This window comes from Paenibacillus faecis, from assembly GCF_008084145.1.
GTDB classification, from domain to species: Bacteria; Bacillota; Bacilli; order Paenibacillales; family Paenibacillaceae; genus Fontibacillus; species Fontibacillus faecis.
In genome coordinates, this window is the sequence record NZ_VSDO01000006.1 from 57672 (window position 1) to 115342 (window position 57671).

Here is a 57671-nt window from a genome sequence, read left to right on the forward strand (position 1 = left end):
TCATGCTGCGCGTCCGCGCCCCGGGCGGTGTCGTCACGCCGGATCAATGGCTGATGATGGACCGGATCTCGCAAGCCTACGGCAACGGAACGATCCGGTTGACCACGCGGCAGTCTTTTCAGCTGCACGGCGTTTTAAAATGGAATATGAAGAAGACGATTCAGGAAGTGCATCAGTCGATGCTGACCACGCTGGCGGCTTGCGGCGACGTGAACCGGAACGTCATGTGTAACCCGAATCCGCACCAGTCGGAAATTCATGCGGAAGTCTATCAATGGGCATGCCGTTTAAGCGAGCATTTGGAGCCGCAAACCCGCGCGTACCATGAAATTTGGCTGGATGGGGAAAAGGTGGCGGAAAGTCCGGACGGCGTCGAACAAGAGCCGATTTACGGCAAGGTTTATTTGCCGCGGAAATTCAAAATCGGCTTGGCTGTCCCGCCTTCGAATGACGTGGACGTCTTTTCGCAGGACCTGGGCTTTATTGCGATTGTGGAAGACGGCAAGCTGGCCGGTTTCAATGTCGCCGTCGGCGGCGGTATGGGCATGACGCATGGCGACGTAAAGACTTACCCGCAAATCGCGCAGGTCATCGGCTTCTGCACGCCGGAGCAGGTGATTGAAGTCGCCGAGAAGACCGTGACCATACAGCGGGATTACGGCGATCGTTCGGTCCGGAAACACGCCCGGTTTAAATACACGATCGACGACCGCGGCATCGACTGGTTTATCGCGGAGCTGACCCGGCGGACGGGGTGGGAGCTGGAGCCCGCGAAGGCTTACTATTTCGAGAATCACGGCGACCGTTACGGCTGGGTAAAAGGCTCCGGCGGCAAATGGCATTTCACGCTGTTTATCGAGAACGGCCGGATCAAGGACGATCCCGATTATCCTTTAATGACGGGGCTGCGTGAAATCGCGAAGCTGCATACCGGGGATTTTCGTCTGACGGCCAATCAAAATTTGATCATTGCCAATGTGACCAGCGCCAAGAAAAAGAAGCTCGAAGAGCTGATCGGCAAATTCGGTCTCACGGATGGGGCGCGCTACACTTCACTGCGGCGGAATTCGATGGCTTGCGTGGCGCTGCCGACCTGCGGCCTTGCGATGGCGGAGTCCGAACGGTATTTGCCCACTCTGCTGGACAAAGTGGAGAAGCTGCTGGAAGAGAACGGCCTGCGCGAGGAAGAGATCGTAATCCGGATGACCGGCTGCCCGAACGGCTGCGCACGGCCGGCGCTGGCGGAGCTTTCTTTTATCGGCAAAGCGCCCGGAAAGTACAATATGTATCTCGGCGGCGGCTTTGCGGGCGAAAGGCTGAACAAGCTGTACAAGGAAAATATCGGGGAGACCGAAATTTTGGACTCCTTACAGGAATTATTTGCCCGTTACGCAAAAGAACGGCATGAAGGCGAGCATTTCGGCGATTTTACGATCCGTGCCGGGTACGTGAAAGAAGTTCGGGCGGGGCAGGATTTTCACGCGTAATTAATCATATTAATTAAATGGATATATACAGGACAGTCCTTATGTAGTGCGGGGCTGTCCTGTTTTGTTTAGGGCTTTAGCCAGTTGAGCTCGCGAAGCGTGCGAAAGAAAAAAACAGCTAATGGGATCGTGATCATAGGAGTGTTCAAGTTACTATGTATTACGAAGGCTAAAGGTGGCTTAATGGCTAATCGAAGTGGAATGTCACATAAAAAGAGGCGCCTAGAGTGCTTCCAAACTCCCAACTCCAAAAAGATGCAAATCTGCAGGTATTTAAGTCGATTCCCGAGGGAATGCGAAAATAGATGCAAATCTGCAGGCATTTCCAGAGATTTTAGAGAAACGAGCCGGTTTCGTCAAAAATTCCTGCAGATTTGCAGGAATTTTAAAATTTGGGGCCCCGAACAAGAAAAAAACATGCACATACGCAGGAATTCAATGTTACCAAGGTTGCTGAAAGGGGACTAGTAATAATCGCACCCCTTCAGGGGGAGACACTAGGGCTTGGGTCTCGCGAAGCGCCCCACAATTTCCGTGGACTGCACCACGTTCATAAAGGCCTGGGGATCGGTCTGCAGCACGGTTTTTCGGACGCTGGCCAACTCGTAACGGGTCGTTACGGTCATCAGGGTATAGTTTTCTTGTTCACTGTAACCGCCCTCCGAATGGATGCAGGTAATCCCGTGATGGAGCTTGCGGAGTTGACACAGCATTTGGTCTTTATGCTTCGTAATAATGAAGCAGGTCACCTTGATGTGCCCGACATGGATCATGTCGACCACTTTGCCTTTGACGAAGGTGGACAGCATCGAATACAGGGCCAGATCCCAGCTCTGAAAAAAACCGAGGGCCAGGATGACGGCTCCGTTCATCAGGAACAGAATATTACCCATAGGAACGTCCCGGGTACGCGTCACGATCGAGCCGAGGATATCGAAACCGCCGGTGGAACCGCCGGCCCGCAGGGAGAACCCGATGCCCGCCGCCGAAATAATCCCTCCGAATACGGCCGCCAAAATGGGGTCTTTGGTGATTTGGATGACGGGAATCAGCTCCATAAACCAAGTCGTGCCGATGACGGAAATACAGCTCAGAACGATATATCTGCGTCCCACCGACTTCCATCCCCAAATGATAAGCGGGATATTTAAGACGAAGAAAACGTAGGATATATTCCATCCCGTAATATACCCGATGATGGAAGCGACCCCCGTCACACCGCCGGACAAAAGCTGGTGGGGAATCAGGAATAAGTTTAGACCGGCGGCCACCAGCAGAGCGGATAAGAGGATCACCCCCACTTCCTGCATCGGTTTAAGTGAAGCTTTGAGCGGTTTGTTTATGAACGGAGCAACCGAATTTCGATTCATGACCAAGCCTTCTTTTCTCAACAATTTTTGGCTATAAAAAAATATTATCGGTTTAAATTATCTTTTTTATCACCATATCAGACTATGACAAATGTATCATTTTGAATCAAGCTTCGTTTATCCTTGTTTTGGGGCGTTTTTTCACAATAAGCTCGTTTCATCTTGACTAATTAGCGGTAATCTTGTAATTTAGCTATAAATTGCATGAAATCCCAATAAGCGAAGACCAAGGCCCCTCGGTTCAACATTCGCCGATTCAGAGAAGAAACCCGCCGGCTGAAAGGTTTCCCGGTGCGAAGAACTGGAGATCCTACCTTGCGAGCTGCCGTCAATGATACGATCATTCGCCGGCCGGCCTATGCCGTTATCGATGAAGGACCTTTGCCCTTGTTTCCTTGCGGAATCCTTTTTTGCGGAAGGAACGGGCTGCGGTTAAATAAAGGGTGGTACCACGACACATTCGTCCCTGACGAATGTGTCTTATTTTTTTCAGGGTGGAAAGGGGAAGATCGAAGATGCGACAAAGCGGATTACTGTTAAACACATTACGGGAATCGCCGGGCGATGCGGAAACCGCGAGTCACCGGCTCTTACTGCGGGGCGGCTTCATCCGCCAATTGGCCGCAGGGATATATACTTATTTGCCGCTGGGCCGCCGGGTATTGCGGAAAGCGGAGCAAATCGTCCGGGAAGAAATGGATCGGGCCGGTGGGCAGGAAGTGCTGATGCCGGCGATGCAGCCGGCCGAATTATGGCGGGAATCCGGACGCTACGAGGTATACGGTCCGGAGTTGATCCGGCTGGCGGACCGGCACGGCCGGGAATTTGCGCTGGGTCCGACCCATGAAGAGGTCATCACGTCGCTAGTGAAACAGGAGATCAACTCCTATCGCCAATTGCCGATGACCCTGTATCAAATCCAGACCAAGTACCGCGACGAGCGCAGACCGCGCTTCGGTTTGCTTCGCGGGCGCGAATTCCTGATGAAGGACGCCTATTCCTTCGACGCGGACTGGGAAGGGCTTGACCGCTCCTACCGAGCGATGTTCGCGGCCTATCACCGCATTTTCCAGCGCTGCGGCCTGGAGTTTCGCGCCGTGGAGGCGGATGCCGGAGCGATCGGCGGCGAGGGAGGAACCCATGAATTCATGGCCTTGGCCGATATCGGGGAGGATACGATCGTTGTTTGTACGTGCTGCGATTACGCCGCCAATTTGGAGAAAGCGGAAGCCCGGGAAGGGCGGGCGACGAAACGCGGAGAGGAACAAACGGAGCATTCGGCTGCATCCAGCGGCCGTCCTGGGATGGAGAAGTTCCACACGCCGGGCGTTAAGACGATATCCCACCTGGTGGATTCGCTGGGAGTAGGACCGGCGGACATCATGAAGACGGTCGTCTTCATGGCCGACGGCGTGCCGGTGGCGGTGGCGATTCGGGGAGACCGGGAGATCAACGAGCTGAAGGTGAAGAATGCCTTGGGCGCGGAAATCTGCGAACCCGCCGATCCGGCTGCCGTCGAAGCCTTGACCGGCGTACCGGTAGGGTCTGTCGGTCCTCACGGGCTGCGGATCCGCGTTCTGTTCGACTCCACGGCGGCCGAGATGGAAGAGGCCATCATAGGGGCGAATGAACGGGATTACCATTTCCGCCATGTGGTGCCGGGGAGAGACTTGACCATCTCCCAGGTGGGCGATTTCCGCAATGTTCAGGAGGGCGAAGCCTGTCCCCGCTGCGCGGAAGGTACATTAAAGTACTATCGAGGGATTGAATTAGGCCATGTGTTCAAACTAGGGATCAAATACAGCGAGAAGCTGGGCGCCGCGTTTCTCGACGTTTCGGGCAAGTCGCAGCCCGTTATTATGGGCTGCTACGGCATCGGCGTTTCGCGGGTGTTGTCCGCCGTCATTGAACAGAACCATGATGAATACGGCATAATTTGGCCGGCCTCCCTGGCGCCTTTCCTCGTTCACCTTGTGCCGGTGTCGATCAAGGACGAAGCGCAAAAGCGAGTGGCTGAAGAAATTTACGAACGTCTTACGGAACTCGGCGTCGAAGTGCTGCTGGACGACCGCGACGAGCGTGCGGGTGTGAAGTTCAAGGATGCCGATCTGATCGGACTGCCGTTTCGCATCGTCATCGGCAAGGATGCCGGTCAAGGGCGGGTTGAATTCGTGGCGCGGCGTTCGCTCGGCGTGAAAACGCCGCTGACCGTGGAAGAAGCGATCCGCCGAGTGCTGGAAATGCGAGGCGAAGCGAACGATAGGCGCCTAAAATAACGGGAATCATTCCCGTTATTTTATTTTTCAGAATCGGTGGCTGCCCTTGCGATTAGGACTGGAACCGGAATGTTTTCCCGGACTGGCGCTTTTTCGAAAGCTGCTATATAATTTTAAGGCGATATTTTATGAAACTGACCGTTCCATAACCAATACTAAATGTAGCGAGGTACAAGACCGATGAGTGGAAACGCGATTGAAGTGAAGGATCTGCGCAAAACTTTCAAGGTTCAGAAGAACCGCGAAGGACTGAAGGGCGCATTTCTGGATTTGTTCAAGCGGGAATATAATGAAGTCGCCGCGGTAAAAGATATCTCGTTCAGCATCCCGCAAGGGGAGATCTGCGGATATATCGGAGAGAACGGGGCGGGGAAGTCAACCACGATCAAAATGTTGACCGGGATTCTGGTCCCCACCTCCGGGCATCTCACCGTCGGGGGCTATGTTCCTTACGAGGAGCGGGAGAAGTTTGTACAGCATATCGGCGTGGTGTTCGGACAGCGGAGCCAGCTCTGGTGGGATATCGGCGTGATTGAATCTTTTCAGCTGCTGCGAAAAGTGTACAAGGTATCGGAGCCGGACTTTAAACGGCGGCTGGATGAGCTGGTCGAGCGGCTGCAGCTCCAGGATTTGCTGAACCGGCCGGTTCGCAAACTGAGCCTGGGCCAACGGATGCGCTGTGAACTGGTGGCGGCGCTGCTTCACAATCCGTCGATCGTCTTTCTGGATGAACCGACGATCGGTCTGGATATCGTGGTGAAATCGGAAATCCGGGAATTCCTGAAGGATATGAACCGGGATCACGGTACGACGATTTTGCTGACGACCCATGATTTGCAGGATATCGAGGCGCTGTGCTCCCGGGTCATTATGCTGGATGACGGCAAAATCATTTACGACGGCGGGCTGGAGGAACTCAAAAACCGCTGGGGAACCGGGCGCGAAGTCCAGTTCCAGTTCGGAACGCCCACAAGGCTGGAACAGCTGAGGAGCTGGACCGAAGCCCTACCGGCGCTCGCCTGGTCGGCTGAAAACGAGCTGGAAGCCAAGGTCTGGATTCCGCTGGAGATCAACGTGTCCGACGTTCTCGGGCAGGTGGTAAGCAAGGCGGATATTACCGACATCAAGATAATCGAGACCAATACGGACGACATCGTCAGAAGCATCTATCAATCCGGAACGGCGGAAAAGAAGCCGGATGCGACGATCCGCGAGGACGAGGGCGTGGTGGCGACCCATGTTTAACGGTACCGGCGGCGCTTATCTCGATTTTATCCGGATCCGGTTTCTGACCATGCTGGCCTACCGCGTCAATTACTATACCGGCATTTTGATCTATACCTTGAATATAGGGGTTTATTATTTCACCTGGAAAGCTATCTACGGCGGCGGTGGGGAGTTGGGCGGTTTTACGGCTTCGCAGATGACGACGTATCTGGCCGTATCCTGGATGGCCCGGGCGTTTTATTTCAACAATCTGGACCGGGAGATCTCCACGGATATCCGCGACGGCAGCATTGCGATTCAGTTTATCCGGCCCTATAACTATCTGATGGTCAAAATGATGCAGGGCTTCGGCGAAGGGCTGTTCCGGTTTATGCTGTTCATGATTCCCGGGATGGCGATCGCCATGCTGTTCTTTCCGGTGAAACTGCCGACCGCGCCGGAGGCGTGGGCCGGATTTCTCGTGATGCTGTTCTTCAGCTTTCTGATCAATTCGCAGCTTAACATCATCACCGGACTTATGGCTTTTTTCGTGGAAAATAACGAAGGCTTTATGCGGATGAAGCGCGTGGTCGTCGACCTGTTCTCCGGGTTGATTATCCCGATCAGCTTATTCCCCTCATGGCTGGGAAGCATCATGGAATTTCTGCCGTTTCAGGCGATCACCTATTTGCCGGGTTCCGTGTTCACGGGCCGGATTCAAGGGGTGGGGATCTGGAATGTGCTCGGCGTACAGGTCCTTTGGTTCGTGCTGCTGCTGATTCCGATGGTCTGGCTGTACCGGGCTTCCCGGAAGCGCCTGTTTGTGCAGGGAGGTTAAGTGGATGTCTTACTATTTCGGCTTAATTGGCGAGTATTTGAAAAACTACATCAAAACCCGGATGACCTACCGGGCCGATTTTTGGGTCGAAGTTATCTCCGACCTGCTGTTCCAGGTGACGAACCTGATCTTTATTTTCGTTATTTTTATGCACACCGACAGTCTGGGCGGCTGGAGCCAAAGCGAAGTGGTGTTCGTGTACGGGTTTTTTATGGTGCCTTTCGGGATTTTCAGCTGCTTCGTCAACCTGTGGGGATTTAGTGAACGCTATATTGTCAAAGGCGAGATGGACCGGGTGATGACCCGGCCGGCGCATAATTTGTTCCAGATTTTCTTGGAAAATGTCGACCCGCCGGCCCTCGTCGGCTCGATCATCGGCATCGTCATTATGGCCGTCAGCGGCGCCCAGCTTGATGTGGCGTTCGAATGGTGGACAATTCCGGCGTTGATCATTCTGACGATCAGCGCGGTGGCGATTTACACCGGGATTTATACGGCTCTGACGTCGCTGTCGTTCTACTCGGACGCGCCGACGGGCATCTTGCCGTTGATGTACAACGTGCAGGGGTACGGGCGCTATCCCGTGACGATTTACAACCGTGCCATTCAGGTGCTGCTCACCTGGATTATGCCGTTCGCCTTTGTCGGCGTATACCCGGCATCCTTGTTCCTCGAACGGGAGGAGATGCGGAACATGGCATTCCTGACGCCGTTAATGGGCGCGATCTTTTTTGCGATCGGACTGACGGCGTGGAATTACGGGGTGCGCCGCTATCGCGGGGCAGGTTCTTAGATTATATGGAAAAAGCTCGGGAAGGTCTTCCCGGGCTTTTTTGCTAGTGGAACTCTAAAGAAATAGATGTAATTTCGCACCAAATGATTGCAGCTTTATTTAATCGGCGTAAGCAGGTTTTCCCAGTTGGGCAGGGATAATGTTCCAATTTGTCGAAATCTTTTAGTGAAAGGAGATGACGATGTTGCCCGATACAAATTTATTTGCCCCGTACATGGCGCTCACTTTGTCTTTAGGCCACCTCCGCACCAAAGACGAAGTCAGAAACGTATTCTTGGCCTTAAAAAGCGGCATGGATGAGGATCCCCGGCTGTTGATTTTCACCAAGGACGAAACGAAACAGATTGTCCTTGCCGGAGCCGGCAAGCAGCATCTGGCCGATACCGTAAGACGCCTAACCGATCGGCTTGATGTCGAACTGAAGGCTGAGGCGCCACAAGTGCTGTACAAAGAAACATTCGTTCGACCATTTGAGGCGGAGGGGCGGTTTATTCGACAATCCTCAAGCCTGGGACGTTACGGTCACTGCTGGTTAAGGTTCGAACCTTTGCCGAGAGGCGGCGGTTTTGAATTTGTCAATCAAATTCAGGATGAGGAGATGATCCCTCTCCAGTTTGTTCCTTTTGTAAAGAAAGGGCTTGAACGTAGCATGACCCAGGGATATGCAGGCGGTTTTCCGGTTGTCGATTTCAGAGCCACCTTGTTTAAAGGCTCTTATCATGCAACGGATTCCAGCGCCATGTGCTATATGGTCGCGGCGACGATAGGATTCAAGCAAGCCATCAAGGAAGCGGATTGCATCATTCTCGAACCTTTCATGCAGGTTGCATTCGAAGGTACCTCCTCGGATCAACTTCCTTCACTGATCGAGGCGATTCGCTCGCGTAGGGGGAGAAGTGAAAGTCTCCAGCCTAACGGGGGAGGATGGAGGGGATCCGTGGATATTCCTCTTAAGGAGTTAGACAACTTCTCGAACGACTTGAATTGTATTTTTAAGGAAATACAGAAGCTCGAGGTACAATTCGCCTACTATGACCAAGTTCCCGATCATCAAGTGGTGTCGATTATAAGCAACTCCATCTTTAAAGATGCTTATTGCGATAATCTGGATTATTTGGACCAGACGATCGATTCATTTTGGGGGCAATGAAGAAGCATGTATAGTCTGAAAGTACATAAGGACACGGATAAAGTTATCCAATTACTTAAGCTATGCCTGTATGCCGGTTCAAATCAGGCGGAACGGATTGTTGGACAGTACGGGGAAGATCCGACCAGAGAATTGTTGGGGATCGATGAGGGGGGCGAATTGGCGGGGGTGATGGGCGTTCAGTTCCTGCCTGATGGCACCGTTGTCTTAGCGCATTTGGCTGTGAGCGAGAGCCGAAGGAAGCAAGGGATCGGAACGAAACTAATCAAGGAATTCATGACTCGGTACCCGGAGGTGCTGAAACTGGTGGTTGAAACGGATCGGGATGCGGTCGATTTCTACAGAAAAGCCGGATTTCAGGTCACGTCCCTTGGCGAAAAATATCCCGGGGTGGAGCGCTTCTTATGTACATTGAAACCCTAGTGCCTCATGAGATAACTGTAGTAGGGGAAAGTGTGGATGCGCCGCTGCTTCAACTAAATGGGTCTCACGCCTACAGAATTCCAAATCGTTTTTATACCGCGGTCATCAATGTGCCAGCTCACCTCCAACCTTCCAACTCCAAAAAGATGCAAATGTGCAGGTATTTAGGCCGATCTCCGAGGTAATTTGGAAAAAGATGCAAATCTGCAGGAATTTCTAGCGATTTTAGAAAAGCGAGCCGGTTTCGGCGAAAATTCCTGCAGAATCGCAGGAATTTTGAAATTTTGGCCCCCAACAAGAAAAAAACATGCACATATGCAGGAATTTCATGTTATCAAGGTTGTCTGACGGGAAACCAGACTAGATCTTATGAAAAAATTGTAAAAAGGATGTGTTTATGATGCAAATGCAAAATAATCTGCCGACAGAGCCGCCTAACCATTCTAACTTGGGAGTCTCCGGATTGGGGGGCTGGCTAGTTTTGGTTCAAATTTCTTTATACGCTACGATTCTGATGCTTTTAGCAAGAATGCGGGAATATGTCTCTGGTTTTTTGTTAAATCCGGAAAGTTGGTCGATTCTTACCACACCTTCTTCACCCGCATATCACCCGCTTTGGGGACCTGCCATTATTTTCGAAGCCGTATACTTCGTCTCGATGTTCATATTTTGTATTATGATTCTGATCATGTTTTATAGCAAAAAAAGAGTTTTGCCCAGGCTAATGATCATAGCTTATAGTGTCGGATTATTATTCGGTATCATTGACACCGTTCTAATTTTCCAGATTCCGATGGCGGCAGGAATGTTGGACGTCAGCTCCATCAGAGAAGTAGTGAAATCAGCCATCATATGCGCTATCTGGATCCCGTATTTCTTGAAATCGGAAAGAGTAAAGAACACATTCATCTGGTAATTCATAAGACTGGCTTACTAGGAAAGGAGATCGAGCGATTGAAGATTTTCAGTTTCGGTAAAGATCATGCCCACCCGATTTCGAATTTCGGCAGCAAGGATGCGTTTTTTACGAAGATGGTCAAACATGACAATACGGTACATCTGGGATGCGTCCACATCGGACAAGGTGGAAATTTAGGCGCACACGAAGCGCCTGTCGATCAATTGTTTATCGTTATCCAAGGAAAAGGATGGGTCAGCGGAAAAGAGGGAGTAGCGTACGAAATTCAAGCGGGTTACGCGGCGTTCTGGGAGGCCGGCGAAATCCATAGTTCGAGATCGGAACAAGGCATGACGGCTATGATTTTGGAAAGCAGCGGGCTGCTGCCCCAAATGAATGAAATTAACTGGTGTGAACAATAGAGTCCGGAAAGGGGGAGACGATGACGATGTTTGAAAAAAAACGCCATGTGCGAATAGCCGCTGAAAGTTGGGTCGAGGATCCGGAGGACGCCCATGTGGATGTGGTCGTCACCTTTCCCGATGCGACCACATGGATAGCGGATTTCTATACTTATAAATGTTTAGAGTCTATCAGGGAGGACCATAAAGTAAAAGGGCATGGCCTGAATGGTGCTTACTGGGCCGCATCCAAGGTTGTATTGGTCGATCGGGTCACCCGCGAACGGATTGAACAGATCGTTGACGAGTTGATTGAAAAAGGGACTTTTTCATATGCGTTCGAGTATTTGGGAGCTGTAAATGAACATGCTCTCCAGACTTACGGCTATCCTGCGGACTTTTTTGACGAGAATGCCAAAATGGACCCTTCCTATGTGAAATGGTTTGCCGCAAACCTGGTGCAGATGCTGGAACAGACGGATCATGAGACCAGAACGGCTGTTTTGAAAGAGTTTCTTGACATTTTCGGAGAGAAGGAGCGGAACCGACGTGGAGATCTTTAAACAAATTCCATTATACAGATTTTTGACGTTGTGCAATGAAACGGGATTGAAGAAGGAAATATTGGATTGCGGAGCGGGAGGAGACATGCCCCCTTTAAGCCTGTTTCATTCCCACGGATACTTGACCAGTGGAATTGAACTAAGCGAGCGTCAAATTCAGCTGGCGAATGAATTCGCCGATCAACGCGGACAGCAATTGAATATCCGGCAAGGAGACATGCGAAAACTTCCCTTCGCGGATGAAGCTTTCAGTTTCGTGTATTCCTATAATTCAGTTTTTCATATGAGAAAGAAAGATGTGCGAATCGCCGTCGAAGAAATGAAACGTGTTCTGAGAAGGGGCGGGCTTTTGTTCGTCAACTTTCTCAACATCCATGATTTCCGGGTTGGCGAGGGGATTGATCTGGGAGAAACGCAATATGAACAATTTGAAGACGGGGAGAACGTCATACACTCGTATTACGAATATTTTGAGGCGGACCCTTTATTTTCCGATATGGAATGCTTATATAAGGAATACCGGGTTCTTGAACGGGATTTCGAGGGCAACCGAATCAGGCAGGGGTTTGTCGATTATATATTAAGAAAAAGTTGAGCGACCGCGATCATATCGGGAATATCATTAGGGGTACTGCTAAACGTTAAAGGCGGTTGAGAGAATCCATCATTATTCGGAAAGGCGGCGTGCGGGATGACCATACCTTTGCTATCCACCAAATTGCATATCCCCCTGGCCCGGCCCAACACCGTGGTGCGTCCGCGTCTGACGGAGCGGTTAGATGCGGGCATGCATCGCAAGCTTAGCGTCGTTTCCGCATCGGCCGGTTATGGGAAAACGACGCTGATCAGCGAATGGGCTCGCCGCTGCGGCAGGCCGATCGCTTGGTTGTCATTGGATGAAGGGGATAACGATCCCGCTCGTTTTTTTGCCTATCTGAGCGCAGCCTTGAAATTCGCCGGGCCGAAATTTGAAGGTGCCGCTTTTGGCTTGCGGCAGTCTCCCATGCCTGTGCCTATCGAATCGTTAATGGCCTCCTTGCTTGAAGAAATAGGCTTCATCTCGGATCCCTTTAACCTCGTGTTCGATGATTACCACGTCATCCGGGACGGAACGATCGAAAAAATGGTCGCTTATTTGATCGAATATATGCCGCCGCAGATGCACCTCGTGATTGCGACCCGTGAAGAGCCGCGCCTGCCATTAGCCAGATGGCGAGTCCGGGACCAGCTTACCGAACTGCAAACCGCCGAACTGCGGTTTTCGCGGGAGGAAGCCGCCGAATTTATGCGCAACACAACGGGATCAATGCTTTCACCCGCGGATCTCGGCGTGCTGGAATCCCGGACGGAAGGATGGGTTGCCGCGCTTCAACTGGCGTCTCTAACATTGAGGGGGCTTGAGGATCCCGCCGCTTTTATCCGCTCTTTTTCGGGCAACCATGCCTACATCGTCGACTATCTCCTTGAAGAAGTGTTTCAGCGGTTAAGCGGTGAGGTACAAACCTTCTTACTCCGTACTTCCATCCTTGATCGACTGTCCGGTCCTTTGTGCGAATCCGTTCTCGGCAGCCGGGCTGATGGGGAAGGCGATGCCCTCACCGTTTCGGCACAAAATATGCTGGAACGCCTTGAAGCGGCTAATCTGTTGATCGTACCGCTGGACAATGAACGGCGTTGGTACCGGTATCATCAGCTTTTTGCGGAACTGCTGCAAAAGCGGCTGCAGGACAGCGCCGCATCCAGCGAGCAGCATGGAAGGGACAATGTGGCCGAGCTGCATATCCGCGCAAGCCTATGGTATGAAATGCAGGGAATGGAGCTTCAGGCTTTTCAGCATGCCGTCGCCGCGGCTGATACGGGGCGTGCCGCCCGGCTTTTGGAGGGAGAGCGGATGCCGCTGCTGTTTCGCGGAGCGGTAGCCCCCGTTCTGAGTTGGCTTCATTCGCTGCCCGTCGAAGAAATGGATGCGAGACCTTCGCTTTGGGTGATGTATGCTTCCGCGCTGCTAATGACGGGGCAGATGAACGAGGCGCGCCGGAAACTGGAGGCAGGCGAATCGGCTTTGCAAAATGCCGAAGCAGATGAACGATCCCGAGATCTGATCGGACACATCGCTTCCATTCGAGCCACGCTGGCCGTGAGCGCTCACGAAGCCGAAACGATCCTGGCGGAGTCGCTCCGCGCTCTGGAATGTCTGCATCCGGATAATATACCGGTGCGGGCGTCCGCCATCTGGACGCTCGGATATGCATACCAGCTCCAAGGGGACCGTCGCGCGGCGGGCAAGGCATATGCCGAGGCGTTTTCGCTAAGCCGGTCGATCGGACATCCGATGATTGCCATGATGGCTGCGTTGGGATTAGGTATGATCCAGGAGGGCGACAACCGGCTTCATGAAGCGGAGGAGACCTATTTCAACGTGTTGAAATGGGCGGGAGAACCTCAACCGCCGGCGGCTTGCGAAGCTCACTTGGGCTTGGCCCGCATAAGCTACGAATGGAATGACCTGGATCGCGCAGCGCAGCATGCCGCGCAGAGCATCCGGCTTGCCAGGCGGTTCGATCAATCGGACCGGGTTGTGGCGGGCCAAGTGGTTCTCGCGCAAATCAAGCTTGCTCAGGGGCAAGCGGCCGAAGCGGAATCCATCTTAGTGCAAGCGGAGCAAATCGCCCATTATCAAAACTTCGAAACCCAGCGGCCGGCCATAGCCGCCGTACAGGTTCTGGCGCTGCTGCGCCGGGGAAATCGGGTCCAGGCCGCTCATCTGGCGCGGAAGCAGAATGAGAGGTACAGCCTGATCCGCGTGCTCCTTTCGCAGGGGGAGGCAGACGCCGCATTGAAGGAACTGGAACCGCTGGAACGGGAGGCCGAGGAAATGGGCTGGGAGGACCGACAGTTGAAGATTAAAATCCTGAAGGCGGCTGCGTTGGAAGCCTGCGGCGACCGTCCCAAAGCGGTGGAGCAACTCACGGCCGCTTTAACGCTGGCCAGGCCTGGGGGACATCAGCGTAGTTTTATCGATGAGGGCCTTCCGGTGTACCGTCTGCTGTGCGTTGCGGCGGGGAATTCCGCCGAATTGGCCGGATTGAGAGCGGCTTTTGAAGGCGAGGTGCTGCCCGTCTACAAACCTATCAACACGGCGTATGCGAAGAAGGCCACCGCGCCTTTGATCGAGCCGCTGAGCGAGCGGGAACTGGAGGTGCTGCGGCTGATCGCCCAAGGCCTTTCAAATCAGGAAATCAGCGAGCGGCTTTTTATCGCGCTGTCTACTGTGAAAGGGCATAACCGGGTTATTTTTGACAAACTGCAGGTAAAACGGCGGACAGAAGCGGTCGCGCTCGCTCGAGAGCGGGGACTTCTGTAATATTGACTTTTAAAACCATACTTTAGTATCTATAATCCCGTCCCGCAAAAGTATATACTTCTTGAAAAAGTGCGATGGGGGAAAATCGATGAAAGCGATGGTTTGCACCAATTACGGATTGCCCGATGTACTTCAGTTGGCGGAGGTTCCGAAACCCGCTCCCAAAGATGGTGAAGTGTTGGTCAAAATACACGCGGCAACGGTGGCGTCCGGGGATTTAAGGGTTCGCAGCTTTACTAGTCCTTGGCTGTTCTGGATTCCGATGCGGTTATTTTTGGGTCTGAGAAGACCTAGAAAAGCGATACTTGGCGTCGAACTGGCCGGGGAAATCGAGCAGGTCGGAAAAGGGGTCACGCGATTTAAGCAAGGCGATCGGGTTTTCGCACTAACCGGGATGAGGTTCGGGGCTTATGCGGAATACACTTGTGTGCCCGAAGGCGGCGTAATCGCTCCGAAACCGGCCAATGCCACGTATGAGGAAGCGGCAGCCGTTCCGATGGGAGGAACCAACGCCTTGTATTTTTTAAGGAAAGGTCAGATCCGGAGCGGACAAAACGTCCTCATTTACGGGGCATCCGGTGCGGTGGGAACGATGGCGGTTCAATTGGCAAAATATTTTGGCGCGGATGTGACCGGTGTGTGCAGCACGGCTAACTTGGAATTGGTGAGATCATTGGGTGCCGACAGAACTCTGGATTATACGAAAGAGGATTTTACGAAGCGCGGGGAGCGTTATGATCTCATTTTCGACGCTGTCGGGAAACTGAAAAAAAACCTCTCAATCCAGGCTCTGAAGCCAACCGGCAAGTATGTGACAGTAGAGGGACAAGGGATGTCCCAGGTCAAGCCGGACGATTTGGAGTTGATACGAGAACTCATGGAATCGGGAAAAATAAAAGCGGTGATCGACAGGCGGTACGCGTTGGAACAAATCCCCGAGGCACACAGATATGCCGAAACCGGACGCAAAAAAGGAGCCGTTATTATTCAAATTGGTCGAGCCGATGAAAAGTAACGATACTCAAAAAGCACCGATTGCCGGAGCAGCCGGTGCTTTTTGAAGTTTGAAGTTTGCTGCGATTGCGATTATTGAGCCGTATAGCCGCCGTCCACAAACAAAGAGGTGCCGGTGACAAAGTCGTTTTCGCACAGAAAGACGATCGCGTGTGCGACTTCTTCCGGCACCCCAAGCCGCCCGATCGGGTGCCGCGCGACAAGCCCGTCATAAAAATCCCCAAGCGCTTTCTTGTTGACCATCCCCGTTTCGATGTAGCCGGGACAGACGGCATTAACGCGGATGTTTTGTTTTGCGTATTCGAGGGCAAGGCTTCGGGTCATCGTGACCACCGCCCCTTTGGAGGCATTATAGGCGAACGCGCCCGCTTCACCGACATGGCCTAAGATCGAAGCGGTATTCACGATCGAGCCACCGCCGGACTTCAGCATCTCACGGATCGCGTACTTGGATCCGAAAAAGACGCCATCCTGATTCACCGATATCACCTTCCGGTAATCTTCATACCTCAATTCATGCGTAGCGGCCAACACGCCCACCCCCGCGTTATTGACCATGATATCCACTTTTCCGTATTTGCCGACGGTTTCCGACACGAGTGTTTCCACGGATTTTTCGTCAGCCGCGTTTACTTTCAGAAACAGGACATCCGCACCTTTGTCCTTTAACTTTTGCTCTACCGCTTTTCCGCCGGCTTCGTTAAAGTCGGCGATGACCACCTTCGCTCCTTTATCCACGAAGGCTTCCACCGTGGCCAGACCGATCCCGCTGGCGCCGCCGGTCACGACGGCGATTTTTTGCTGTAAGCTAGTCATGGCATATCCCCTTGTTTTGAATTGGTTATTCCCGCCTTATTATTCCAAGCGGCTTTGCAGGCTATGTACGGACACTGCGCCGATATTCGCCCGGCGTTAAGCCCGTCATTTTCTTAAACACCGTACAGAAATGAGGATAGTTCGTAAACCCTACTTTCTCGGCGATCTCATAGTTTTTGAATTCCGGCCGCAGCAGGTAATCTCGAGCCTTCTGAATGCGCAGCATCGTGAGAAAGTCGAGGAAGTTATCTCCGGTTTGCAGCTTGAAAAGATGGCTCAGATAGCTCGGATTCATATGGATATGTTCGGCCACCTTTTGCAGAGTCAAATTTTCGCCGAGATGGTTATGAATGAAGGAAAGCGCCTTTTGAATGTCCGGATGCTTGTTGGCCTGACGGCCGGCGATCGGTTTCGGCAGTTTGCAGAGCACGGCTTCAAGCTGGGCGTTCCAATGCTCCAGCGTGTCGCTGTATTCCAGCTGCATCCATTCTTGGCGGGTAAGGGGGAGAGCCAGCCGCTCCAACAGCTCGATAATATTCGCTTTCAACTTGGAAGGACGCGGACGCTTCTCCCGCACAAAGGCTTGAAGCGATTGGAGTCCTTGAATGCGTCCCTCGACCTCCTCCATGGACCATTGGAACAATAGTCTTTCCGTCAAGATCTCCCAATCGTAGTCGCTATCATGCCGCCATACCACACGTTGATAGTCGTGGTGGAAATGAAGCGTTCCGCGGTTGTCATAGAATTGGATTTCCAAGGTTTGGAGCGCCTGCGAGATTCCTTGCTTGAGCAGGGAAAGTTCGGGAAAAACCGGGCTAATCCCGCATAGCAGCGTGGTGTTCAAAAATTTACGAAACCACTGGTTAAGCGCATGGTAGAGTCCGTGGATTTGCGTTTCAGCTTCGGCTTTGCTCGCAGTGGCCGGCCTTTGCACAAGAATAAACGCCTCTCCGTTGATGTGGGGGAGGACATCGCCCACGACCTGCTCACTGACGATTTCATAGATCGCCTGGTTCATCGTAAAGCAGATCAGCGAATGATCGCTTTCCGGGTACTGGGCAAAGAGGGACGACCGCTGCGCCAGGCGCACGCACAGCACGAAAAACGGGGCCCGGCCCAACCTGCCGTTGTCACCGCGAATCAAGTTCTCCGCTTCCGCCGAATAGTTGAACACACCGCGGCGGATTTGCTCCAGCATATGCCGGCGAATCTCCCAAATATGCTCCTTTTGCAGGCGGTCGCCAAGCAGGGCCCGCCGCTTCACTTCCTTCTGCTGGATCACCGCGTCCTTACAGCGTAGAAGTGTTTTTTCGATTTCTTCGATATTCATCGGCGTTTTCAGCAAATAGTCAAGCGCGCCGGCCGACAAAGCCTGACGGGCATACTGAAAATCCTTGTGGGCGGTCAAAATCGCAAAGCGAATATCCGGGAAATCCCTGGACAGTTCGGCCATCAATGCGAAGCCGTCCATGACCGGCATGGTAATGTCGGTTACGACCAGATCCGGTTGATACACGGCGCACCGCTCCAAAGCTTGCTTGCCGTTCACCGCGGTGGCGACGATCTCCATGCCTAGCGCACCCCAGCGGATATCGTTGCAAAGAGCGTCCAGCACCATATATTCATCATCAACGAGCAGTACTCGCAGCATGTTCGTCTCCTTCCTTCGGCAGATTCATCTCTGGAATACGAACGGCCGGAAGCCGGATCGTTACGGTCGTTCCTTCGCCTTGGGCACTATGAACGGAGAGGCCGTAATCCGGACCGTAATGGAGCTGCAGCCGTTCGTGAATATTTCTGATCCCCAAGTGATCATAGGCTTTGCGGCTCTCTAAAGCACCCGACGAGAGCAGTGAGCCGAGCCTCGCTTCGGGGATGCCGACGCCGTCGTCGGATACCTCAAGCACAACGAAGGCCTCATGTTCTACGCGTCCGGTCAACACGATCGTACCGCACCGGTCATCCGCCAGAATGCCATGAAAAATCGCATTCTCAACAAGCGGCTGAAGTGTCAGCTTAGGTATCGTAAAGGCGCAGACGCTATCTTCCAACTCAACTTCCAATGAAAATCGGCCGGGATAGCGCATGGACAATAAGTATGCGTAATGCTCCACGCCTTGGATCTCCTGGCGGATCGGCACGATTTCGTCGATTTTGTCCAAGTGGAAATGCAGCATTTCCACCAGGCTGGTTATCATGCGGTCCACGTCGTTGGTGTCTCCTCGCCGTACGAGATAACTGATCGAGTTCAGGGTGTTGTACAGAAAATGCGGTTGAATTTGCGCTTGCAGCACCTTCAGTTCGTATTGTTTTTTGCTCGTTTCACTCTGAAGCAGTTCGTCCATCAGACCTTTTATTTTCTGCACCATCAGGTTGAAGCTATGGACAAGGATACCGATTTCTCCGCGGAACGGCAGGGTAATGCGTGTCTGGAAGTCCCCCCGGCTGACCTTTTTCATTTGGCGGATCAGCATATAAATCGGGCGGGAGACGTAGCGGGACAAGTAATAGGAAATGATGAGAGAGAGCATAACGCCGATCAATCCGACCAAGATGGAATAAAAGCGAATTTTCTCGATGCTGCTGTAGAGCTCCTCTTCGGGCAAAACGGCCATAATCTGCCAACCCCAGTTATTGTTCCGGGCCCGCGAGATAAACCAGCTGTTCCCGCGCTCATCCCGGTAGTTCCATTCCCGGCGGTTCGTGTCCGCCAGGCGTACAAACGAAATGTCCTTGACAAGATATTCGTCTTGAAAGGCGTTATAACCCACTAGCGAGTGATAAATGGAAATCGGCCGAAAGTCGCGGCTGACGACCAGCAAATCTTCCGTTTGCGAGAAGTTCCAGCGGCCGTAGCTGGATAAAATGTTCTGGAGGTCCAGGTCTACGGCCAGTACGCTGACGTACCGTCCATCCTTATCGTAGATGTTGACGCCTGCGGTGACGGTGTGGTCCGAAACGTCGGATACATAAGGCTCCGACCAATAGATCTGATCGCTCATCACCACGGCTTTGTAGATATCCGCGGCCATGCGGTGCCCTTTAATGTCCCATAAATAGTCCGACGTGCCGATGATCTTCAAATCGGGACGGATGATATACATATTTTTCAGATCCTGATTCCAGTACATGCGATAGCTCTCCATCAGCTTGATCGCTTCTTCTTCCGTAGCGGACAACAGTCGCTCGTCCCTGGATAATGCCAGCAGATTGCCCTGAAGCGTTTTCATAAACAGGTTCAAATGAACCTCCGTCCGCTCCAGCAAATTTGCGACATAACGGGTCTGCTGGGTTTTGAACGTATCCATCATAAAATTTTGCGTTAGATACCAGATCAGGACAATCAATCCGGCCATTCCGCAAAAACTGATCCAAAAAATCTTAATGCCGATCCCCATAACTTTAACGTTAGCCATCAACCATGCTCCTTAAGCAGGAAGTTGTTTAATTGTAACGCGAGTCTGTACGGCGAACCTTCGAAATCTTTGGATAAACGTTCGTATCCTTTGGAAATTTAGCATCCACATTGCACCACTATTATAACAAAATAGAAACAAGAGATTGACGAGAGGAGTGGGTGAATTGGCCATTCATTTAAAGCGCCTGTTTTTGTTGGCGTTGCTGCTGGCGAGCGCGGGACTGCTCGCGTCTTGTTCGGATTCCGCGAGGGAGGAACCGCTGGTTGTTTTGGAGGTGGACCGATGGTATCCGTATAACGTGGAGTTTCCCGATCCGCAGGAAGATTTCATTCTGCAGACGATCCGCAAGCGGTTGAATATCGATTTAAGATTCAACTTCTCGACCGGAAGATCGCAGGATTGGAGGACAAAGCTGGCATCTCGCGTGGCTTCGGGCGATCTGCCGGATATGATCTATTTTTTCAACATGATGGATTACCGGACCGCCCGCACGCAGGGGTATCTCATTCCGCTAAATGAAGCCTTGAAGTCGGGAGATCTGCCGGAACATCTGGATTATATCACTTCCGATATGCTTCGTACCATTTCGGATGACAGAGGGGAGTATTACGGGATTCCCAATCGGACCGGACCTGCCGTGGAGGGCTTATTCATCCGTAGAGATTGGTTGAACGCCCTTTCGCTTGATGCGCCGCGAACCGTTCAGGAGTTTGCCGAGGTCGCCGAGGCATTCGCAAAGGAGGATCCGGACGGAAACGGGAAAGACGACACCTATGGTTTTACCGCTGGGGGCTGTATGAGCTGCCAGGATTTTTGGGAACTCCTCTCGGCCTTTACCGGCAATACGTCTCCGGATGAATATTTGCTGGACGGACAGCTGAAAGGGGGCTGGACCAGTTCCGAATACCGGGAATACCTGCTCTTTATGAACGGACTGATGCAGAGTGGCGCCCTGGATCCGGACCTGGCGACCAACGACTCCAATACCAAACGGGAAAAGATCGTGCAGGGGCAGGTCGGTATTTTTCACTACACCGGTTACCCGTCCGAGCTGATTCAGGAAATGAAGGCGTATAATCCGCAGGCGGATATCGCCTATTTACCGCCATTGGTAGGACCGGCCGGAACCGGTTCGCATTGGCCGACGATCCACGTTCCCACGACCGTAGGTATCACGGAAAAAGCGGGGAAGTCCCCGGAAAAAGTCCGAAAGATTATCGAGCTTATGAACTGGTATTACAGTGACGAAGGGCGGGAACTGATTCTTTACGGTAAAAAAGGCGTCAATCACGTTCGGCAGGAAGGCCGGAAACGGCTGCTCGAAGGAAAACAGAATGAGTATCTGGAGGTATATAGTCTGATCGGCGAGCGCAGCCTGTTTCTGGACGATGAAGAGGTAATGCGAGCCATGTTCCCGGATGAGCGGCAGTTCGAGGTTGTTCGCAGCATGATACAAAACGGCGGCAAGCGGGGATCGGTATACTCGATGGGATATGCGATGGAGCGTGCCGAATTGATCGACGATCTTAAGCTATTCCGCGAGCAAATGGCGGCCCGATTCATTTACGGGAATGCCCCGCTGGACGACAAGGGCTGGAGCGATTATGCGGATAAGCATGATCACGCTTATAACGGCTACACGGTACGTAAGGCGATGCTGAGCGATTTGCGGAAAGGCGGGTATTTATCGACCCACAAAGAATAGAAAGCGTTTCCCAAAGGATTTGAAATCAAGTTCCTTCCCTTTTTTTCTATAATGACTCGTGAACAAATGCATTCAACCACAAAGGGAAGGGGCAAGAAGAAATGAAACAGGCTAAAATCTTCATGCTGCTGGCGCTTACGTTCATGCTGGCGTTGGCGGGATGCTCCGGCAGCGGTGCGGGCGGAGGAGGGGCCCAACCGGAAGGGGACGGAACCGTCAAAGAAAATCCGAAGGGGGCGGGGCAATCCGAAAAAGTGACCATCACCGTGCAGTATCCGCCGCCTGACCAGGAAGTGGACCGGAAGGCAATGGATGACAAGATTGCGCGTTTTCAACAGCAGTATCCGCAAGTGGTCATTGAAAAAAGCGATTGGTTCTACAGCGACGGCGGGGCGGCGACATTGGGACTCAAGCTGGCTGCGGGGGAGGCGCCGTCTTATTACAACACGTATGCGACCGAAGCGAAGATTTTAACCGATAAAGGTTACGCCGCAGACATTACCTCTTTGTTGAACGGTTACGAGTACAAGGATCAGATTAACCAATCGCTGCTCGATATCTTCCATGTGGACGGGAAATATTACGCGATCCCGCAGGGCGGCTACGTGATGAGCGTCGGCCTCAATGCCAAGCTGTTCCGCGACAATGGGGCCGAGCTTCCGCCTTACGATTGGACATGGGAGGAAATGATCGAAGCGGCGAAATCCGTCAATGCCCCGGACAAAGGGATCGCGGGTTTCGCCGTAGCCGGACAAAGCAATGCGGCCGGGTGGAATTTGACGAACTTCATGTATCAGGCTGGCGATTTCGTCGAGGAAGTCAAAGACGGCAAGGTGACGGCAACGTTCAATTCCGAAGCGGGGCTGAAGGTGCTTGAACTGTACCGCGATTTGAGATGGAAGTATAATGTGCTGCCGGGGGACTGGAACTTGGCCAATCCGGATTTATCGAACTTGTATAAGCAAGGCCGCCTAGGTATTATTTTTCACTCCGGATCGCTGAACACGGGGATAAACGACGGCGGTTTCGCGCCGGAGGACGCCAAAATTTATCCGCTTCCCAGCATGGAGAAAGGTTCGCCGAACTATGCCATTACCGGTGGAAATTTCTTTGTGATCAACCCGCAGCAATCACCGGAACAGCAGGAGATGGCGTTCAAGTTTATCACTTACGATTACTTCCAGGACAGCGGGATCGAAACGGAGGAACTGAAAATTCAGGAACGCCAGAAAAACAAGCAGATGCATATACCGGAGCTGATGCCTTATTACAATCTGGATTCGGAATATGCGAAGCGGATGAATGAAATGTACGCCAAATATCCCGGCGTCGTTTACGAATACGATCCCGAATTTATGAAGATCTACAGTTCGAACGCGATGCCGGAGCCTCCTTTCGACGCCCAGGAGTACTATGCGATCATGACCAACATCATTCAGGAGATTTTCAGCAATAAAAATGCCGATTTGCGGCAGCTGCTAAAAGACGGCGCGGAGAAAATGCAAGCCGCCTATCTCGACAAGATTGAACTGTAGCCCCCCTGTAGGCAAGGTGTGGATTCGGCCATGGAGTCGTTAAAGCCTATATGAGGCCTATCCGAACCCGAAAACTCCACGTTTGACCGGTCGGATAGGTTTCACAATACGACGGAAGCGGGATGGTGGAGCATGAAAACGCAACTGGCCGCGCAAAAACCGACAAGCGGAACCCGGTTTCTCAAGCATTCGCGGCTTTATTTTTGGGGACTGTTATTTCTGATTCCGGAAATTGTGATATTTTGTGTTTTTTTATGGAAGCCGATCATCATGGGGATTTACTACAGTCTGCATGACATCAATTTTATCCGCGGCAATACGTTTGTCGGGCTGCAAAATTACCGGGACATCATCCAAGACGAGGCGTTTTTTACGGCGATCGGCAATACGCTTTGGTTCGTATTCCTGGGCTTGGTTATGGGCTACTGGGTTCCGGCGGTAGCGGCAACCGCCATATCGGAACTGCGGAAGTTCAAGGCGACCGCGCGGCTCGTCGTTTACCTGCCGAACATCGTTCCGGCCGTCGCTTTGTACGGGATGTGGCGTTGGCTATACGAGCCGATCGGTCCGCTCAACGACTTTTTGACGATTTTCCAGCTGCCTCCGGTAGAGTGGCTGACAGATAAATCGGTGGCGATGTTCTCCATCGTACTGATGAACACCTGGCATTATTTCGGCTCTACGGCGTTGATCTATCTGGCCGCGGTCATGAACATTCCGAAGGATTTATACGAGGCGGCCGAAATGGACGGAGCGGGGATTTGGCAGAGAATCAAATACATCACGCTGCCGTCGATCCGCCATATTTTCCTGTTAATGTTGATTATGCAGTTGATCGCCAACAGTCAAGCCTACGAACCGCAGCTGGCGATGACGGGTGGAGGACCGAATGAAGCGACCACCACATATATGCTGATGGTTGTTGACGGCGCCTTCAAACAATTCGCCTTCGGCAAGGCATCGGCGATGGGCGTGCTGCTGTTCGTTTCGCTAACCCTTTTGTCCATCTTGTTGTATGCGTTGCAAAGGAAAGGAGGAGACGAATCATGAAGGGCGATTCGCATCAGGAGCGGGGGATCATCTCCTTCCACGACTTTCGGCGGAGAAGAGTCAAAATCGGTTACGGCGTGATGGTCGTCATGCTGCTGGCGGTGGCGTGGACGATGATTTATCCGTTCCTCGTCACGATTTTTAACGCGTTCAAAACGAAAACCGACATCTACACCTTTCCGCCGTCTTTGCTGCCGAAGGATTGGGTGTGGACGAATTTTGGCGAAGTACTGAAGTATGTGGACCTGGGCCGCCATATGACTAATACGTTTTTGATTTTTGCGGGCAATATGCTGTTCGCTGTCCTGTTCATCGGTTTGGCCGCATTCAGCCTGTCGCATTTAAAGATTCCGTTTCGCAAGGGCTTTACGTTATTTTTCATGTGTACGCTGATGATTCCCTCGGCGACGTACATGATTCCGAATTATTTGAACCTCCAAAGCCTCGGCCTGCTCAACTCCTACTGGGCGTTCTGGCTACCGGCGGCGGCCAACGCGTTCTGGATCCTGCTGCTTAAGAGCTTCTTCGACGGCATCCATAAAGAATTGTTCGAAGCGGCCCGCATGGACGGGGCGTCGGAGATCCGCTGCTTTCTGCAGATCGCCTTCCCGTTGTCGCTGCCGATCATCGCCACGATCCTCATCTTCGGCTTCACGCAAACTTGGAACGAGTGGTATTGGGCGGGCGTGGTCATCACCAGTCCGGAAAAATATCCGATCGCTTCCGTCATTTACAAATACGTGCTTTCGGGTGAAACCAACAATATTCAGGAAAACGTGAAATTTGCCATTTTGACGATCGTCATGATACCCCCGCTCATGATTTTTGCGTTCTTGCAAAAATACATTATCCGAGGCGTGAACTTATCTTCTGTTAAAGGCTGACCCATTCCAGCGTAAAGGAGTACGGGAAATGACGGATAGAGCTCTAAAGCGTACGATCGCCATGCTCATGGTCGTGGTGTTATGGTGCGGCTCGTTGCCGCTTTCGGTTTCCGCCGAGGTAGAGGCTATTCGGATGATCCATGAACCGCTGTTCGTTAACGGAGAGTCGGCCATCTCCGCCACCGATCCTGCCAACCATTATCCAACCGGCGGTATCGGATTCCGTTCTCAAGGCGTGAACATGATGGCTGCCGATGTTGCAGTCAGCCACCCGGTCAATGAAAGCGGAGTTGAGCAATTAGCGTTTGAGCCGTACAGCAATGATTTTGAGAACGTGCCGGTCGGTGCGGTGCCGGAAGGGTGGAACGTCAGGGGCGACGCGAAGGTAGCGGAGCTTGCTACCGGCGAAAAAGTGCTCCGGCTTAACGGCAAGGTGGGCCAAATTTTCCCTACGGCCACGCTATCGGCACCCATGTATCGGAATATAGACAACTTTATCCTTAAATTTCGCGCCAAATACGAACGGACCAGTAATCAGGATTACAACGTATGGCGATTGCGCTACCGAATGGAGGATGAAAACAACAACTACGCGGTGGAGTGGGGAACACACAATTGGCGGTACTTCATTATGCGAAAAACCGAACTGGGCGGGAATTATCATCTTGGCACGTATAACGAGTCTCTGGATAACCGCTGGGTGGACTATGAACTCCGCGTATCGGGTATTACGCACGAACTCTATATCAACGGAACAAAAGTCATTTCCGTGGATGATTTCGATCAACTCCGGATGGAGAAAGGAAGGATTCAATTCGGTACCGTCTACGGCATCGACCTAATGATCGATTCATTGGAGCTCCTGCCGTTGGAGCCGTCCCATGTTTATAACGTAGAACCGGCGGGAAATTTTACGGGTATCTACGGACCCGACGAACAAGCGGGCATTCACGTATATTTGGCGGGAGGTTCTGAAGCGCATACGTATAAGGTGGAGTACACGGTGCACCGGGCGGACGGCGATAAGGCGCTGATCACTTCCGGGGAAAAAGAATTCTCGCTGGAAGCTTACGGTTTGGTGGATGAAGCGGTACACTTCGACTTGCCGTCCCATTTGATCGGTACCTATGATGTCCGGGTTAGTCTATCGATCGACGGGACGTTGATGGATCAAATGACGAAGCGGATGAGGATGGCTATCGTACGCGAGCTCCCGGAACAAGGTAAGCCCGATCTCGATATGGAATCGAAGTTCGGGTTTAACACGCATTATGATTTGAATTGGCGTGACGACATCATGGACGCGGTGCACAAGACGGGCGCAAAGCACCACCGGAGCGTGCTGAACTTGTCGGAAATTTTTACCGGACGTTATGATTCCGCTGGCGATCCTATTTTTGACTACAGCAAGGCGGACGCTTATATCTCCAAAATCAACAGCTTCGGGTTAAACCATATCCCCGTCCTCGGATTCATTCAAGACACGAAGCAGGCGGCTTCTTACGAAGGGTTAAGGCTGCTTGAAAATTTCGTTTCCGAAAGCGTCGACAGATATAAAGGGAAGATCCGAAACTACGAGACACCTAATGAACCGGAGTTATTCACAAAACCCTATATTCCTTATGAAGTGGTTCAACAGTGGAAACGGGCCTATATCGCGGCAAAAGCCGCCGATTTGAATTCCGTGTTCATTGCCGGCGGCCACACGTCCAGCGTCAGAAGCGTCCTTCCCGCGGAACTGGACTTGGGTGCCTACAATTATGCCGATGCCTTTTCGTGGCATCCCTACGTGTACAATGCGATGCCGGACGGTGCGATCGAGGCGTTTGTCGATGACATCGGGGAAATGATGGAAGAATACGGAGGTTGGAAGGATTATTACCTGACCGAGGGCGGATGGCCGACGGCGAAAGGCGGTTATCCGAACGTATCGGAGGAGGTTCAGCGGGATTATATCGTCCGGGCCTTTCTGATCTACCTGACCCGGCCCGAGGTGCGCGCCTGGGAATATTACAACTTTAAAAACGACGGTACGGATGAAAATTATTACGAAGTGTTTTGGGGCATTACGGACGTGAACGGACGTCCGAAGCTGGCCTATCCTGCCGTAGGCAACATGATGACCACGCTGGACCAAGCCGAATACGTCGGCCGTATCGATACGGGAGACCAACGGGAACGGGTGTATGTGTTTTTGAAAGACGGCGAGCCATTGGTCGTCGCATGGCGTTCCGTTGACCATAAGGACGATTCCGGCGAAAACCCGGCAACCTCGGAAATCCGAATAAGTTCCGACAGGGACACCGTCACGGTGCGGGACATCAACGGGGTTGAGCGGATCGAGACTGTCAACGGAGGCAGCCTGGATATCCCGGTTTCCGGTTCCCCGGTTTATGTGATGAATCCGGGAGAGAAGATGCTTCTTCAGGCCGCAGGGCAGGCGGTTGAAGATCATCATCGGGCGGCTTCGGCGGATATCGCGAAACTGGAAACGCCGGATAATGCACCGGTCGTTGACGACCTGATGCGGCGGATGGATACGATCAAATCCGGTTTGCTGGAGGCGGTTGCCTCAGGGGATGCCATCGCGAGAGCCGATTTGACGGAACAAGGAATCCGCCATATCTATGAGCTGATGAGCAGCATGGCCGACGAAATTCAAGCGGGCCGGCTGGAGCGGATCAAGACGTTTGCCGCCTTGGAATCTCTCTATTATTACGCCGAATCGGTAGCCAAGGCCTTGATTTACATGAAGGCATCGGTGGGGGTGGAAGGCGGAACGCCCGCTTATGAGGAAAACTTGCAGAGCGCAAACCAAATCTACACCTCGGTTAAAGGGGAGGACCAACTGCTGCCGGTTTCCACGGTCGCTCTTATGCGCGCGAACCGCTATGGGCGATTGGCTGAGGAACACGCTTCGCACGGGAATACGCCCCAAAGTTATGTATACGGTTTGCTTGCGCGCGAATTTTCCGGTACGGTTCGACAAATTCTTGAAGCCGATAAACCCGTCTACGTTGGCGTATGGTTGAATGTAACGCCTATTCGAAGATCGGGCGAACCGGGCGGTCCAAGCGCGATAACGGGGACGGTAGCGAACGATACGGCGCAGGAGCAGCAAGTGACCGTCCGTTTCCAAGTGCCGGAAGGCTGGGAGGCCATACCTGATTTGTCAGCGGACATGGGTCCTCAGGAAGTTTTCCGATTCGATGTTCCCCTTAAGGTGCCGTTTGGCGCGGTTACCGGTGAGTACCAGCCGAAGGTTATTGTTGAAAGAAACGGCGAACCGATCGACTCGGCCGAACTCGACTTCCGCGTTGAGGATACGATACAAGCCGAAATTTTGCCCGTGACCGAAGATGTTCGCGAGTTGGGGAACATTACCGTTCAAATCACAGGCTCCTCGGAAGCCCCGAAGAGCGGTAAAGTTACGGTACTTGGCCCGGATGGGGAAGAACTTCAGCCGCTGGCCGGCGATACGTTTACCAATCTGGCCAAAGACCGGTCGATCACGATGCAATTTCAGTGGAATTACCGGACGAAGTCGGATTACCACGAGTACATGAGTGAATTGATCATTACCGAAACGGACAGCCGGCGCGTGCTCTTGCGCGAGCAAGTGCCGCTTGACTTCCTGCTTGTGAGGTTTAGCCCTCAGCCCCCCGTCATCGACGGAATTCTGGACGATTGGAAGGCCGCCTATCCGGTGCACTTGCGCGGGGCGAAGCGGAATCAGACCGGTCGATACGATCCGGCTAACCTGGATGCGAAAGCCTATGCCATGTGGGATGACGACAATCTGTACCTTGCGGTGGAGGTGAAGGACGATATTCATAAAAATTCGGAAGATGCGCCCAATCTATGGAAAAACGATTCCCTGCAATTCTCCGTTGACCCATTAAGGGACAGTACGGCTTCTTATAACAACGACGACATGGAGTGGGGATTTGCGCATCATGACGATGGACGTCACCTGGCGAATATCTTCTTCTCCCGCGCGCCGAATCCGAACGGCAATGTCAGCGAAGGGTTTCCGTACCGCATAACCCGTGATGAAAAGGAGAAGACGACCTATTATGAAATCGCGCTCCCAGCCAGTATGATCCATCATCTCGAACTTACGGAAGGCAACGCTATCGGCTACAACCTCGCGGTAAACGACGCCGACTATCAGATGGGACGGGATAATTTCATCCAATGGACGAAGGGATTGGCGGACGGGAAAAATCCCGGAGCTTATGACGCGTTCACGCTGGTGAAAGCGGAGGACGGCAATGGGCCGCCGGCGGAAGGCGCAAAAATCAAGCTGGTTGCGGACAAAAGCATTGTGGAAGTCGGCGAGGAGGCGGCATTGACCGTTTCGGTTGAGGAGGCCAGCGACCTCTATGGCATTTCGCTGGAAATCGGCTATGATCCGGATTTGTTTGAGTTCAGGTCGATCGAATTGTTGGAGCCTTTCCGGGAAGGCGACGATAACGGCGATGGCTTCCTGATGCATTCCGATCTCGGAGGCAAGCTGCGCATTGCCGCCAGCCGGCTGGGCGGGGTGAGGGGAATCGATGGCGATGGAGACTTGCTGCGGATTGTGTTTACGGCGCGGCAGCAGGATGGCCGCACGACCCTGGCCACGGATCAGGTTGCAATCTCCGACAGCATGGCGGTAATTTCGACCGGTTCCGACGGCACTTATCCGCTCGCGGTGGCGGATTCCTATGCCATTACGGGGTCGGAACCGCGTTCCAATGCGCTTGTTGCGATCGCCAAAGCGTTCGGCGCCAGGAATGGAGAAGCCAACTACGCTCCAAATCTGGATATGAACAAGGATGGAGGCATCGATATTATCGATCTTTCCTATGTCGCTATCCGGATTTTGCAAGCGAAGAAGTTTGCCGCCCTTCCGGCGGAAGCAGCCTTTTAAAAAGGATCATGAGGAGGAAATGTATGAAAATACCCCAATACTGGTCTGTTCTGCTCGTCATATCGCTATTGTTTACGCTTTATCCCCCTTTGTCCGGTCATGCGGCGGCCTCTTCCGAAAACGCCGCCGCCCTACCTGCCGATTTGATAACACAGAAAGAGGAACGTATTTTTCTAAAGGAGGATGTCCCGATGGAGAGCGTTTCGAAAGAAAATACTCCGGGAAATAACGTGCCGGGTCAAAGTGTGCCGGAAGAGGATAACGTTATTGCACCCGGAGAATTGGAGCTATCCTCTGCGGCCGCGGTGGCACTGGGCAAGGAATTGGCCCGCGGCAAACCGATCACCGCGTCTTCCGAGGTTTCCTCCAGCGGCCGGGTCGCCGTCAACGCGAACGATGGCGATCTATCCACGCAGTGGGAGTCGGCAGTCAAACCGGCGTCGATTACGATCGACCTGGAATCGGTCTATCCGGTCGCAGGCATAGCCATGAGCCTGGGACCGAATTGGACGGCGCGAACGCAATCCATTGCCGTGGAGGGGAGCCGGGACGGCGAGACATACATGACGCTTGTTCCCGAAGCGAAATATTCGTTCCAAAGAGACCCGAAGCACCGCGTCGAATTGGGATTCGCACCCGCGGATTTGCGTTATGTCCGGTTCACCGGAACATCCAACTCCAATCCGAACGGCATTCAATTTGCCGAGCTGGAAGTGTATCAGGATCCGAATCACGTTCCGCCGGAGTTGCCCGACCTTTCGGTATCCTCGGTTCACCTGGCTCCATCCGTGCCCGAACCGGGAGATGAAGTCGCATTCAGCGCGGAGATCCGGAATGAAGGAACGGGGGTTGTGACGGATTCGGACATCCTGGTGACGTTCACTTTAAATCCGGCCGTCAACGATACGGCGGTAACCGATGCGGTGTATGCCGGGAGTCTGGGACCGGGCGATACGGTAACCGTGACGGGAACGACAACCTGGACGGCTTCCTTGGGCACTTACGCCTTACAAGCCGAGGTGAGCGCGGAGGTTCAGGAAACGGACAACCGGAACAATGCGAAAGTGGACTATTTTGCCGTGCGGCAGCCGGCTGCGGAGCGGACCGAGTTTGAAGAACGGGCAGAGTATATTCTGCAAACTCTCGCCACGAGCGAACCTACGCAGACGGACCGGACGCTGTGGGTGAAGGAAGCCGTTTTCCACGCCCAGGCGAGGTTTGCGCTCGGCGTTGATGTCGAACAGGGCTTGGAATATATATCCAGTATTAACAATAACCCCGCCGGTGCGTCCATGTTTTTTTACACGGCCAACATCGACAGTTATTTGAAATACGGCCATCTGTATCCGGAATCGCTCAGAGAGAAGGTAAAAGCCAATATGCTTGCCGCAGACTACTCCAATAATGGCAGTACGGAGAATCACTTTCTCAAATTCCGGACGGCCGGCTATCTGGTAGCCCAGACCTGGCCGGATTGGAGCCAGGCGCAAGCGACGAAGGCGTTCGCCGAACGCGACATCGGCGAAATGCTGGAGCGGTTCGTCAAGTACGGCATGAAGGAATACGACTCCACGACGTACTGGGCGCTTTACGTCGAATGTTTGTTAATGCTGCATGATCTGGCCGACGATCCGCAAATGAAGCAAAAGGCCAAAATGGCGCTGGACTGGATGATCGCCAATACGGCCGCGGAATGGGTTGACGGATATTGGGTATCTTCCACGGTTCGCGATTATATGGGGATGAGCCCCAAACTCGGCGCCGCCGGAACGACTATGGCCTGGTTGTATCTTGGCGGAGAAGAGCGGCCGCGTCTTCTTAATAATGAACTCAATTATCCGGAAGGGATGTATTCCGTAATTGCGGCTGTCTCATCTTACCGTGTGCCGGAATGGATTCGAGCGGCGGCGCTTGAACGGAGCGAGCCTTATACGAATCTTGAAAGTCATGATCAGTATCCATCGAGCAAACTGAACTGGCCGCACGGGTACCGAAAGACCACCTACATCGATGAACATTACGGCGTGGCAAGCCAATTTGACGGTTACGGCACCTTAGGATGGTCGGATCAGTTGCGACGGTGGTTCGTCAGATGGAAATCGGAGGACGCTTTCAGCACTTTTTATGTATCTCATCCGAAAAACGGCGCCTTGCAGTCGGGAGCCACGCCATACGAGCAGGTGCTTCAACATGGGGGAACGCTGCTGACCGTGACCCATATTCCGGCGAGCGATCCGAAGCCGTATATCGCCGGGCCGCTGCCGTCCGGCGTCATCGAGACGGTGGAAGATTCAAGCGGCTGGATCTTTGCGCATGAAGGCAACGTGCTGCTGGCGGTCAAAATCATCAAGCCTTACAGCTGGGCCGAAGAGTCGGTCGGGCCGCTGGTCATCCCCGTCCTTCGCAGCGAAGGCCTGAAGAATGCGGTGATCGTGGAGACGGCCAAACCGGGGGACTACGCCGAAGCCGGGGATGACAGCATGACGGCGGACGAACGGCGGACTAGCGAACTCGCCCGCTTCAGGGAAGCCATCAAAGCCGGCACGAAGGTGGATGCCGCCGGGTTGGAGAATGCGAATCCCGCTGTCGTCTATCATTCGCTTGCCGGGGATACGTTAAGCCTGACCTTCAACGGGGAACGAAGCGTTAACGGGGAACCCGTCGATTATTCATCGTGGCCGCTCATCGACAATCCGTTTATGCGTCAGGAGGTGGGAAGCCCAATCTTTACGCTGATGCATGACGGGGAGACCAGCGAATATGATTTTGACAATTGGACCATCCATACACCGGAAGCGGAACCTGACATGTCCGTGACCGGCGTTGGAACCGTACCGGATACTCCTCAAGCCGGCCAAGAGGTCACCTTCAAGGCAAAGGTTCGAAACGCCGGTTTGTCCGATACGCCGGGAGGTTTTGAGGTGGTGTTCAGCTTGAACGGCAATCCCGTTTCCACGATCGTCCATGCGGATAAGCTCGCCGCAGGCGAGACAGTTACGGTGTCCAGTGAACCTTGGAAATTTGAAGCTGAAGGAACCTACTCGCTATCCGTCTCGGTCCGAGCCGTGGATTGGCGGGAACCGGATCAGAGCAACAATCGATACGATCGTTCGATCGAGGTGGCCGGAGCGCTGCGCCAGCTGTTCGCGGACGATTTCGAAGGCGACATCGTCACGAAGTGGGACAGCGGCGGAAGCGTTGGCAGCTGGTCTCATGCGAACGATCCTGCGGTCGGTTCGATGGTGATGAAGGGAACGAGTACGGCGACTAACGGAAATCCGGTCCGTAAAGTGGCAAAATCCGCGGCGTGGACCGATTACGAACGTACGAACCGGGATTATGATTTTTCTTTTAAAGCCAGGTACTCAGTCGGTACAACCGGTGGCGGTTCCGGCGAGCAAATGCGGGCCCTCGTCCGGTTCGCCAACGTGCAGGCTTATTCATTTTTTGAATTTAGCGCCCGCACCAACGAGGTTTCCTTCTGGAAATATACTTCCGAACAAGGCTTTATCAATTTGTCCGGGCCGGTTTCGATCGCTGCCAAGCTTCCCGATTTCGATTTCAACCAATACAACGATTATAAAATTCGCGGGGAAGGCGATGTCATTTCCTTGTCGATCAATGGCCGACTGATTATGGAAACGAAGCAGATTTCGGACATCACGGGCGGTTCGGTTGGCTTTATGAACCGGAATTCGGAACTGTGGATCGACCAAGTGCGCGTTCAAACGATTGAAGACGAGGTTCCGGGTCCCGGCGACTCCACTTCGTTTGACTTTGAATTCATAGGCGCGGCACCCGGACAGAACGGAGAGGTCGTGGTGGATCTGAAGGCTTCGCAGGCATCGGACTTGTATGGATTTGTATTTGATCTGGACTATGATCGGGAGAAACTGAAGCTGACCCGCGCCCAGGCCAATGACGAGTTCGGAGAACATGCCTACGTGACATTCCAAGAAAGAGTGGACAGGGTGAGAATCGTCGGGACCCGAACCGCCCTGGACGGAGAATCGGGGGTAGATGGCGATGCTCGATTGCTGAGGCTCGTTTTCAATCGGCTGAAACCGTTGAATGAATTTGAATTAACGCTGATGGCTGGCTCCGATTATTCCGACAGCACCGGGAAGCGGACGATTCTTGAATCGCCGATTCACAAGACCCTCTTGCTCCTGGCGGCCGACGTCAACGGGGATGGGAAGGTTGGCATTGACGACTTGGTGCTGGTCGCGAAAGCTTTTGGTGCGAGAAGCGGAGACGAGGGCTACAAGGCGGCATGCGACGTCAATCGGGACGGCGTCATCGACATTGAGGATCTCAGTTACGTAGCTCTTCAAATCCTGCAGTCCGAATAAACCTAATAATGATTTCCCCTGCGGCTTCGCCGATAATGACGGAAGTTGCAGGGGATCCTGGGAGGAAGCCGTATGAGAGCAGTGAAGACCGGGCTGGCGTGTTTAGCGATGTTGTCGGCATGTTTCGCCTTGGCCGCAAATCCTGTTCAGGCCGAGGGAAGGACGAAAAGCCAAATCGAACTGTTTTTGCAAGACCAGGATGCCGTGTTGAAGCGAGGCTCCTTCGTGGACATATCCGTCAAGACCCAGGATGTTCCGGGGTTGTTCGGCATCCAATTCGAACTTGTCTACGACCCGGATCTTCTTGAGCTACCCGGCAAGAACAGCGTGGAAATCTCCGAATCTTTCCAGGCTTGGGTGATCAAGAACGATCCGGAAACCGGAATAATCCAAATCGCGGCCACTAGAAAATCGCTGCCTGAGGATGCAGAGGAAAACCTTCCGCTGGCAAAGTTCCGCTTCCGTACGTTGACCAGCGGAAACGCGGAGGTTTCTCTGCAGGAGATCAAAGCCGTCGATGCGGTCCCACGGGAAATTCAGTTGAGTTCCGCCGAGGAACCTGTCGTAGAAATTTCGATCAAAGATCCCGCTGCAAATGCAGGAAAAGGCCGGCGGGATGGGGGGAGTTAAGTTGGCGACCTCAATTGAGCCGGTATACCGTTACATGATGCACAGCCATGAGGAGGAGTGGGGAGACCACCCATGGCGGGATTGGGCCATGAATATTCACCGTTGGGATTGGAATCCCGGCGTGGCGATCCTAGCGGCGATGGAATATTTTAAGGTGACGGATCGCCGTGAAGTTCTGAACGAAATCGTCTGCTGGGTCAATCAAAATGAGCCCCCGTTTCATGGTGGAAGCATGGTGATTAATTCAGTGGCGCCGTTTGCGGTCTATCCGGATCTGTTCCGAGTTACCGCCGATGAATCTTACAAGCAAACGGCCATGAAGATCGCCGATTGGCTCATCGAAAGAGCCCCGCGGACGAAAGAAAGCGCGTTCGAGCATACGGTGACCGAGAGCGAAGCGTTCCGCGAGCAGGTGTGGGCCGACACCGTTTTTATGGCGGTCGTGTTTCTTGCAAGATCGGCCCGCTTGTTCCGGGACGAACATTATGCGCAAGAAGCCGCAAGTCAGCTTTTGGTACATTACCGGTTGCTGCAGGATGTCGAAACGAACTTGTTTTTCCACGGATATAACTGTTCTTTAAAATCCCACATGTCGGCCGCGAGATGGACCCGGGCAAACGCCTGGATGGCGCTGGGAACGCCCATGATTTACCGGGAGATCCAGGGTTTGTGCGAAGTTCCTCAAGAAATCGGAACCCGTTACCGGGAGATGATGCAAGCGATACGAGCGGTACAGCGCGACGACGGGCTGTGGCCGACCGTGCTGGACCGCCCAGATTACGTACCGGAAACCTCGGGAAGCGCCGGTATCGCCTGCGGTATAATCCACGGTATAAGCCAAGGGTTGCTGGACGATTCGTTCCGCGAATGCGCGCTGAATGCGGCGGAAGGCGTAAGTGCGCAAATCGGCGCGGACGGAAGGGTGTCGGGCGTATCGGGGGGGACCCCGGTGCTCGCTTCGGTTGATGATTACAATCGGGTTCCTGTTTTTCCTACGTTATACGGGCAAGGGCTGGTACTGATGCTGCTCACTACACTGCACGATGAGCGCACGCGTTCTTGAATTTCGCGGCTTCGTTCGATAGTTCCATTTTAGGGGCATACACCCACAGCCTCAATCCTGACGGATTGGGGTTGTTGCCGTTAACGGAACGCCACACTAGAGACGGATATTTATATATCCAGGAAGCTTATTTTTGGAATGGAACAAAACGCCTTCCTTTTGCGTTAATACTATGTGTAATTCACATGATAAATTGACATGAGACGGGAGTGGCTTTAATGAACCGAGGAATAGGATGGGTGACCGCGTCAGCGCTCTTGCTGCTGGCTTTGACGGGGTGTGCCGGACATGAAGCGGGAAAAACGGATACCCCAGGAGCAGGAAATACAGCGGCAGATCGCCTGCAGGAAAAACCGGCTTCTTCAGGAACGGAGATGAAGCAGGGCGAGAAGAGCGATCCGGCCACGAATGAGACCGTAGAAAATAGCTTGGCCTATTACGAGCCTGATTTGGAAATCAAGCAGGAAGCGCAGGAGGGCAAGGTAGTCTGGATGTCGGGCCATGTCGAGTTGGTGATTGAGAAGTCGCCGAAGGAAGTGCACGCATTGAGCGTGAAAACCAATGGGAAGACCTATTCGCTTAAACCGGAACGTGAACCAAGCTCGGTCGAAGCCATGGCTCTGTCCGTAACCGGGAAATTTTTGGCCGTGGATCTTTTTCAGAACAACGTTGGCCATGAGATCCTCATTCTCAATCTGGAGAACGGGGATCAAATAAATCTTAATCAGCTGGCCTCCGGGAAAAACGAGGGAGTTGAGACGATCCACGCCTACAACTGGTCGCCGGATGGAAGCATTTTGGCTTACGCCTACGGCGATACAAGTTCCAGCAGTATTGCAGCGTACGATTTTGAAAAAGAAACCGCACTGAATTTGGCGGAAGATGCCCCATATATTTCGACAGCTTATATTTTGTGGAGTACGGACGGTGAAGTGATCGACGCCATCAGTGAACAGCCTTCGGATCAATTCAAATTGCACCGCTATTCCGTGAAAGGCGGAACGGTTGAAGAAGTTGCGGACGTAAAGCGCGAAGAACTTCAGCGATACAATAAATACAGACCTAGCGCTCCATGAGAAGAGTCGTTTTTCTGGTTATAACGGGCTACACTTTACTGATCGGCTATTGGATGCTGTTCGGATTCGGTAGAGAGCCCCAGCCCGGTTATTTATTTAACTTAAAGCCCTTATGTACCATTCGTCAGTTTTTGCAGGTAGACCATTTTAGTCCTAAAGTGTGGATGATGAACTTGGTTGGTAATGTCGGGGTTTTTGTGCCCTACGGGGTGCTGCTTCCTCTCTTTCTGAAGGAGGGGAGACTGCTACTTAAATCGTTGTGCCTATTTTTAAGTGGCGTCTTCGTGCTGGAGTCTTTACAGTTACTCACCAAAAGGGGAAGCTGGGACATCGATGATTTTATATTAAACACGCTCGGCTTCCTTCTTGGTTATGGCTTGTACCTCATTCTCAAAAGATCCGGGAGGTGATTACCTTAGGGTTGTTCTATAGAGATGTCGGACCAAGTCGGGCACCGCTGCTGGTATTTCTGCATGGCGGGGGCGTCGGCGGCTGGATGTGGGAGAAACAGGTGGAGTTCTTCTTTCGTGACTACCGCTGTTTAGTGCCGGATTTGCCCGGGCACGGCGAAAGCGAAAGCCGGACGTTCAGCATGTCCCAAAGCGCCGAGGAAATCCTATCCTTGATAAAATCAAATCAAAACGGGGCCCCCATCACATTGGTTGGATTTTCACTCGGCACCCAAGTTATCGTCAAAATGCTAAGTCTCGATCCCTGGTTAGCCGACTACGCGGTCATCAATAGCGCGTTAACCGTCCCTTGACTTGGATACAGCCGTGGATTGGAACCTCCGTGAGAATGACGCACGGTTTGCTGCGGTACCGGGCATTTGCCAAACTCCAGGCCAAGCAGCTATACATAGACAAAGACATGTTTGAACAGTACTACGAGGATTCTCTAAAGATCGGACCGGAATTGCTTACGGAAATACTCAAAGAGAATATGTCTTTCGCCATTCCGGACAGCTTTAAGCAGACGCGTGCCAAAGTGTTGATTACCGTAGGACAAGGGGAGAAGAAAATCATGATGCGTTCGGCGAAAGACCTCCTGATAAACCTTCAAGGAAGTCAGGGAGTTATCGGTATGGGCTTCGGACACGGCTTTCCATTAGCGAGACCGATGTTCTTCAATGAAACGGTGGAATCCTGGATTCAGGAGAAGAGGTTGCCGAACGGTCTTTTTACCGTTGGTATAGGAGGATGACATGGAGTTAAAGCAGTTGTTGCAAGACATTAAAGAACATGACAATAAGATCCCCGAAGGAACGGACACGGAGCGGTTGGTGGAGGAGATGCTGCGTGAAATCGGCTCCATCGATTTCGAGCTACGGGATGATCTTATCTATTTTACTTTTTATCATTGGATCCAGAGAAACGTGTTAAGTCCGGAAACGATGAAAAATATGCTCTATACAAGTCTTGACGAGGACCACCTGTTCCTTGGACTGGGGAGTTCGGATGAGGACACGGTGTTTACCCGCTCCTTTTCGGTGTTGATATCTCCGCTTATCCTGGAATGCCATCTTTCCAGGCCCTTTTTATCCGAGGAAGATATTCGCCATGTTTTTGAGCGGCTCTGCCGCTATTTTAGAGAGGAGAACGATTTGAGAGGGTACGTGGAGGCTAAGGGGTGGGCACATGCGGTGGCTCATACCTCCGATGCTTTCGAAACCCTCGTAAAATGTCGAGGCATAACGAGAAACGATCAGCTTGCGATCATGGAACTAATCCTCGAAAAAATCCAGGTAAATACGCATTACTTTGTCGATGGTGAAGATGAAAGGATGGCGGAAGTCGTAAATACGATCATCAAGAAAGGTCTTTTGGGCGATGATCCGATAGTAGCCTGGGTGCATAAAGTAACGAAGTTTAACACCATCGGAAAATATCCCGAAGACAGCATTATTCGCGGGAACGTGCGAAATCTTTTGAGAAGCGTCTATTTTAAATGTGCGGAGCAGAACAAGGACTCCAAAATCGCAAAGGCGATTGTTCATGCCTTGGGTCAAATTTAAAAAGGGGAGGGCCTTTCATGAAGTTTCATATGAAATCGGGCGATACGAGTTTTATCGGCATGGCCAATCCGGATACGTATCGGTCGTTTGTGGACGAAGATTGGGAACTTGAAGGACTGTTACGACATTTCGGAGACGAGATGAAGGACGGGCATCTGCTGGTTTGCCAGATGACCGAGGAAGGCATTGAGCATTCCTGGAAGGTTGACGTCCGGGTGGACGGGGAATCACCGGCTGGACCATACCTCCGGCGGGCCGAAGGCTTCCTTGAAGTAACGGAAGGGTCATTGTACTTGGTGGACTACGATTGCTTGACGATGGCCGCCCAATTTGAGGACGAAGAAATCCCGGACCGGAACTGTTCCCAATACCGGATCGAACTGGAAAACGGCCGATATCGCGTGGAGATCGTTCAGTTCTATGACGTGGATCAAGACAAACGCATCGGAACGGAAGAGTGCGACCTGATTATTCATTTGACGCCATCCGATTCAGCCGTGCCGGCGGAACGGGTGTTTTGGTGCACTTATTGTTCTTGAGCCGAGCGCCGGGGATATCACGAAATAGCGGCTACTGTGTCCGTTAGACTCGAAATCGGCCCAAAAGTGCGAAATAGCCGCTACTGCGTCCGTTAGAATTCCGGCGGCGGGGTGTGCGGCCTCAAGAGCATCCCGAGCGGCCCCAAACGTCCCCGGCGCTCCCTATGCAACGGATGCTAACGGAACTAATAGCGGCTATTTTGCGATAAACGGCGATTCTGAGAATCTAACGGAACTAATAGCCGCTATTTGCGTCCTCCGCCCCCGAAAAGGCGGGGATATCACGAAATAGCGGCTACTGTGTCCGTTAGACTTCGAAATCGGCCCAAAAGTGCGAAATAGCTGCTATTGCGTCCGTTAGAAATCCGGCGGCGGGGAGCGCGGCCTCAAGAGCACCCCGAGCGGCCCCAAACGTCCCCAAACGAACCCGGCGCTTCCTATGCATCGGATGCTAACGGAACTAATAGCCGCTATTTGCGTCCTCCGCCCCCGAAAAGGCGGGGGGTTCACGAAATAGCGGCTACTGTGTCCGTTAGATTTCGAAATCGGCCCAAAAGTGCGAAATAGCTGCTATTGCGTCCGTTAGAAATCCGTCGGCGGGGCGTGCGGCCTCAAACGGTCCGCAACAGCCCCAGAGTAGCCCGGGACGGGAGCGGTCCCTAGTGGACCGGGTAAATTCCCTATACACAGCAGGTCAAAAAGCCTCGACAAAGATCACTCTTTTCGAGGCTTTTTTGCGTCGTTTTTGTGAACAGGGTTTTTACCCGGATCATCAGGGATTTCCCTTATGTGAACCAAAGCGCAACCCTTTCATAATGGGATTAGAAGAATGAACGCTGATGGATTCCCCTCCAAATGATTCATTCTGGACGAAGGAGTGATCGCTTCACATGAAAAGAAAAACAGGCTTGAGATTTTTTAAACCGACGGAAAGCTATTCGGGAAATTGGTCGATTCTTGAGGAAAAAAGCCGGGAATGGGAGAACATGTACCGCGGCCGCTGGTCGCACGACAAGGTTGTTCGCACCACGCACGGCGTGAACTGCACCGGATCCTGTAGCTGGAAGGTTTTTGTGAAGAACGGGATTATCACCTGGGAAAACCAGCAGATCGATTACCCGTCCTGCGGTCCCGATATGCCGGAATTTGAACCCCGCGGATGCCCGCGCGGCGCCTCGTTCTCCTGGTACGAGTACAGCCCGCTCCGCGTGAAATATCCTTATATGCGCGGACGTCTGCTGCGTTTGTGGACGGAAGCTTTAGCCAAGCACGGCGACCCGGTGAAAGCCTGGGCCAGTATCGTAGAGAACCCGGAAACGGCGAAATCGTACAAACAAGCCCGCGGAAAGGGCGGTCATGTCCGGGTCACGTGGGATTTGGCGTCCGAACTGATCTCCGCGCAATTGATCTATACCATCAAAAAATACGGCCCCGACCGCATCGCCGGCTTTACGCCGATCCCGGCCATGTCGATGATCAGCTACGCCTCGGGCGCGCGCTTCATTTCCCTGCTTGGCGGAGAGATGCTCAGCTTCTATGACTGGTATGCGGACCTTCCGCCGGCATCGCCGCAAATTTGGGGCGAGCAGACCGATGTGCCGGAATCGTCGGATTGGTACAACTCCGGCTACCTGATGATGTGGGGCTCGAATGTCCCCTTAACGCGGACGCCGGATGCCCACTTTATGACGGAAGTCCGTTATAAAGGGACGAAGGTCGTCTCCGTCGCCCCAGACCATGCGGAGAACGTCAAATTCGCCGACAACTGGCTGGCCCCGCATCCGGGGACGGATGCCGCGTTGGCACAGGCGATGACGCACGTCATCCTGGACGAATTTTATGTGCGGCGCCAGGAGCCGATGTTCCTGAACTATGCCAAGCAGTACACGGATATGCCGTTCCTGATTATGTTGGAGCCGCACGAAGACAAGTATAAAGCCGGGCGCTTCCTGCGGGCGAGCGATCTGGGCGATACCTCGGAGCATGCGGAGTGGAAACCCGTCATTTTGGACGAAGCGGCTGATGAAATTCTGGTGCCGAACGGAACGATGGGCCAGCGCTGGGAAAAAGAAGTGAAGTGGAATCTGATCCTGGAGCGCGGGGACGGCACGAAGATCGAACCGGCCTTGTCCGTTGAGACGCACGGGGCGGAATGGACGGAAATCGTCTTCCCGTTCTTTGACCACGCCGGCAACGGGACGTTCAACCGTACGATTCCGGTGAAGGAAGTTACCTTGGCCGACGGCTCGACCCGCTTGGTCGCCACCGTGTACGATCTGATGCTCAGCCAGTACGGCGTGAACCGGCCCGGCTGCAGACTGGCTGCGGCGGGATATGAAGATGCGGATTCCCACTATACACCGGCATGGCAGGAGCGGATTACGGGCGTCAAGGCGTCGCTGGTTGTGCAGATCGCCCGCGAATTCGCCCAGAACTCCTTGGACACCGGCGGCCGATCCATGATCATCATGGGCGCCGGGATCAATCACTGGTTTAACAGCGACACGATTTACCGGTCGATCTTAAACCTGGTCATTTTGACCGCGTCCCAAGGGGTCAACGGGGGCGGCTGGGCCCACTATGTCGGCCAGGAGAAATGCCGGCCGATCGAAGGCTGGTCCTCGATCGCGTTCGCCCGGGACTGGCAGGCGCCGCCTCGGCTGCAGAACGCGACATCGTTCTTCTATTTCGCCACGGATCAGTGGAAATACGAAGAGATGAGCAACGCGTCGCTGAAATCACCGACCGGCGGGCCGATCGACTATACCCATCCCGCGGATTACAACGTCCTGGCCGCAAGGCTCGGCTGGCTGCCGTCCTATCCGCAGTTCAACAAGAGCAGCCTGGCCTTCGCCGAAGAGGCCGCGGCCAAAGGGCTCACGGATAATGCCGATATTATCCGGCATGCCTATGAGCAGGTCGTATCGGGCGAAACGAAGTTCGCCGTCGAGGACCCGGATGCGCCGGAGAACTTCCCGCGCACGCTGTTCGTTTGGCGGTCGAACCTGATCTCCAGCTCCGCCAAAGGGCAGGAGTTCTTCATGAAGCATCTGCTCGGCACGAGCAACGGACTGTTGTCCACGCCGAACGAAGAGGAGAAGCCGCAGGAAATCGTTTGGCGTGATGAAGTGGAGGGCAAGCTCGACTTGCTCGTCGCACTGGATTTCCGGATGACCGCCACTCCGATGTACGCGGACGTCGTCCTTCCGGCGGCTACCTGGTATGAGAAGGTCGATTTATCGTCGACGGATATGCATCCGTTCGTGCATCCGTTCAATCCGGCGATCGACCCGTTATGGGAATCGAGATCCGATTGGGATATTTACCGGGCGCTGGCCTATACGTTCTCGGAGATGGCCAAGACCCATCTGCCGGGGGTTTACAAGGATATCGTCACTTCTCCGCTGGGACACGATTCCCAGGCTGAAATCGCCCAGCCGTACGGCTTGGTGAAGGACTGGAGGAAGGGCGAGGTCGAACCGGTCCTCGGCAAAACGATGCCGGGCTTTACGGTGGTCGAGCGCGATTATACGCAAATTTACAATAAATACGTCACCCTCGGACCAAACCTGGAGAACGGCAAGGTCGGAGCGCACGGCGTTTCCTTCTCCGTGAAGGAAGAGTACGAGGAATTGAAGAAAATCAACGGCACGTATTTTGACGAAACGATCAAAAACGGCCGGCCGAAGCTGCATACGGCCAGACACGCGGCGAACGCGGTGCTGCATATTTCGTCAGCGACGAACGGCCGGGTTTCGCAGCGGGCCTGGGAAGCCGCCGAGCAGGACACGGGCGTGCAGCTGAAAGACATCTCCGCGGACCGGGCGGCCGAGAAGATTACGTTCGCCGGCATCACCGCGCAGCCGCGGGAAGTAATTCCAACGCCGGTGTTCAGCGGCTCCAACAAATCGGGCCGCAGATATTCGCCGTTTACGACGAATATCGAACGTCTCGTGCCGTTCCGCACGCTGACGGGACGCCAGCATTTTTATCTGGATCACGAGATCTTCATCCAGTATGGCGAATCGCTGCCGGTTTATAAGCCGACTTTGCCGCCGATGGTGTTCGGCCCCCGCGACAAACAGGTGACCGGAGGCAAAGATACGCTGGTGCTGAGATATTTGACGCCGCACGGCAAATGGAACATTCACAGCACCTATCAAGATAACCAGCACATGCTGACGTTGTTCCGCGGCGGTCCGACGGTCTGGATCAGCCGGGAAGACGCGGAAGCGCACCAGATCGGCGATAACGACTGGTTGGAAGTTTACAACCGCAACGGGGTCGTAACGGCCCGGGCCGTCGTGAGCCACCGGATGCCGAAAGGCACGATGTTCATGTATCATGCCCAGGACAAACATATCAACGTTCCGGGCTCATCGATCACGAACGAGCGGGGCGGCAGCCACAATGCGCCGACGCGGATTCATCTCAAGCCGACGCAGCTCGTCGGCGGCTACGCGCAGCTCAGTTACGGCTTCAACTACTACGGACCGATCGGCAACCAGCGGGACGTATACGTGGCCGTTCGCAAAATGAAGGAGGTCGACTGGCTTGAAGATTAAAGCGCAAATCGCCATGGTGATGAACCTGGACAAATGCATCGGCTGCCATACCTGCAGCGTGACTTGCAAAAGCACCTGGACGAACCGGGAAGGTGCGGAGTACATGTGGTTCAACAACGTAGAGACCAAGCCGGGGATCGGCTATCCGAAGCGTTGGGAGGACCAGGAGAAGTACAAGGGAGGATGGACCCTGCGTAAAGGCAAGCTGGAGCTGAAATCCGGCAGCAAACTGTCCAAAATCGCGCTGGGGAAAATCTTTTACAATCCCGATATGCCGGAAATGAAGGACTACTACGAGCCCTGGACCTATGACTATGCCAAATTGACGAACTCGGGCGAGAAGAAGCATCAGCCGGTGGCCCGTCCGAAATCCGCGGTGAGCGGGGAGACGATGGATCTCGACTGGGGGCCCAACTGGGAGGACGATCTCGCCGGAGGCCATATTACCGGCCCGAAGGATCCCAATATCGAGAAGATCGAAGAAGAGATTAAATTCAACTTTGAGCAATCGTTTATGATGTATCTGCCTCGTCTATGCGAGCACTGCCTGAACCCGAGCTGTGTGGCTTCGTGCCCGTCGGGCGCCATGTACAAACGGGATGAGGACGGCATCGTGCTTGTCGACCAGGAAGCCTGCCGGGGCTGGCGCTACTGCATGACGGGATGTCCGTACAAAAAGGTGTATTTCAACTGGAAGACCAACAAGGCGGAAAAGTGTACCTTCTGCTTCCCGCGGATCGAAGCCGGACTGCCGACGGTATGCTCGGAAACTTGCACCGGGCGCATTCGCTACCTCGGCGTCCTGCTGTATGACGCCGACCGCGTACAGGATGCGGCGTCCATGCCGGACGAGAAGGATCTGTACCGGGCGCAGTGCGATTTATTCCTGGACCCGCACGATCCGAAAGTTATCGAGCAAGCGCGTAAAGACGGGCTCGCCGAAGAGTGGATCGAAGCGGCGCAAAATTCGCCGGTGTACAAATTGGCGATCGAGTACAAGCTGGCGTTCCCGCTGCATCCGGAATACCGGACGCTGCCGATGGTATGGTATGTGCCGCCGCTCAGCCCGATCATGAGCCATTTCGAAGGCAAGGATTCGATCCAGAATCCGGACCTGATCTTCCCGGCCATCGAGGAAATGAGAACGCCGATTCAGTATTTGGCCAATATGCTGACCGCCGGAGACACCGAAGTCGTCAAGGAGGCCCTCCAGCGGATGGCGATGATGCGCTCCTACAAACGGGCGGAATTCTCCAAGCAGCCTTTGGACGAAAACCGTTTGGCCCGCGTGGGCTTGAACGCCCGGCAAATCGAGGAGATGTACCGGCTGCTCGCGATCGCCAAGTACGAGGACCGATTCGTTATTCCGACATCGCACAAGGAAGGTTACATGGATCCTTTCCGTGCGCAAGGGATGGAAGGGTTCGGCGGCATGAACTGCGACGGATGCGGACCGGCATCGCCGCGGACGGAAAGCAAGAGCGGCAAGGAGCTGTACGAGGAGAACTTCTACGGGGGGATCTGGCGTGATTGATCTGGTCAAGTTAAACGACTATAAAGAAGCCTTTGGCTTTTTTGCCCGGCAACTGGCTTATCCCGAGAAACGCAGCATGCAGAATCTGACGATGGACGGGGACGTTCCCCCGCCCGTCGCCCAGCTGCTGAACACGTACCGGGAACAAATGGAGCTGCTTAGTATGGAAGAGATTGAAGAGAGCTATGTGCAAACATTCGATTTTCAGAGAAGCACGACCTTGTACATGACTTATTTTAAATTCGAAGATTCTCGCGAGCGGGGAAATATGCTATCCGCCCTGAAAGCCATCTATGAGACGTTCGGGCTCGAAATGGCGGACAGCGAGCTTCCGGACTACTTGCCCCTGATGTGCGAGTTTCTTTATGCCGCGGAATGGGTGGGCCAAGAGAAAGCCGAACTCGGCGTAAGTACGCTGCTCAGTGTTTTGGAGGACGGCACGTATTCCCTGATGAACGCGCTGGAGAAGATCGAAAGCCCTTATTTTTTCCTGGTGAAGGCGTTAAGGGAAACGTTTAAATGCTGTTTGCGGAAGGAGGCGCTGGAATCATGAACTGGCTGGATCATTTCGTCTGGGTCATCTTTCCTTATTTATGCGTCGCGGTTTTTGTGGTGGGTCATATTTTTCGATTCCGGTACGATCAGTTTCACTGGACGGCCAAATCAAGTGAGTTTATCGAGAAAAAGCAGCTGATGGTGGGCAGCCTCCTGTTTCACATCGGTATCCTCCCCGTCATTATGGGCCATATCGCCGGTCTGGGGATTCCTAAGGAATGGATGGAGTCCATGGGCGTCAACGAGCATGTGTACCATATCGGAGCGGTTTACATCGGCGGACTTTTCGGAGTGATCACCTTGGCGGGGATGCTGCTCCTGACCACGCGCCGCCTAACCAAACGTACGATCCGTCAGCTCAGTACCACCTCGGATCTGATCGTTAACGTCATGCTGCTGTTTATCGTATTTATGGGCGTGTTCTCCACCTTGGTGACTACGAATGTGCAGCCGGAGTTTGATTACCGGGAGACGATCTCCGTCTGGTTCCGCAATCTGTTCCTGTTCCAACCGGACGCCTCTCTGATGAGCGAGGTTCCGCTTTCGTTCAAGATGCATGTGGTGGCCGGCTTCCTGATCTTCGCGTTCTGGCCGTTCAGCCGACTGGTTCATGTCTGGAGCGTACCCTTGAATTATGTACGCAGAAGCTATATCCTTTATAGGAAACATCGTCAGCAGAGCGTACGTCGCTAAGTCGTTCAGAAATGTACAGGAATAATGTTAGGGAGATAGAGCTATGCACCAGAGTTCCGGTCAATACCAAACGATCCTCGATCAATTGAGAGAGAAGATGGGCTATGATTTCGTTTCGCTGGCTTTCGCCCAGTCCGAGGCGGATGGTTTCGTTTTAACATGGCAGTATGCCTCCGGTAATTTGAACAACCGGTACAAACGGATTGTGCTTCAGTCGGGCAAAGGAATCGCCGGAATCGTATATAAAACGGGGAAACCGATGCTGGTTGAAGATGTTGCGGATGAACTGAATTCGGGCGACCTGTTCAATTATCCGATTCTGATTTCCGAACGGTTAACCAGTGTCGCCGCGATTCCCTTGTACCGGTTTGAGCGGGTGGAGGGCATTCTGCTTGCGGGTTACCGGGAGAACAGTCGTTTTACGAGAGAAGGGCTGCGGATGTTACATGCGCAGCTCCGAGGCGAGTTCGGTGATTTTGAAGTCAAGGAGATGTCCGTGTTATGACTCCGCAAACCTCTGGAATTTCATCCGACCTGCTGTGGAACCTGTACCGCAACAGCCCGGAAGCCGTCCTGTTCTTTGACGCCGCTAACCATATAATCGCGATAAATCCGGCTGCCGAGCGCTTGTTTGACCCGAAGCTGCTGAGCCGGCTTTCTTCCGGAGGCAACAACGCCTTCTGTTTTACCTGCCGCGGCTATACGAGCGAAGAGGAACTGATGTCCTGCCTCAACTGCTATCTGTCCTCTCCGGCCCGTGATTTTGCCTCGTTTCAGCTGTTTCTGGAGACGAAGGAGCGAGGGCTGCTGCCGTTCTCGGCCAGTTTTTTCCCCATTGAGGAAGAGTCGGGTATCCGGGTGCTGATGCTCCGGGATTTGACCCGCCCGCTCATGACGCAAGACAGTTTGAACCGGAATACGATGACGAAAAGCATCATTAAAGCCCAGGAGGACGAGCGCAAGCGGATTTCCCGCGAACTGCACGACAGCGTAGCACAGGAGCTGATCAGTTCCCTGGTGGATCTCCGGGTTCTCAAATACTTGAACGTGCAGGACGAAGCCTTGCAGAAGATCCAGCAAACGGAAGCTTCCTTGACCCGCTTGCTGGATCAAATCCGCAATCTGTCGGTCGAACTCCGTCCCGCGTCCCTGGATGATTTGGGTTTGGAGGCGGCCTTCCGCTCCCACTTCAAATGGATCGAGAAGAATTACGGCGTTCTCGTGCGTTTCACGGCGGAATTGAACGGAACCCGGTTTAACAGCGAAATTGAAACGGTCGTATACCGCATCTGCCAGGAATCCGTATTGAACGCGCTAAAATATGCGGATGTGGACGAGATCGCCGTGCGGCTGTTTGAGCGGGAAGACGGCCTCGAGTTGATCGTCCGGGACGAAGGCTGCGGGTTTGACGTCAATGCCCGGGATCCGAAAGGGACCGGCCTGGGCCTATACGGGATGAAAGAGCGGACCGAGCTGGTGAACGGGGAGTTAACGATCACTTCCGAGCCCGGCAAAGGCACCGCCGTTCATCTGCGGATCCCTACGGGTAAGGCCGCTGCGGCTCCGGCATCGGGAGATCCCGGGAAAAGCTATGGTCGGGGGGAAGAGAAATGAGAATCGTCATTGCGGATGACCACGCGGTCGTTAGAAGCGGTTTTGAAATGATCATCAATTTTCAAGAGGACATGGAGGTTGTCGCCACGGCGGCGGACGGAATCGAGGCTTATCAGATGGTCGCCAAGCATCGGCCGGACATACTGCTGATGGATCTGAGCATGCCTCCCGGAGAGAGCGGCTTGATCGCCACAGGCAAAATCAATGAGGACTTCCCGGATACGAAGATCCTCATCTTGACCATGTATGATGATGAAGAATATTTGTTCCATGTGCTCAAGAACGGAGCGAGGGGCTATGTTCTCAAAAATTCACCGGATGAGCAGCTCGTTACGGCGATCCGTATGGTCCATCAAGGGGGGACCTACATTCATCCCAAGCTCGCCACCTCGCTGGTCCGGGAGTTCATTAACAAGGACCACGGCGTGGATGAAAGCAACCCCTACCAGGTGCTGTCCACGCGGGAAATCGAAATTCTCCCTCTGGTAGCCAAGGGATACGGCAACAAGGAAATCGCGGAAATGCTCCATATTTCCGTAAAAACCGTAGAAGCCCATAAAGCCAAACTGATGGACAAATTGAACTTGAAAACCAGGCCGGAACTGGTGGAATACGCTTTGAAGAAGAAATTGCTTGATTTTTAAGTTTGACTGGACATTTCCCTTATAAAAGCCCAAGATCATCCCTTGATGATTTTGGGCTTTTGTGTGTCAAAACCTCGCCGATAGGGTTTTTACCCTCCCGATTAGGGGAGTTCCCTATTAAAGGAGGCGATTTTTCTGCGCTACAATACGTGCAGGGGAAATTCATCCGGCTTCATTTCAGTTTAAGCGAAAGGTGATCGATATGATTAAAAAAGCTCAATTGCCGCTGCAAACCTTGAACCTTATAGTAGGCTTTGCGGTCTGGGTCATTATTTCTTCGCTGCTTCCTTATATGAGGGAAGACATCGCCATTCCGGCGGACAAAGTCGCCATTATCACGGCGATTCCCGTCGTGTTGGGATCGGTCCTGCGCATCCCGGTCGGGTATTACACCAATATTTTCGGGGCGCGAATCGTATTTCTGATCAGTTTCATCCTGCTGCTGGTTCCGGTTTACTTCATTAGTGAAGCGACTTCCTATTCGGCTTTAATTATAGGAGGCCTGTTCCTCGGTATCGGCGGTTCGGTTTTCTCGGTAGGGGTTACCTCACTGCCAAAATATTATCCGAAAGAACGGCACGGCCTGGTCAACGGGATCTACGGGCTAGGGAATATGGGTACCGCGGTCAGCACCTTTGCCGCACCGCTTGTGGCCGACCGTTTCGGCTGGTCCGCGACCGTTAAGTTCTATCTTGTACTGCTGCTTGTGTTTGCGGCCTTGAACTTTCTGTTCGGCGACCGGAAGGAAACGAAAGTCAAAACATCTCTATCCGTGCAGATCAAAGGCGTTTACAAGAACGAAAAGCTCTGGCTCTTCTCCTTGCTGTATTTTATCACTTTCGGCTCTTTCGTAGCTTTTACGGTGTACCTGCCGAATTTCCTGGTCACGAATTTTGACCTGACCAAAGTGGACGCAGGCATGCGCACCGCAGGCTTCATCGCGCTCGCCACCTTTATGCGTCCGGTCGGAGGCTGGTTGGCGGACCGTTTTAACGCGCTATATTTGCTGATCGGCGTGTTCGCCGCGTTCACGGGAGCGGCGATTGTTTTGGCTTTCTCGCCGACCATCGCGCTTTACACGTTCGGAAGCTTGGCCATTGCGGTCAGCGCTGGCACCGGGAACGGTGTTATTTTTAAACTGGTCCCGCAATATTTCAACAAACAGGCCGGGATCGTCAACGGGATCGTTTCCATGATGGGGGGGCTTGGCGGATTCTTCCCGCCGCTGCTGTTGTCGGCGATTCATTCCATGACCGGTCAATATTCCATCGGATTTATGCTGTTGTCCCAAATTGCGTTGGCGAGTCTGATTCTGGTGATTTGGATGGTATATCAAAACAAGCTGAGCCTATCCTCGGAAGTGTTCAAAAAGACCAATCAAGGGATCTTGGTCACCGATGCGAAGGGTATTATCACGGCGGTGAACCCGGCATTTACCGCACTGACTGGCTTTGAGGAAGACGAAGCGATCGGGAAGAAGCCGAATATCCTGAGAACGGACCGGCAGCAGGCGGATTTTTATCAAAAGATGTGGAAGAGCATCAAGCAAACCGGGATGTGGCAGGGTGAAATCTGGAATCGCCGGAAAAATGGCGAAGTCTATTTACAATGGTTGAACATAAGTGCTATAAAAGATGAGACCGGAGAAGATATCCGATATGTGGGAACTTTTTCGGAGCTTGCGGAAAGCCGGAGGAAGAGCGGCTGATTGGAGGATGACGGATCATGGAAAACCCGTTGCAAGATCAACTTCATAGACCCCTGCGCGACTTGCGGATTTCCGTGACGGATCGCTGCAATTTCCGCTGTACCTACTGTATGCCCATTGAGAAATATGGGGAGGATTACCCGTTTCTGCCGAAAAGCGAGCTGCTCTCGTTTGAGGAAATCGAACGGCTGGTGAGAATCTTTGTGACCTTCGGAGTCAAAAAGATCCGTTTGACCGGCGGAGAACCCCTGCTCCGGCGCGGGCTTGGCGGGCTGATCCGGCAGCTTCGAGGCGTCGATGGCGTTGAGGACATCGCCATGACGACCAATGGACTGCTCCTGCACCAATATGGCGAGGAGTTGTTTGAAGCGGGGCTGCGGAGGCTGAATATCAGCCTGGACGCGCTGGACCCCGGGATCTTCGGCACGATGAACGGGAGGGGCATTCGCCCTGAACGGATTCTCGAGAATATCGATTTTGCCGGCAAGTTAGGCTATGAAATTAAGGTAAATATGGTCGTGCAGAAAGGAATGAACGATCGGGAAATCATTCCGATGGCCGAGTATTTTAAGGATCGCAACCTCACGCTGCGCCTGATCGAATATATGGATGTCGGCAACGATAACGGTTGGAGTTTTGAGAAGGTCACCCCGAAAGCGGAGATGCTGCGGATGCTGGGCGAGGCTTATGATCTTAAACCCGTCGAGCCTTCCTATTTCGGTGAAGTGGCCAAGTATTACCGTTATAGTGGAAGTACCGCGAAGCTTGGTTTCATCACCTCGGTTTCCGAATCGTTCTGCTCGTCCTGCACGAGAGCCCGGCTATCGTCGGAAGGCAAGCTGTTTACTTGTTTGTTCGCGTCCGAAGGCTTTGACCTGAGGAAACTCCTGCGCGAAGGCGCAGACGACGCGGACCTGGCGGCAGCCATACGCGCGGTATGGGAGAAGCGGACCGACCGTTATTCCGATGAGCGGACCGAATTTACCGCAAGAAACCGGAAAAAAATCGGGATGTCTTATATCGGAGGCTAATGTCGCTTCTTTTGCAAAAAAGGTTCCTAAATTCGCGAAAACGCGTTTTAGGGACCTTTTATATTTATCATCGGCTACAAGATGACCAAGGCGCAGACGGTGAACAGAAGCGAAAAGGCGATTTCCAGCATGCCGCTCCGTTTCACGGTTATTTTTGTTTTCGGAAGCCATACGGCCCGCAGCAGCAGAACGGTCATCGGAATCAGCAGCGCGGCGGGGAAACACACCGCGCAAATCACCAGGGAAGCGATATGATAACCTACGGATAGCTTGTAGAACAACGGGTTGTTTTTCTCACGGATAATCGTTTTGACATAAAAAATGGTTCCGGTAAAATACAGAATATTTAACAGAAACAAGCTCCCTGCGAATCGCCAGTCCTTCCCGCCGCCCATTTGGTAAGCGACGAACAGAATCAGGCTAAACTGCATCACCGCCGCGAGATCGTTCAGAAACGCCCGTTCCCGGTTGCGCCGGGCAAAATAGCCGTTAACCAGAAACAAGGGGAGAAATAAGGGAATCCAGAACAACAGCACCGGATCAAGAACGAGCAATGCCGCCGCTAGCGGGATCAACAAACCGCCGTACAGCAACATCGGTTTACCGTAAAGGCTTGTTTTCCTCGTGCGAATCCATTGCAGCAGCGGAAAGGTGAACAGATACACGAGCAGCCAACCGGCAAACAGCAGGATGTGTAGCCGACCCGGCCTGGAGGCGAACATGCCGAGCAAAAATGGTATAATCAGCATAGCCCAGGCGCCGTGCTGTTTTGGAATATATTTGGATTTCATATTTTCATTCCTCACTCTCATCCTATATAAACGATGTATAATTAAATTTTAACTGACTGGTGAATCCGGCTTGTGAGGGCGGTCACTTGGCGTCTGAAACATCTATGAAGATTTCGAATTCTATTTCGAATTCCGGGAGAGGAGAAGGATTATGCCTCAAGTCGAACTAATTCAGGTTCCGCCCCATCATGCGGACCTAAAAGCGCTTATCGCCCGATTGGACGAGTATCTGTTTAAACTTTATCCCCCGGAGGAAGTGTTTACGGTTGATTTCAATGATCCTTACGTTCATGAAATTCAATTCATCGTAGCCTATACTCAAGGGAAAGCGGTGGGATGCGGAGCTATAAAAAAAGTGGATGAGTCGAGCGTGGAAATCAAAAGATTTTTTGTCGACGAATCCTGCAGGAATCAAGGCGTCGCCGGTCTGATTCTGGGGGAATTGGAGCGGCGGGCCCGCGCGGAATCGTTTACGTCCATGAAGCTGGAGACGGGAGCCGATCAGGTTGAAGCCGTGCGCTTCTATGAGAAGCACGGGTTCGTCCCCATTGAGCCGTACGGGGAATATATCGGTTGCCCTTCAAGTCTTTGCTATGAAAAGAGGCTGACGGATAAGGGAGATCTCATCCAGGCGGCCGAAGTCTTTGTAAAAAAAGAGCTGGAACACGAGCCGAGCGGACATGATTGGTGGCACATCGAGCGTGTCCGAAGACTCGCCGTGCTGCTGGCGGAACGGGAAGGGGCCGACCCGTTTATCTGCGAGCTGGCCGCGCTGCTTCACGATATTGCGGACGAGAAGCTGAACGAATCGAAAGAAGCGGGGTTGGACAAGGTTCGCGGTTGGCTGAGCGATCAGGGGGCCGCGGAGGACGTGAAGCAAAAAGTGCTGTCCATCATCTCGACCATGTCGTTTAACGGAGGAAAGAATCCGCCGATGGATACATTGGAAGGGAAAGTGGTTCAAGACGCGGATCGGCTGGATGCGATCGGGGCGATCGGCATTGCCCGGACCTTCGTCTATTCGGGGGCCAAGGGAAGGCCCATTCATCTGCCCGGACAGGATTTCAGCGGAACGGATTACCGATCGAGCGATAAATCGGCCATCTATCATTTTTACGAAAAGCTGTTGAAGTTAAAAGACCTGTTAAATACCGCGCACGCCAAGAAGCTGGCGGAAGAGCGGCATCAATTTATGGAGCAGTTCCTGGTTCAATTTTATAAGGAATGGGACTTAACCGAAGAAAGGAAATAGACTCATGGAAGAGAATTTAATGGTCTTGGAAACGGGCAGGCTGTTGATCAGGCGGTACAAGGAGGAGGACCTGGAGGAACTGGCCGCGATTCTTGGCGACGCCGAAACGATGAAATTCTGGCCGGCCCCTTTTACAAGGGAACAGGCAGAAGCCTGGCTGCAGCGAAGCTTTGAAGCCAATCGAACTTTGGGGTTTGGGAGATGGGCCATGGTGCTGAAGGAAACAGGCCGAATCATCGGTGACGTCGGATTTATGCGGGCCGAATTGGACGGGCAGACGGAGAACGATCTCGGGTATATTTTGTCCGCCGACTATTGGGGTAAGAACCTGGGAACGGAAGCGGCTGCCGCCTGCCTCGATTACGGGTTTCGGCAATTGGGAATGACCCGGATCTGCGCCAATATGGCCGTGGACCATCATGCCTCCAGACGCGTGGCGGAAAAGATCGGGATGATGGTCGAGAAACAATACATCAATAAGCGGAATCGTGATAAACTCACTTACTTATTAAGCAAAAGTATTTAATCGGGAAGGTGAAGTATGTTCTTTTTCAAAAAGAAATCCCCCGCATCCGAGGAGGAACTTCTCCGCTTTATTCGCCGTTTGGAGGACGCCTACATGGAGCAAGACGAGCTCAAGCTGAATGATAGTTTTCATCCGGATCAGCGGGGAATGTCATTAACGCGTCATGTTCAATTACAAATGAATTTTCAAATCTACCAAATCACCTCGGAAATCCTCCACTTCGAGAAGATCGATAGCTCGGAGGAGGAGGCCGTTTTTACGTATACCAGAAAACATCTTTACACCTGTAAAAATCCTGAAGACGAGCAGAGCTCCACTTTGAACAACATAACCAGCTACTACGTAAAAGTAGTTCGCGAGAAGCGCGGCTTTTGGATTACCAAATATACGCCGTACAGCGTTCTGTATTTGGACCGATCCGGGGATATCCTGCCGGGAGAAGCCGCGGTAGTACCGGCTAACGCGCAGTATTTCGGAGCAATCCAGCCGCTGCTTTCCCGCTTCCGCAAGGACGGACTGAAACCGGCTACATACCATACCTATGCAGGCAGCGAGTTCATTGGCTATTTTCCAGAGCGTGAAATTTTCAGCTACCGGACGACGGAAAAGTTCTCGGTCGATTTCTTTGAGACGATGGAGGCTTCGGATATCCATGAGCATACGGCAATCTATTTGGACCAGGAACTCGATTTCGGCGAAGCGTTAGAGGTGGAAGAAAGCCATTCGATTATCGAAACACGAACGCCCGGAAGCCAAGGGACGAACCATGAACTGGTGTTAAGCCTGCTTAACCGGGAAGGGTTCTTCATGATCCGGTATATGAAAATGGGGGAGCCGATCCCCGATGAAGTCCGGAGCTGTTGGATCGAACAAATGCAAGAAGCGGCAAAGATGCCTCAACACTAAACAAGCGAAAGCGGAGGAATTAAAGGACGGATTGTTTTATTATACGCGAAGCAACCGCGCTGCCGCTTTATAGAAAGTTATCGTTCAAATTATGGTTGGGTTAAGGGGGAAAAAGGATGTCCGAATTGCTGGATAAGATTCAAAACAGAGTGATCGATGCATCGATCACAAACGAAACCATCGGCAGCCTTACTGTGTTTTCCGGTGAGATCATAGCCTGCGATCCTCTGATTCCTCATCACGAGCCTTTCGCCAAACGCGTTTCTCCTGGGGTGTACCCGGTGATCCTCTGGTGGCACCAGGAGGAAGAAAGAATTGCCGGAGCGGAATTAAGATTGTCCGAGGAGAAGCCGGTGCGTTGGGAAATGGCCGTCAGACCCGGGCAGAATATCTCGTCGCTGGAGCCGGGGTCCGTTTTTGGTTTCCCCGTCGATGCGGGGCTTGGCTGCTTTGCCGATGCAAGGGCGATTCAGGAAATGGAGCGGCTCGAAGAACGGCTTGCCCGGGAGCTCGGGGATCAATTTATCAGCTTCTATGATAATAAAATCGAGTTTATCCTTGAGGAGAACGAGGATAATTGGGGCAACTTGCTTGTTAAGGAGGAGAACGGGCTGAATGTCATCCTGTTCGCTTCCGGCTATGGTGACGGGCACTACGCCTCTTACTGGGGGATCGGGGACAACGGCGAACCGGTTGCCCTGGTAACGGACTTCAATTTATTCTAGTTATGGTGTTATAATAGATACCGTAAATTTTATAAAGAAAGCAGGTACACCCATGGGGCGTAAGTGGAACAATATCAAAGAGAAGAAAGCTTCTAAGGATGCAAACACCAGTCGAATCTATGCGAAATTCGGCGTAGAAATTTATGTTGCGGCCAAAAAAGGCGAGCCGGATCCCGAATCCAACCGCGCGTTGAAGGTCGTATTGGAACGTGCAAAAACTTACAATGTACCCAAAGCCATCATCGACCGGGCCTTGGACAAAGCCAAAGGCAGCGGGGAAGAAACCTATGAAGAACTGCGTTACGAAGGCTTTGGACCGAACGGCTCCATGGTCATCGTCGACGCTTTGACGAATAACGTGAACCGTACCGCTTCCGCCGTACGCGCCGCGTTCAACAAAAACGGAGGCAACATGGGCGTCAGCGGTTCCGTAGCTTATATGTTCGATTCCACCGCGGTGATCGGCGTCACGGACAAATCGATTGACGAAGTGTTCGAACTGCTGATGGAGGCGGATCTGGAAGTTCGCGACATCCTTGAGGAAGACGACAACGTGATCGTTTACGCCGAGCCGGATCAGTTCCATGAGGTGCAGGAAGCGTTCAAGCAAGCCGGCATTACGGAGTTCACGGTGGCCGAGTTGACGATGCTGGCCCAGAACTATGTGACGCTGCCCGAGGACTCCGTCGCTCAATTCGAGAAGCTGATCGATGCGCTGGAAGATCTGGAAGACGTGCAGCAGGTGTATCATAACGTGGAATTTGATGAGGCATAATCAACAGGACCATTAGTGAGAGACCGGGTTTCGCCGTTAGGCGGGCCCGGTTTTTTTTGCTTTATTGCAGCTGTTTTAAAGATGGTCTGGTCGGGTGTTCATCCGGGATTAGGCGGAACATCGGTACCGGAGCAGCCACGGAAGGAAACCTTTAGCTTAATTTTTGAATTCCATAATTTTGAACTCTATGCTAGAATGAAGGCGAACCTCTGTTCTGTGAAAATGTGTGAGGAGAACAGCATGGCAAGATCGCAGAATTTGTCCACACAAAATTAAGGATAAAGGTGGTAATCGTATGGCGCTTCAATTAAATCAGGTATTTATTAATCTACCGGTGAGAGACCTGAACAAAAGCATGGCCTTTTATAAGGAGATCGGCTTTGAATTCAATGCGCAGTTTACGAATGAGAATGCTGCTTGTCTGGTCATAAGCGAGCATATTTTCGCCATGCTGCAGACGGAAGAACATTTTAAAGGGTTCACAAACAAAGAAATTCCCGATACGACAACTCAGGCCCAGATGATTCTGGCCTTCTCCGCAGCCAGCAAGGAGCAAGTGGACGATATC

General features: G+C 52.9%; 47 protein-coding genes and 1 pseudogene (2 of these 48 cut by a window edge). 43 read left to right on the forward strand and 5 right to left on the reverse strand.

Annotated features, from left to right (window positions below):
* Nucleotides 1–1487 carry the 3' portion of an assimilatory sulfite reductase (NADPH) hemoprotein subunit gene (gene cysI, locus FRY98_RS25460; RefSeq protein ID WP_148457505.1) on the forward strand. 235 nt of this gene lie to the left of the window's left edge, so 1487 of the gene's 1722 nt are visible here — the last part of the coding sequence; its start codon lies beyond the left edge, outside the window; the stop codon is at nucleotides 1485–1487.
* Nucleotides 1488–1984: 497 nt separating this feature from the next.
* On the opposite strand, the gene FRY98_RS25465 is transcribed toward cysI, so the two are convergent.
* A complete protein-coding gene (locus FRY98_RS25465) occupies nucleotides 1985–2857 on the reverse strand; it encodes a YitT family protein (RefSeq protein ID WP_211373369.1) in 873 nt (290 codons plus the stop codon).
* A gap of 515 nt (nucleotides 2858–3372) precedes the next feature.
* Here FRY98_RS25465 and FRY98_RS25470 point away from each other — a divergent pair.
* From FRY98_RS25470 to FRY98_RS25525, 12 genes are all read left to right on the forward strand, one after another.
* On the forward strand, nucleotides 3373–5133 hold the full coding sequence (locus tag FRY98_RS25470) for a proline--tRNA ligase (RefSeq protein ID WP_148457507.1): 1761 nt from the start codon (nucleotides 3373–3375) through the stop codon (nucleotides 5131–5133).
* Between the two features lie 180 nt (nucleotides 5134–5313).
* Nucleotides 5314–6378 carry an ABC transporter ATP-binding protein gene (locus FRY98_RS25475; RefSeq protein ID WP_148457509.1) on the forward strand — a complete coding sequence of 355 codons (1065 nt, stop codon included), beginning with the start codon at nucleotides 5314–5316 and terminating at the stop codon, nucleotides 6376–6378.
* Nucleotides 6371–7177 (forward strand): ABC transporter permease, encoded by an 807-nt coding sequence (locus FRY98_RS25480; RefSeq protein WP_148457511.1) that lies wholly within the window; start codon nucleotides 6371–6373, stop codon nucleotides 7175–7177. Before FRY98_RS25475 ends, FRY98_RS25480 begins: the two co-directional genes overlap by 8 nt.
* A gap of 4 nt (nucleotides 7178–7181) precedes the next feature.
* Nucleotides 7182–7970, forward strand: a complete 789-nt coding sequence (locus FRY98_RS25485) for an ABC transporter permease (RefSeq protein WP_148457513.1) — start codon at nucleotides 7182–7184, stop codon at nucleotides 7968–7970.
* Nucleotides 7971–8151: 181 nt separating this feature from the next.
* A complete protein-coding gene (locus tag FRY98_RS25490; RefSeq protein WP_170287189.1) occupies nucleotides 8152–9120 on the forward strand; it encodes a translation factor GTPase family protein in 969 nt (322 codons plus the stop codon).
* 6 nt (nucleotides 9121–9126) lie between these two features.
* On the forward strand, nucleotides 9127–9543 hold the full coding sequence (locus FRY98_RS25495; RefSeq protein WP_148457517.1) for a GNAT family N-acetyltransferase: 417 nt from the start codon (nucleotides 9127–9129) through the stop codon (nucleotides 9541–9543).
* 397 nt (nucleotides 9544–9940) lie between these two features.
* On the forward strand, nucleotides 9941–10459 hold the full coding sequence (locus FRY98_RS25500) for a DUF2569 domain-containing protein (protein WP_148457519.1): 519 nt from the start codon (nucleotides 9941–9943) through the stop codon (nucleotides 10457–10459).
* A 38-nt stretch (nucleotides 10460–10497) separates the two neighbouring features.
* On the forward strand, nucleotides 10498–10863 hold the full coding sequence (locus tag FRY98_RS25505) for a cupin domain-containing protein (RefSeq protein ID WP_148457521.1): 366 nt from the start codon (nucleotides 10498–10500) through the stop codon (nucleotides 10861–10863).
* A gap of 26 nt (nucleotides 10864–10889) precedes the next feature.
* The gene (locus tag FRY98_RS25510) at nucleotides 10890–11405 is read left to right on the forward strand and encodes a hypothetical protein (RefSeq protein ID WP_148457523.1); all 516 of its coding nucleotides are present in this window, start codon (nucleotides 10890–10892) and stop codon (nucleotides 11403–11405) included.
* Nucleotides 11392–12000 (forward strand): class I SAM-dependent methyltransferase, encoded by a 609-nt coding sequence (locus tag FRY98_RS25515; RefSeq protein ID WP_148457525.1) that lies wholly within the window; start codon nucleotides 11392–11394, stop codon nucleotides 11998–12000. The genes FRY98_RS25510 and FRY98_RS25515 overlap by 14 nt, the downstream gene beginning before the upstream one ends.
* A 96-nt stretch (nucleotides 12001–12096) precedes the next feature.
* Nucleotides 12097–14769, forward strand: a complete 2673-nt coding sequence (locus tag FRY98_RS25520) for a winged helix-turn-helix domain-containing protein (protein ID WP_148457527.1) — start codon at nucleotides 12097–12099, stop codon at nucleotides 14767–14769.
* A gap of 88 nt (nucleotides 14770–14857) precedes the next feature.
* Nucleotides 14858–15784 carry an NAD(P)-dependent alcohol dehydrogenase gene (locus tag FRY98_RS25525; protein ID WP_148457529.1) on the forward strand — a complete coding sequence of 309 codons (927 nt, stop codon included), beginning with the start codon at nucleotides 14858–14860 and terminating at the stop codon, nucleotides 15782–15784.
* A gap of 71 nt (nucleotides 15785–15855) precedes the next feature.
* On the opposite strand, the gene FRY98_RS25530 is transcribed toward FRY98_RS25525, so the two are convergent.
* The 3 genes from FRY98_RS25530 to FRY98_RS25540 form a co-directional block, all read right to left on the reverse strand.
* A complete protein-coding gene (locus tag FRY98_RS25530; RefSeq protein ID WP_148457531.1) occupies nucleotides 15856–16599 on the reverse strand; it encodes an SDR family NAD(P)-dependent oxidoreductase in 744 nt (247 codons plus the stop codon).
* Nucleotides 16600–16660: 61 nt separating this feature from the next.
* Nucleotides 16661–18250, reverse strand: a complete 1590-nt coding sequence (locus tag FRY98_RS25535; protein ID WP_148457534.1) for a response regulator — start codon at nucleotides 18248–18250, stop codon at nucleotides 16661–16663.
* A complete protein-coding gene (locus tag FRY98_RS25540; protein ID WP_148457536.1) occupies nucleotides 18228–20015 on the reverse strand; it encodes a sensor histidine kinase in 1788 nt (595 codons plus the stop codon). Before FRY98_RS25540 ends, FRY98_RS25535 begins: the two co-directional genes overlap by 23 nt.
* Nucleotides 20016–20181: 166 nt before the next feature.
* Here FRY98_RS25540 and FRY98_RS25545 point away from each other — a divergent pair, with 166 nt between their 5' ends.
* The 23 genes from FRY98_RS25545 (at nucleotide 20182) to moaA (ending at nucleotide 52128) form a co-directional block, all read left to right on the forward strand.
* Entirely contained in the window at nucleotides 20182–21723 is a 1542-nt protein-coding gene (locus FRY98_RS25545) for an extracellular solute-binding protein (RefSeq protein WP_170287190.1), read from the forward strand.
* Between the two features lie 101 nt (nucleotides 21724–21824).
* A complete protein-coding gene (locus FRY98_RS25550) occupies nucleotides 21825–23258 on the forward strand; it encodes an ABC transporter substrate-binding protein (protein ID WP_148457540.1) in 1434 nt (477 codons plus the stop codon).
* A gap of 132 nt (nucleotides 23259–23390) precedes the next feature.
* A complete protein-coding gene (locus FRY98_RS25555; RefSeq protein ID WP_148457542.1) occupies nucleotides 23391–24308 on the forward strand; it encodes a carbohydrate ABC transporter permease in 918 nt (305 codons plus the stop codon).
* The gene (locus tag FRY98_RS25560; RefSeq protein ID WP_148457544.1) at nucleotides 24305–25192 is read left to right on the forward strand and encodes a carbohydrate ABC transporter permease; all 888 of its coding nucleotides are present in this window, start codon (nucleotides 24305–24307) and stop codon (nucleotides 25190–25192) included. The genes FRY98_RS25555 and FRY98_RS25560 overlap by 4 nt, the downstream gene beginning before the upstream one ends.
* A gap of 28 nt (nucleotides 25193–25220) precedes the next feature.
* Nucleotides 25221–30110: a sugar-binding protein gene (locus FRY98_RS25565; protein WP_148457546.1), complete on the forward strand. Its 4890-nt coding sequence runs from the start codon at nucleotides 25221–25223 to the stop codon at nucleotides 30108–30110.
* 23 nt (nucleotides 30111–30133) lie between these two features.
* Nucleotides 30134–34462 carry a CARDB domain-containing protein gene (locus FRY98_RS25570; RefSeq protein WP_170287191.1) on the forward strand — a complete coding sequence of 1443 codons (4329 nt, stop codon included), beginning with the start codon at nucleotides 30134–30136 and terminating at the stop codon, nucleotides 34460–34462.
* Between the two features lie 72 nt (nucleotides 34463–34534).
* Complete coding sequence (locus FRY98_RS25575) at nucleotides 34535–35092, forward strand: cohesin domain-containing protein (RefSeq protein ID WP_148457549.1); 558 nt, start codon at nucleotides 34535–34537, stop codon at nucleotides 35090–35092.
* A gap of 1 nt (nucleotide 35093) precedes the next feature.
* Nucleotides 35094–36155: a glycoside hydrolase family 88/105 protein gene (locus FRY98_RS25580; protein WP_170287192.1), complete on the forward strand. Its 1062-nt coding sequence runs from the start codon at nucleotides 35094–35096 to the stop codon at nucleotides 36153–36155.
* Between the two features lie 218 nt (nucleotides 36156–36373).
* The gene (locus FRY98_RS25585) at nucleotides 36374–37231 is read left to right on the forward strand and encodes a TolB-like translocation protein (RefSeq protein WP_148457552.1); all 858 of its coding nucleotides are present in this window, start codon (nucleotides 36374–36376) and stop codon (nucleotides 37229–37231) included.
* Nucleotides 37228–37641, forward strand: a complete 414-nt coding sequence (locus FRY98_RS25590; protein ID WP_148457553.1) for a VanZ family protein — start codon at nucleotides 37228–37230, stop codon at nucleotides 37639–37641. The genes FRY98_RS25585 and FRY98_RS25590 overlap by 4 nt, the downstream gene beginning before the upstream one ends.
* Before the next feature lie 11 nt (nucleotides 37642–37652).
* The gene (locus FRY98_RS25595) at nucleotides 37653–37994 is read left to right on the forward strand and encodes an alpha/beta fold hydrolase (RefSeq protein WP_148457554.1); all 342 of its coding nucleotides are present in this window, start codon (nucleotides 37653–37655) and stop codon (nucleotides 37992–37994) included.
* Nucleotides 37995–38023: 29 nt separating this feature from the next.
* A complete protein-coding gene (locus FRY98_RS25600; protein WP_148457555.1) occupies nucleotides 38024–38434 on the forward strand; it encodes an alpha/beta fold hydrolase in 411 nt (136 codons plus the stop codon).
* A gap of 1 nt (nucleotide 38435) precedes the next feature.
* The gene (locus FRY98_RS25605; RefSeq protein ID WP_148457556.1) at nucleotides 38436–39245 is read left to right on the forward strand and encodes a DUF2785 domain-containing protein; all 810 of its coding nucleotides are present in this window, start codon (nucleotides 38436–38438) and stop codon (nucleotides 39243–39245) included.
* 29 nt (nucleotides 39246–39274) lie between these two features.
* Nucleotides 39275–39784 (forward strand): hypothetical protein, encoded by a 510-nt coding sequence (locus FRY98_RS25610; protein WP_211373379.1) that lies wholly within the window; start codon nucleotides 39275–39277, stop codon nucleotides 39782–39784.
* Between the two features lie 890 nt (nucleotides 39785–40674).
* A complete protein-coding gene (locus tag FRY98_RS25615; protein ID WP_148457558.1) occupies nucleotides 40675–44349 on the forward strand; it encodes a nitrate reductase subunit alpha in 3675 nt (1224 codons plus the stop codon).
* Nucleotides 44339–45883, forward strand: a complete 1545-nt coding sequence (narH, locus tag FRY98_RS25620) for a nitrate reductase subunit beta (protein ID WP_148457559.1) — start codon at nucleotides 44339–44341, stop codon at nucleotides 45881–45883. The genes FRY98_RS25615 and narH overlap by 11 nt, the downstream gene beginning before the upstream one ends.
* A complete protein-coding gene (gene narJ / locus FRY98_RS25625) occupies nucleotides 45876–46436 on the forward strand; it encodes a nitrate reductase molybdenum cofactor assembly chaperone (RefSeq protein WP_148457560.1) in 561 nt (186 codons plus the stop codon). The genes narH and narJ overlap by 8 nt, the downstream gene beginning before the upstream one ends.
* Complete coding sequence (gene narI, locus FRY98_RS25630) at nucleotides 46433–47131, forward strand: respiratory nitrate reductase subunit gamma (protein WP_148457561.1); 699 nt, start codon at nucleotides 46433–46435, stop codon at nucleotides 47129–47131. Before narJ ends, narI begins: the two co-directional genes overlap by 4 nt.
* A gap of 43 nt (nucleotides 47132–47174) precedes the next feature.
* Nucleotides 47175–47636, forward strand: coding sequence for a GAF domain-containing protein (locus tag FRY98_RS25635; protein WP_148457562.1), 462 nt, complete (start codon nucleotides 47175–47177; stop codon nucleotides 47634–47636).
* On the forward strand, nucleotides 47633–48745 hold the full coding sequence (locus FRY98_RS25640; RefSeq protein WP_148457563.1) for a sensor histidine kinase: 1113 nt from the start codon (nucleotides 47633–47635) through the stop codon (nucleotides 48743–48745). The genes FRY98_RS25635 and FRY98_RS25640 overlap by 4 nt, the downstream gene beginning before the upstream one ends.
* Nucleotides 48742–49389, forward strand: a complete 648-nt coding sequence (locus FRY98_RS25645) for a response regulator transcription factor (RefSeq protein ID WP_148457564.1) — start codon at nucleotides 48742–48744, stop codon at nucleotides 49387–49389. Before FRY98_RS25640 ends, FRY98_RS25645 begins: the two co-directional genes overlap by 4 nt.
* A gap of 202 nt (nucleotides 49390–49591) precedes the next feature.
* Nucleotides 49592–51097, forward strand: a complete 1506-nt coding sequence (locus FRY98_RS25650) for a nitrate/nitrite transporter (protein WP_148457565.1) — start codon at nucleotides 49592–49594, stop codon at nucleotides 51095–51097.
* Between the two features lie 14 nt (nucleotides 51098–51111).
* A complete protein-coding gene (gene moaA, locus FRY98_RS25655; RefSeq protein WP_148457566.1) occupies nucleotides 51112–52128 on the forward strand; it encodes a GTP 3',8-cyclase MoaA in 1017 nt (338 codons plus the stop codon).
* Between the two features lie 74 nt (nucleotides 52129–52202).
* On the opposite strand, the gene FRY98_RS25660 is transcribed toward moaA, so the two are convergent.
* Nucleotides 52203–52919, reverse strand: coding sequence for a YwiC-like family protein (locus tag FRY98_RS25660; RefSeq protein WP_249043536.1), 717 nt, complete (start codon nucleotides 52917–52919; stop codon nucleotides 52203–52205).
* Nucleotides 52920–53070: 151 nt separating this feature from the next.
* Here FRY98_RS25660 and FRY98_RS29130 point away from each other — a divergent pair.
* From FRY98_RS29130 to FRY98_RS25690, 7 genes and pseudogenes are all read left to right on the forward strand, one after another.
* Nucleotides 53071–53478: pseudogene (locus tag FRY98_RS29130) on the forward strand (GNAT family N-acetyltransferase); the annotation flags it as partial.
* Nucleotides 53479–53523: 45 nt separating this feature from the next.
* On the forward strand, nucleotides 53524–54171 hold the full coding sequence (locus tag FRY98_RS25665; protein WP_249043547.1) for an HD domain-containing protein: 648 nt from the start codon (nucleotides 53524–53526) through the stop codon (nucleotides 54169–54171).
* 4 nt (nucleotides 54172–54175) lie between these two features.
* Nucleotides 54176–54697, forward strand: coding sequence for a GNAT family N-acetyltransferase (locus FRY98_RS25670; RefSeq protein ID WP_148457569.1), 522 nt, complete (start codon nucleotides 54176–54178; stop codon nucleotides 54695–54697).
* Between the two features lie 15 nt (nucleotides 54698–54712).
* Entirely contained in the window at nucleotides 54713–55603 is an 891-nt protein-coding gene (locus tag FRY98_RS25675; protein ID WP_148457570.1) for a hypothetical protein, read from the forward strand.
* Nucleotides 55604–55719: 116 nt separating this feature from the next.
* The gene (locus FRY98_RS25680) at nucleotides 55720–56328 is read left to right on the forward strand and encodes a DUF4241 domain-containing protein (RefSeq protein WP_148457571.1); all 609 of its coding nucleotides are present in this window, start codon (nucleotides 55720–55722) and stop codon (nucleotides 56326–56328) included.
* Between the two features lie 52 nt (nucleotides 56329–56380).
* Complete coding sequence (locus FRY98_RS25685) at nucleotides 56381–57103, forward strand: YebC/PmpR family DNA-binding transcriptional regulator (protein WP_148457572.1); 723 nt, start codon at nucleotides 56381–56383, stop codon at nucleotides 57101–57103.
* A 295-nt stretch (nucleotides 57104–57398) separates the two neighbouring features.
* A protein-coding gene (locus FRY98_RS25690) for a VOC family protein (RefSeq protein WP_148457573.1) crosses the window boundary here: on the forward strand, nucleotides 57399–57671 show its 5' portion. 141 nt of this gene lie beyond the right edge of the window; only the first 273 of its 414 coding nucleotides appear in the window; its start codon is at nucleotides 57399–57401; its stop codon lies beyond the right edge, outside the window.

Bases quoted from the DNA above. Each gene is read 5' to 3' on its own strand.
- FRY98_RS25480 (WP_148457511.1), top strand. From the start codon at position 6,371: ATGTTTAACGGTACCGGCGGCGCTTATCTCGATTTTATCCGGATCCGG.
- FRY98_RS25570 (WP_170287191.1), top strand. From the start codon at position 30,134: ATGAAAATACCCCAATACTGGTCTGTTCTGCTCGTCATATCGCTATTG.
- FRY98_RS25670 (WP_148457569.1), top strand. From the start codon at position 54,176: ATGGAAGAGAATTTAATGGTCTTGGAAACGGGCAGGCTGTTGATCAGG.
- FRY98_RS25475 (WP_148457509.1), top strand. From the start codon at position 5,314: ATGAGTGGAAACGCGATTGAAGTGAAGGATCTGCGCAAAACTTTCAAG.
- FRY98_RS25465 (WP_211373369.1), bottom strand. From the start codon at position 2,857: ATGAATCGAAATTCGGTTGCTCCGTTCATAAACAAACCGCTCAAAGCT.
- FRY98_RS25585 (WP_148457552.1), top strand. From the start codon at position 36,374: ATGAACCGAGGAATAGGATGGGTGACCGCGTCAGCGCTCTTGCTGCTG.
- narI (WP_148457561.1), top strand. From the start codon at position 46,433: ATGAACTGGCTGGATCATTTCGTCTGGGTCATCTTTCCTTATTTATGC.
- FRY98_RS25645 (WP_148457564.1), top strand. From the start codon at position 48,742: ATGAGAATCGTCATTGCGGATGACCACGCGGTCGTTAGAAGCGGTTTT.
- FRY98_RS25470 (WP_148457507.1), top strand. From the start codon at position 3,373: ATGCGACAAAGCGGATTACTGTTAAACACATTACGGGAATCGCCGGGC.
- FRY98_RS25650 (WP_148457565.1), top strand. From the start codon at position 49,592: ATGATTAAAAAAGCTCAATTGCCGCTGCAAACCTTGAACCTTATAGTA.
- FRY98_RS25520 (WP_148457527.1), top strand. From the start codon at position 12,097: ATGACCATACCTTTGCTATCCACCAAATTGCATATCCCCCTGGCCCGG.
- FRY98_RS25535 (WP_148457534.1), bottom strand. From the start codon at position 18,250: ATGCTGCGAGTACTGCTCGTTGATGATGAATATATGGTGCTGGACGCT.
- FRY98_RS25540 (WP_148457536.1), bottom strand. From the start codon at position 20,015: ATGGCTAACGTTAAAGTTATGGGGATCGGCATTAAGATTTTTTGGATC.
- FRY98_RS25685 (WP_148457572.1), top strand. From the start codon at position 56,381: ATGGGGCGTAAGTGGAACAATATCAAAGAGAAGAAAGCTTCTAAGGAT.
- FRY98_RS25635 (WP_148457562.1), top strand. From the start codon at position 47,175: ATGCACCAGAGTTCCGGTCAATACCAAACGATCCTCGATCAATTGAGA.
- FRY98_RS25615 (WP_148457558.1), top strand. From the start codon at position 40,675: ATGAAAAGAAAAACAGGCTTGAGATTTTTTAAACCGACGGAAAGCTAT.
- FRY98_RS25575 (WP_148457549.1), top strand. From the start codon at position 34,535: ATGAGAGCAGTGAAGACCGGGCTGGCGTGTTTAGCGATGTTGTCGGCA.
- FRY98_RS25555 (WP_148457542.1), top strand. From the start codon at position 23,391: ATGAAAACGCAACTGGCCGCGCAAAAACCGACAAGCGGAACCCGGTTT.
- FRY98_RS25675 (WP_148457570.1), top strand. From the start codon at position 54,713: ATGTTCTTTTTCAAAAAGAAATCCCCCGCATCCGAGGAGGAACTTCTC.
- FRY98_RS25485 (WP_148457513.1), top strand. From the start codon at position 7,182: ATGTCTTACTATTTCGGCTTAATTGGCGAGTATTTGAAAAACTACATC.
- FRY98_RS25660 (WP_249043536.1), bottom strand. From the start codon at position 52,919: ATGAAATCCAAATATATTCCAAAACAGCACGGCGCCTGGGCTATGCTG.
- FRY98_RS25610 (WP_211373379.1), top strand. From the start codon at position 39,275: ATGAAATCGGGCGATACGAGTTTTATCGGCATGGCCAATCCGGATACG.
- FRY98_RS25640 (WP_148457563.1), top strand. From the start codon at position 47,633: ATGACTCCGCAAACCTCTGGAATTTCATCCGACCTGCTGTGGAACCTG.
- FRY98_RS25530 (WP_148457531.1), bottom strand. From the start codon at position 16,599: ATGACTAGCTTACAGCAAAAAATCGCCGTCGTGACCGGCGGCGCCAGC.
- FRY98_RS25560 (WP_148457544.1), top strand. From the start codon at position 24,305: ATGAAGGGCGATTCGCATCAGGAGCGGGGGATCATCTCCTTCCACGAC.
- FRY98_RS25605 (WP_148457556.1), top strand. From the start codon at position 38,436: ATGGAGTTAAAGCAGTTGTTGCAAGACATTAAAGAACATGACAATAAG.
- FRY98_RS25565 (WP_148457546.1), top strand. From the start codon at position 25,221: ATGACGGATAGAGCTCTAAAGCGTACGATCGCCATGCTCATGGTCGTG.
- FRY98_RS25490 (WP_170287189.1), top strand. From the start codon at position 8,152: ATGTTGCCCGATACAAATTTATTTGCCCCGTACATGGCGCTCACTTTG.
- FRY98_RS25495 (WP_148457517.1), top strand. From the start codon at position 9,127: ATGTATAGTCTGAAAGTACATAAGGACACGGATAAAGTTATCCAATTA.
- FRY98_RS25500 (WP_148457519.1), top strand. From the start codon at position 9,941: ATGATGCAAATGCAAAATAATCTGCCGACAGAGCCGCCTAACCATTCT.
- FRY98_RS25525 (WP_148457529.1), top strand. From the start codon at position 14,858: ATGAAAGCGATGGTTTGCACCAATTACGGATTGCCCGATGTACTTCAG.
- FRY98_RS25590 (WP_148457553.1), top strand. From the start codon at position 37,228: ATGAGAAGAGTCGTTTTTCTGGTTATAACGGGCTACACTTTACTGATC.
- FRY98_RS25550 (WP_148457540.1), top strand. From the start codon at position 21,825: ATGAAACAGGCTAAAATCTTCATGCTGCTGGCGCTTACGTTCATGCTG.
- FRY98_RS25680 (WP_148457571.1), top strand. From the start codon at position 55,720: ATGTCCGAATTGCTGGATAAGATTCAAAACAGAGTGATCGATGCATCG.
- FRY98_RS25510 (WP_148457523.1), top strand. From the start codon at position 10,890: ATGTTTGAAAAAAAACGCCATGTGCGAATAGCCGCTGAAAGTTGGGTC.